The following is a 42,610-nucleotide window of genomic DNA, read 5'->3' on the forward strand; positions in this document are numbered from 1 at the left end:
TGAGGTCACAAGAGCGAGTACCGGCTGCCGATGCGGGCACCGGTCGTACGGCACGCGGGCGTTCCCTCGCGCGGATCGCCCTGGAGGCGCCAACCGGAATCGACTCGTCCATGGCCCCGGTCACCCAGGCCATGAGCCGGGAACCCTACGCGAGCGCGAAAGGCATGTCCTGGATCGTGGACAACGGCTCCTCCCACCAGGTCGGTTGGGGTGTCGTTCCGTGGCCACCGCTGCCGCACTCGGCTCCAGGGGTGACGGCGGCGAAGTACGGCCTGCTGGTGACACCCGTGTCGTGGAGGTGGTTCCACCCGAAGGCGCCTGCGGAGAAGGCCTTGGACGCCTCGATGTCGGCGGTGCCGATTTCGAACCAGGCCATGGGACCTTGTCGTAAGCCATGACCCCACGTTCGTTCGAATCATCGGGCGGACCAGAGAAGATGCCTGCGATGTGGAGTCCGGCCAGGTAGATGGCCTTCTCGGGCAGATGGACCCACTGCGCCCCCGTCCGGAACTTCCAGGCAATCGCATCGATCACCACGCGATGATCGCGCCATCGGCCACCTGACGCAGTAGATGCCGTCGCGGGCCCTCGAAGTATCGAAGTATCGAAGCGTCGCAGCAGCCGCCCCGGCCGGCCGTCGCCCACCGGCGAGTGCCCGGATATCGGGCGGCGCCTGCCATTTTCCGACAAACACCGCTCCGCGTGGGAACTTCCGTTGACGCCGCGCCTGTCTCGATGTGATGGTACGGCCGCCTGGTCATGGACATGCCGTCCTCGGTCATCGGTATGGCGTCCGCCTGCCGTGCCAAGCCCCACCCCGTCGAAGACAGCAGGACGACGACAGGACGCTGCCCGACCCGGCGTTCCACCAGAACCTCCGTCGGCGAACTCGCTACCCCCTCAAGGAGCCATGGTGTTACGAAGACTCGCGGTGGCCGGTGTATCGCTCGCCACCATCCTCGGAACGGCGCTGCTGACCGCAGCACCCACGGCGGCGGCCGCACCGCAGGCGCAACCGGCCACCACCCCACCCGTCGTCGGCAGGGCCGCGGTCGGCGACGCCCCGGACATCGACGTGGCCAAGGTCCAGGCACATCTCACCGAGCTGAACGCCATCGCGACCCGCAACGGCGGCACCCGCAAATCCAGCGGCCAGGGCTACCGGGACTCCGTCGCCTACGTCAAGAACAAGCTCCAGGCGGCCGGCTACACGGTCACCGAGCAGCCCTGCACCTCCGGCTGCTCCAACGGCGCCGGACCCAACCTGATCGCCGAATGGCCCCAGGGTGACGCCGGCACGGTGTACATGTTCGGCTCCCACCTCGACAGCGTCGGGGCCGGCCCCGGCATCAACGACAACGGCTCCGGCTCGGCCGCCCTGCTGGAGACGGCGCTCACCCTCGCGGAGCAGAACCCCGCCATGGCGGCCCGGGTCCGCTTCGGCTGGTGGACGGACGAGGAGCAGGGCCTCAACGGCTCCGACTTCTACGTCAGTTCCCTGTCCGCCACCGAGCGTTCGAAGATCAAGGCGTACTACAACTTCGACATGATCGCCTCGACCAACGGCGGTTACTTCATCAACCACGTCAACTCCGCGGCCGCCCAGCCGATGAAGGCGTACTGGGACTCGCTCAGCCTCCAGCCGGAGGAGAACACCGAGGGCGCCGGCCGCTCCGACGACTACTCCTTCGAACAGGCGGGCATCGCGACCTCCGGGTACGCGATGGGAGCCGGCGCGAGAAAGACCTCCGCGCAGGCGGCCAAATGGGGCGGCACGGCCAATCGCGCCTACGACTCCTGCTACCACCAGTCCTGCGACACCACCAGCAACATCAACAGCACCGGACTGAACCGCAGCGTGGACGGCATCGCCTACACCCTCTGGAAGCTCGCCGTCGCCAACTCCACCCCCGCGAACGACTTCTCCCTGGCCGTCACCCCCGCCACGGGCACCGTCGACCCCGGTGGCACGGCCACCAGCACACTCTCGACGGCGACCACCAAGGGCTCCGCCCAGACCGTGGAACTGTCGGCATCCGGCGCCCCGGCAGGCGTCACCGTCTCCTTCAGCCCCGCCTCGGTGACCTCCGGCGGCAGCTCCACCATGACCGTCGCCACGGCGCCGAGCGCGGCCCCCGGCACCTACCCCCTCACCGTCACCGGCACCGGATCCGTCGCCCACCGCACGACCTTCACCCTGACGGTCAAGGGGACCGGAAGCTGCACCGGCCAACAGCTCCTCACCAACGGAGGGTTCGAGAACGGCACCGCACCGTGGACGGGTGACACCGGCACGATCGGTGCCCACTCGGGCCGGTCCGCCCACAGCGGCAGCCGGTTCGCCTGGCTCGGCGGCTACGGCTCCTCGGCCACCGACTCCCTCAGCCAGTCGGTGACCCTGCCCTCCGGGTGCACCAAAGCCACCTTGACCTACTGGCTGCACATCGACACCGACGAGACCGACCGCGTCGCCTACGACACCTTCGGGGTCAAGGTGGGCAACACCACCCTGACGACCCTCTCCAACACCGACGCCGCGACCGGCTACACCCAGCGCACCCTGGACCTGACCCCCTACATCGGACAGCAGATCACCCTGACCTTCACCGCTACCGAAGACGCCAGCCTCCAGACCAGCTTCGTCATCGACGACGCGGCCCTGCAGACCGGCTGACCCCCGACCACCCGGAGGGGCACGGCACCTGCACACCGCCGCTTGCCCCTCCGGCAGTTTCCACTGACCGTGTGCGGCTCTTTCGCGTCAGGCGGAGGTGCGGGCTGCGGCGAGGTCGAGGGCGATGTCGGTGATCATGCCTTCCTGGCCACCGACCAGCTTGCGGCGACCGACCTCGATGAGGATCGCGCGGGCGTCGATGCCGTAGCGGCGAGCGGCCTTCTCGGCATGGCGCAGGAAGCCGGAGTACGCGCCCGCGTAGCCGAGGGTGAGGGTCTCGCTGTCCACCCGCACCTCGCGGTCCTGGAGGGGGCGTACGACGTCGTCGGCGGCGTCCATCAGGGGGAACAGGTCGCAGCCGTGCTCCCAGCCCGTCAGCTCGACGACCGCGACGAACGCCTCCAGGGGCAGTTGCCCGCTCCGGCTCCCGTCCGGCGAGGGAGGCGTCGACTCGGATGACACCGTTCTCGACGGCGACGACCGAGTTGGCCACGCCCAGCCCGAGGTTTGTGGTGGGCGTGGATGCCCAGCTCGGTGGACGGGTCGAGGACGTCGCGGTAGGCGCGGACGCGGTCGCGTACGCCGTCCATGGTGAGGTGGCCGCCCGAGTCGGTGACGTAGACGCAGTTCGCGCCGTAGGACTCCACCAACCTGGCTTGTCGGGCCAGTTCGGCGGGGTCTGCCATGTGGGACATCATCAGGCAGCCGGACACGTCCATGCCCAGGTCGCGGGCGGCGGTGATGTGCTGGGCGGAGATGTCGGCCTCGGTGCACCGCGTGGGTCACCGCGCCGCAGACGGCCTCGATCCACTCCCAGTCCGTGTGGGCGCCGACGCCGTAGGTGATGCCGGAGCCGGACAGGCCGTCGCCATGGGCCGAGATCGTGCGCCAGCTGCAGACCGAGGGGACGGACATCGCCCCGGAGGACCTGGCACAGGTCCCGCCGTACCTGACCGAGCACATCCGGCGCTTCGGCGAGTACTCCCCCCACGAGCTCGGCGACGAGCCCGACGCGTACGACCCGCGCCTGGACGTCGACTTCACCCCTCTGCGCGGCGACGAGCAAGCGACCGAGGGTTTCTCGCAGGCCGCGTGAGCCCGTGTCCCGAGTCGGCGGCCGTCACATCACCGCTCCACCTGGTCGGGCGTGACCTTCACCTCTCCGTGGGCTCCTGATCGTTGTGTTCTTGCTCCTGCGCCCAGGCGATCGCCCATTCGTCGAGCGGACGAAGGGCATCACGGAGTGCTGTCCCCAGCCGAGTGAGCTCGTAGCCATCGGCCGAGGGCGCGATGATCCCGCTCGATGCGAGTTCGCGGAGCCGCTGGTAGAGGACGCTGGATGACAGCCCTTCGCACCGCGCCAGCAGCGCGCGGGCACCGAGCGGACCCGCACGCAGCTCCCAGAGAATTCGCAGCGCCCACCGACGGCCGAACAGGTCCAGCGCGGCCATGAGGGGACGGCCGGTCGTCGATCCACGAACCGGTGTTCCTGGGCGCGGCGTCGGCATGACCCTCCTTGCGTTTCGTTATTCGAAACACTAGCATCCACCCAGCGTTTCTGATTTCGAAACGAACTCGACGGGAGAGCCGATGTCGCGGATAGCCCTGCTGGAACCGCCGTGCACCGATCAGGCCGGCGCACGGCTCGCGCGCATGATGCCCGGGGACGCCCCGCCGATCGGGCCGTTCCGGATGTTCGCCAGAAACCTCCCGATGGCCGGCGCCATGCACGGGTGGGGTCGCTACGAGTTGGGCGAACAGCTGACGTCTCTGGACGGAGGTCGTCATGCATAGGTCGTTGGTCCTGTATTCCGAGCCCGCCGACCCTGACCACTTCCGCGACTACTACGTGAACAACCACCTTCCGCTGGTCATGAAGTGGCCCGGCCTGCTTGCGTGGCGCTACAGCTTCGACGTGGCGGCGATCGAGGGAGAAGCACCGTACTTCGCGGTCTTCGAAGCCGACTTCGCTGACGCCGCCGCCATGCACGCGGCGCGGGCGTCGCCGCATGGCCAGCGGGTGGCCGCCGATGTCGTCAACTACGCCACCGGCGGTTTGGTCGTCATCCACTATCCGGTGCAGGACGGCACCGGCTGAGGCAGGCCGGTACGCTCCGGGACGCGCGTTCGGTCGGCCGCTTAAGGCCAGGTCCGGCTAGCAGCGGACGCCGTTGGCGGTTGCCGGTTCGTTGAGCGTCAAAGGTGGGCCGATGTCCTGGCGGGATGTCACGGTGGTTGATGCGTGCGTGCGACGCGACGGCCAGGGCGGTAGCCCCACGGCCGTCACCGACGACGACCCGGCGGCGACGGACGCTAACCGGCGTGCGGTCGCCGCTGCGGCCGGCACCTCGCACGCGGCGTTCCTCGGCCCGGGGCGGACGCCGGACGGTGGCCGGCCGGTCCGGTTCTTCACCGCCACCGCCGAACTGTCCGGCTGCGGCCACGGCACCGTTGCCGCGCAGGCCGTCCGGTTGACCCGCACCGCGCTGGGCGAGCTGAACGACCGCCAACACACCGGCGGGCGCACGTTCGACACCCTCGCGATCCGCCGCCCCGCCGGCATCGAGGTGTGGTTCGACCAGGGCCTCGTCGCGCTGCGTCACCCGGCACCGGACGAGCGCGCCGCGATCGTCGCCGCGATCGGGCTCACCGCGGACGATCCGCATCCGACCGACGCGCCACGGATCGCCGCGCCCGGCGCACCACGCATGCTGGTACCGGTCCACGACCGGTCGGCGCTGCTCAGGATCTGCCCACACCTCGGCAGGCTGACAGCGGCGTGCCGGCGGTACGGGCTCCTCGGCTGTTTCGTGTACGTACCGCCGGTGGGCGGCCGACCGGGTGCGGCGCGGATGTTCGCGCCGGCGATCGGTGTCGACGAGGACGTCGCCAACGCCAACAGCACCGGCTGCCTGGCCGCCCACCTGCTCGACACGACAGGGGCGCAGACGGTCGCGATCGAGGTGGAGCAGGGCGACACCCTCGGTCGACCGGCCAGCGTGCTCGCTTCGGCCCGACGCGGGCCGGCGGGCATCACGACCCGGGTCGGCGGGTTAGCGGTGGTCCGCGACGGACACTGAGGCGACGACTGGACCGTCCTCTTCTGCGATCCGCGCATGGGGCTGGGGCTGTCCGCCGCGGTCTCAAAACTCCTGCGTTCTGCAAAGCAGTTCTGAGAGACTTCCCGGGTGGATCTCACGACCGCGCAAGCCGCAAATGCGGTAGAACGGCACGACTGCCCCCAATGCGAGGCTCCGGCCGGGAGCCCGTGCCGCACCCGCGGCGGCAAGACCGCGGCCAAGTACCACACCGCCCGCTTCATCCTCGTCCCCGCGCTCCGCGAGGAACTCGACGTCGCCGTGCCCGACGACCGCGGTCCCGGCCGGGCCTGGGTTCCGGGCCCGCGCATCGAAGCCGCCGAGCCGACGCCGGCCGCGGCCGCGATCCGGATCGGGTACGCCCGCTGCTCCACCGCCCAGCAGGAACTGCAGTCCCAGCTCGACGCCCTCGACCGCGCGAACTGCAAGCGCGTCTTCTCCGAGAAGATCTCCACCCGCGTCAAAGTCCGCCCACAGCTGGAGAAGGCGCTGAAGCTCGCGTACGACCTCCGCGAGGCCGCCCCGGACCAGCCGGTCATCCTCACCGTCCACGAGCTCAAGCACCTCGCGCGCAATGCCGCCGAGCTGATGGCGCTGTCCGGGCAGCTGCAGGCCGCCGGCGTCCAGCTCGAACTCCTCACCGGCCCGCTCACCGGCATCTACGACCCCAACGGCATGGGCGCGATGTTCTTCGCCGTCCTGGCCGCCTCCGCGCAGATCGATCGCAACTACATCCGCGAGAAGACCCTCGAAGGCCAGCAGGCCGCCGCCGCCAAGGGCAACCACGGCGGCCGCCCGAAGGTGATTGACGACGACATGCTCACCTTTGCCGTCGCGCTCGAGGCCAAAGGCACCCCGGTCCCCGAGATCGCCAAGAAGCTCACCATCAAGACCGGCAAGAACGCCGGCAGGAACCCGTCCGTCGCCTCGCTCTACCGCGCGCTCGCCGAGGCCGACTAGACCAAGATCATCCCATGGCCCGTTTGGGCCGTATCTGGGTCACACCCCTAAGACGTCATCTCATTTGGCGAGTCTGCGGTAGCAGATGAGAGTGCAGGCGATGCTGGTGAAGGCGAGGAAGTGCTCGGCCATGCGCTCGTAGCGTCGGTGAAGGCGGCGACAGCCGGCGAGCCACGCCATGGTGCGCTCGATGGTCCAGCGGTGACGGCCCAGCCGCTGGGACGTCTCGACCCCCTTGCGGGCGATGCGGTGCGTGATACCGCGCCCGCGTAACCATCGCCGCAGGTGGGAGTAGTCGTAGCCCTTGTCGGCGTGGAGCTTTCCCGGCCTGCGCCGTCGGCGTCCCCGGCGGGATCGGATCGGCGGTATGCCCTTCACCAGGGGGATCAGGGCCTGACTGTCGTGCAGGTTCGCCCCCGAGATTCCGACGGAGAGAGGCAGACCGGTCCGCTCGGTGATCAAGTGGATCTTCGACCCGTACTTGCCCCGGTCGACAGGATTCGGACCTGTCAGGTCCCCCTTTTCAAGGCCCGCATGTTCACCGAGTCGATCGCGCAGCGGGACCAGTCCAGCCCGCCGCGGGAGCCGAGCTCGTCGAGGACCAGGCGGCGGAGCTTGGCCCACACCCTGGCCTTCGTCCACTCAGCAAATCGCCGATGGGCCGTCGCCCCTGACGGCCCGAACGACGCTGCGGGCAACTGCTGCCAGGTACAGCCTGACGTGGCCACGAACACGATTGCAGCCAGCACCTCCCGGTCACCATGCCGGCGTCGGCCACCGCCCTGAGGTCTCGAGGGAGCCTCCGGGACAACCCGCTGGAACAACTCCCACAATTCGTCCGGCACCAGCCGCTCAACGATCCCCACCACGACCGACAGCCTACCGAACCAGCCAAATGAGATGACGTCTAAGACTCACCCCCCTCTAAGGCTCACCCCCCTTCCCCGAGCGTGATCTTGTAGACAAGGAAGCGACATGATCGACCGCCGCAGCGTCCTCCGAGGCGGAGGCGCCGCCGCTTCGTGCCCGTCACCGGCCACCGCCCCAGCCGCGTGGTACTCGCCTGGCGAGCCGGAGAGCTCGACAAGCTCGTCCTCAGCCTGATCGACATCGCCGGCAACGACACGGGGCCGAGCCAACCCGCCAACCCACCCTGTCCCGGCCGAGCGGCGCTCACGCGCTGCGGGGAGGGGCGGCGCCGCGCTCAGCGCATCCCGGGCACGCTCTGTGCGGTGTCGCGCTCGCCGCCGCCGGAAACATGAGCGCAGTCGTCCCCGGCCGGGACGGGCCGGCGGACGAGACCTCGTCCGGGCAGGTCGACGTAGTCGCAGTCGGCGCCGGCCACCACACGGCGGGGCACCGCGCCGGCCGGGTGGGCGGTGAGATGTGCGGCCACATGCGCCGCACTGGTCCTGATGATGTCGCGGGTCAGCCCGAGGGGCAGCAGCGAACGGGTCTCGGCGATCGCCTCGTCCTCACCGGCCCGCAGCACCACCCGGATGTCAGGTGCCACACCATGGGCGGCGACCGCGACGGCGATGTTGTCCAGCTCATCGGAGCCGACGGCGGCGAGCGCGCACGCCCGCCCCAGGCCCAGCCGCGCCAGAACCGCTCGGTCCCCACCGTGTGCCAGGACCACCGGTATCCCCATCGACCGGGCAAGACGCAGGTTCGGAGCGGTCGGCTCGCGCTCGACCCCGACCACCGGGACCCCCAGCTGACGCAGTGTCTGGCACAGCCGCAGCCCCACCTGTCCCAGCCCCACGACGATGACATGGCCGGCACGGGGCAGCACCCGCGGCCCCAGGACGCCGACCAGCCGCGGCCCGGAAACCCGGTCGACGATGCCCGCGGTCAGCAGCGCTGTGAAACCGACCGTCAACAACATCGCCACCCCGGACAAAATCTCGTACCCGGGATGGCCGGCGTGCGGCGTGGCCGGGCCCACCCCGGCCACGACCCGGGCGGCTTCCAGGAAGGCGGTGCTGACCGGCTTGTGGAACACCCCGGCCAGCCATATCCAGTCCAGGGCCAGTACGGCCAGGATGCCGAACAGACCGATGAGCAGCAGACGGGCGTCCGCGTCATGAGGCTGCAACTGCCCCCGCAGCCGGCCCAGCAGCGCGCGCCGCCGGACCGCCGGAGCGGCCCGCCACGCCGTCTCCACCAGCCGCCCCTCCTGCTGACGGACCGCCACCGCGCCGTGCCCGTCGCCCCAGACAGCCAGCACATCGGGGTCGACGCACAGACCGGCCAGCGTCGGTGCCAAGAGGTCGGCCGGTGAGACCGGCACACAGTCGCGCAGCAGCAACTCGAGCTGCTGCGCCACAGTGCGGTCGAAGACGGTGACCACGATCCGGACGGTGTCGCAGACATGACGTACGGCGAGCGCATGACGCAGCGCGGACAGATCGTCGTCCACCAGGACGGCCACCCCGGCCGGCCGAGCGGCGAGCGCCCGGCGAAGGTCCTGGTCGTCCGGCGCCGCCAGGTGGTCGACCGGGTGTCCGCCCTCCCGCAGAGAGGCACAGACCCGGCGGGCCAGCGTCGTCGCCCCGATCACCACGAATCCGGTATCCCCGCCGCCCGGGCCCTGCGCCAGGTGCGCGCCGGTCTCTTCGACCTGATCCGCGGGCGGAGGGGGCACGGGAGCGTCATCGCCCCGTTCACCTGGCATTCCGTCCCTTGACCAGCGCCCCTTGCCGTCCTCCTGCGAGGTCGGAGGCGGAGCGGTCGTCGGAGCGGTACGGGTCTGTCGGGCGGAGGGAAGGGCGGCCATGGAGTCCCCTTGCGCATCGGTCGGCGGCATGGCCGAACTCACGCTAGAACGCGAGCGTCCTCAGGAATCTGTTCTATGGGCCAAGGCTGCGGCGGTGATGTTGTGCGCGCGTACCATCAGCCGCCGTGCCGCCTGCCGGAAGCCGCATGGAAAGACGAGGTGCCTGGCCGCCCCGGGCGAGCGCTCCCGAACGGCGCTGTCCGCAGGCTCGCTGTCAGATTCCGGCTCCGACCAGATTCCGAGTCCGGCCCACGTCTGGGCGCCGGTCAGGCGGCGGAGGCGGGTGCGACGGAAGCCGAAACTGCGTTTGAGGTGGCTGATACGGGCTTCGACACCAACTCTCCAGCACGTCCCACCACATGTCCTGCCCCCGGCGACCCGCAACACCACCACCGCCCCCGGCCGCCGACGACCCCTCTCGTCTGTCGCGGCCACCGACAACCCGCACCAGCTCTCCCCAAAGGCCAACCGGCGGCAACTTCGAATTCTTCAGGGGCAAGTAGCCAAGGGTTGTCCCGTAACTGATCTTTGGCATGAAGGTGGTTGGTCAAAATTCGATCCCAGGGACCACCGGTGGGAGGCAGAGGCCCCCCTGGTATGTTGCGCCGATGTCAGCGATCAAGAAGTTTCAAGTCACCTTTGACTGCGCAGAACCTGAGCGTCTCGCTCGTTTCTGGTGTGAGGTGTTGGGGTACGTCGTACCGCCGCCACCGGAGGGCTTTGCCACTTGGGACGATTTCAAGTGCTCGCAGCCACCTGAGCAGCGGGATGCATGGTTCGCCTGCAGTGATCCCTCAGGTGTGGGCCCGCGACTGTACTTCCAGCGCGTTCCCGAGGGGAAGGCCGTCAAGAACCGGGTGCATCTTGATGTGCGGGTCGGCACCGGCCTCGTGGGGCAGGAGCGCCTCGCCGCACTGGAGGCCGAATGCGCACGACTGGTCCCGCTCGGCGCGGTACACGTGCAAACGCTGTATGACGGCAATGATGCGTGCATCCCGATGCTGGACATCGAGGGCAACGAGTTCTGTATCGACTGAGCCTTCTCCGAGCCGGAGGGGTGGGGAGCCGCCTTCCTCGGACCTCTCCGGTCCCGTATGGGGCGGGAGTTATCCCGTGAGGGCGAGGTTGTGCAGTCGGGCGATGCCGAGCATCGTGGTGTGAATGCTGTTCGGTCTGGCCGCGTTCGCGGCGGTGCAGGGGCTGTCCAGGACGGGTCCGATGCCGTGATCACACCAGGCACCACGAGATTCACCTCACCCGTGACCAGCAGTTACGGGACAACAACCCTTAGCCGCCCAGCCCTCGTTGCGCGCCGCTCATGGTCCACCATTCGGACGACCGCTGGCCCGCGTCTCTGCACCACCGTGACCAGCGCCAGGCGCCGCGGCGCGCGGCGGCACGTCGACGGTGAAGAGCGGCGTCGTGGACTTCGAGCTGACCGGCACCGAGGAGGACCCGCGCGGGGCGTCCTCCGCGTCCATGTGTCGCTCCGCTGATCAGGGCGTGCGCCGCGGCGGCCGGGCAGCACGCGAAAGCCTCCCGTTGACCGGTGCGGTGAACCGGGCGGCCAGCGGGACGGCCAGAGCGATGAGAGCCACCATCACCGGAACCGGTCCCGTGCCGAAGGATCCGGTCACCGCGCCTGCGACGTCTCGCTCCGGCGTGCTCGTCGGACACACATACCCCTGGGTTGAGCAGGCGGTCAGGACGCCCTGAAGGCCCACTCCCCACGTCCAGACACCGGCCATCAGCCACCCGCCGATCAGGCACGCGGGAACAACGGCCAGCTTCAGGAACCGCGGAATGCGTTGCGCCTGGGGGTCGCCCCGGAACCACTGGGCCCCGACCAGCGTGAGCCAGCCGCACAGCAGCACTGCTGCGGTGGCCACCGCGGCCAGGAACGACGGGGCCAGCGGGGTGCCGGAGAGGCCGTAGCCGGAGACCCTCGTGTAGAGCGCGAGCCAGCTCCCTGCCACTATCCCGCCGGCCACGATCAGGCCGGTGAGCGCCGACCGCCCGAGCCGGGCCAGGGCCGGGCTTCCCGCGTACCACTGGTGGCGCCACAGGGTGAAGCCCACGAACAGGGTCAGCCCCACCCCGACGAGCAGCCCGCAAAGAACCAGTGTGAAGGATCCGTCCCTCGGCCCGTAGAACCGCAGCAGCAGGTCCTGGAGCATGGGCAGCAGCACACCGGCGACGGTCGCGCCGAGGAACACCCGCCCCGGCGAGGAGGCCAGGACGCGTCCCGGTGTCCTGGCCACGTCCAGCCGGTCGATGCCCATGGGGTGGTGGCGAAGCCAGGACCGCAGCCGTGCCGCACCCGTCCCGTCCGCCCTGCCGGTCTCTGCGCCGAGGGCGGCGAGCAACCCCTCCTGGTCGGTCATTCCGGCCTGCAGGTCCGCATGGTGCTCGCGGATCCGCAGGTAGGCGCGGGCGATCAGCTCGCCGAGCAGTGTGAGCAGGAGGGCCCGGGCCAGGGCTACCACCAGATCTCCCGGCGTGGCCCTGCGGTTGAGCAGTTCCAGGGTCATGGCGAAGGCGATGAAGGCCCCGGCGAACAGGTTGGAGGGGCGGAACACCGTCAGCACGTTGTATGTCTGCAGATCCCTGCCGCGCAGATGCGCCAGCTCGTGCCGGACCACGGCCTCGAAGATCCGCCGGCCATGGTCGCCCTTCTCGCGCAGCACCAGCAGTTCCGGGCCGAGCATCAGCAGAGGCCGACGTCGCTGCCCGGTGACGTACGCTCCCGACGTCAGCCGCCGGTCCACCATGACGACCGGCTCCCGGCGCAGCCGGGCTTCCCTGATCAGGCCCGCCACCGCCTCGGCGGCGCCGTGGAACGGAGTCTCGGCCAGCGGCGTGGACCGCCGGTGCCGGCGCCGGCTGGTGTGCAGACCGATCACGATGCCGGGCGTGAGCAGCATCAGAAGGTAGTTGAACGTGCCGCTGACCATCGCGCCGGGGTCCCTCGGACAGTCCAGGGGCGCACCTGTGCACAGCTCCGTCACCGGTGCCTGCAACGTGGCCATCCACAGGGCGAAGAACAGATCCTGGCCCAGGACCGTGACCACCAGCAGGATCAGCATCAATGACATATCGGAGGGGAACGCCTCGATGTCGAGCGAGGCGGAATGTCGCGAAGCAGAGGAGGCATTCACGTTGCCGGCTCCTGATCCCCGCCGGTCCTCAGCAGCGCCAGTTCGCCGACCACAGCATCGGCGAGCACTCCCGCCTGGTCCTCCGGCATCCCCAGCGCCACCGCCTTGGCCTGCACCGACGCGCGTACCCTGCCGAGTTGCTCCGCGCTCAGCGCCTCGACGGCCACCTCCACCTCCTCGGTCTCCGCCCGGCGCCGCATACGCTGCGGCAGCCGGTCGAGCAGAGACCGGGTCAGTCGCATGCTGCGGTTCTTGATCTCCTCGGCGGCGCCGCCCGCAACCGCGGTCAGCGCCCAACCGCTGACCAGTACCCCCACCGGGGTGACGGCCCCCACCATTTCGTCCAGACCACTGCCCAACGGCGTGTCACGCACCCTGGGCGCGCGGGCGCGCGGCCGTGAGAGCAGCGCGAAGGCGGGCAGTTCTTCGGGCGCGACCCTCGCCACCACACGCCGCGCGAACTCATCGCGCGAGACGGTGATGGTGCCGGTCGGTGGGTTCGGTCTCTGCTCGGAGTGTTGCGACACCTCGTCGTCCCCTCACCGCTCAACCCTGCGTGGAGGACAAACTCCTCCAGGATGCCAAAAGTTGTGCACAAAGCTCAGCCAGTTGTGCACAAAGCTCAGCGCAGGGCTCCCCCAGTACGGCACGGGTGGCCCCAGTGGTCCGCGTCGCCGGATCCTGCGCCCCTGGGCGGGCTCGGGCCGGGTGTGTGCCCGTACTTTACGCCGGGGGGCGCCCTTATGGCCTGGGCGCAGAACCAGTCCCGGCGCAAGTCCACCCGGAGCTCCGGCAACGGCCGTAGAACTGTTGCGCCATCGCACGACGCTGACACCTCAACCCCGCGTGGACGAGAGGAACTTCGAGATGCGCCACGAGCGTCCGTCGGTCACCTTCATGCGGCAGAGGAACGCGGCATGCCAGGGACCAGAGACGTAGCGAGGGCGTTGATCCCGCCGTCGAGGGTGCGGCCGCAGGGCGGTGGTACGCAGGACACGCTTGATGAGACGTGCTCGCGGCGATCGTCTACGTACTGGGCAGTGGCCGTGCCGGGCGTGCGCTGGCGCCCTGCTTTGGGATATCCCATCGGACGGGAACGGACTGCCCCTGGCCGTCGGCGTCTCCGCCGCCAACGTCCACGACAGCGAAGGGCCGAAGCCGATGGCGGTCGGCCATCAAACGAGACACGCCCCCACCGCGGCCGGTACTTCAAGCCTCGAAGGCTCCGCGGCAAACACATTGGCGTCCGCATTGCACGCAAGGGCATCGAGTCCAGCGAAGGATCGGGGCGGCGTAGTTGGGTGATCGAGCGGACCGTCTCCTGGCTGGCTGACTGGCTGACTCATCCCCCGCCACGAACGTGATCCCCGGAACTACCTGGCTTAAGAGCCAATGCTGTGACCGGAGTTCACCGGCCCGAGTTGGCCGGCGGCCGCGCGCCTACGCTCAGATCACCACAGCTTTTCCGGTGTGACGTCGTAGGAGCTGCCTCTCCACGACAGCCACACAGCGACCACACCCTCCCGCGGAATCGCTGCCGGGGCACTGCCGGCAGTCCAACGACCGCGTCCACCGAGCCCACGCATCCTCAGCAGCCGCAGCCCCCCGCTCCGATACCTTCACAGATCAGGTGGCGGGGTGCGACCAGGTGTGAATTCCGATCTGGTGGCCGCTGTCAAACACCCGCATCAACTGGCCTGCTGGGATCACCGCATCAGGAGTGCCGGAGCAGTTGCTCTTGTTCAGCCAGACCTCAACGGCCCTGGTGGTGGCGTTCGCGACGTCCAGCTCGGTGGTGCCGGGTACGTCGCTGTCTACCTTGCAGCCATTCTGATCACCGTCCACCTCATTTTGCAGCGGCAGGCCGTCGCTGTTGCGGTCGAGGAAGTCGACCCCCACCAAAGCCTGAGCGGGCCCCGTTGAGATGGCCAGGGTGGTGGCGGTCGCAACAGCCGCGGCCGCGAGGGACAGGATTCGAAGGGGGTTACCATTCATGGCAGGCTTCCTTCCGCAGGGACGAACGCCGCGCAACGCGTCAGCCACCACCACCTACGATCTCAGCGCGACGCGAGCACGAATAGCGGCGCGCGCAGGGTCGCGCGCGGGGAAGGGTGGGCGGTCACAGCCCCAACGCAACACCGCGCGCGCCAATGCACCCCCAAGTCGACGGCGGCCGAAAGCTGCCGCATCAACCCGATCATCACAGGGGAGCATCAGCGCGGCACCAGCACCCAGGGGGGAACACATGGTCTTCACAAGCGAACGCATCGTTACCGCCATCGGCGAAATCCAGCGACAGCTCTTCAACGAGCTACCCGGCAAGCTGGAGAACGCCGTCTCAGGAATGCGTGTCGTCGTCGAATCCACCCTCACCGCGGCACAAAGCGCCCGCGACTCCGCAGCCGCCGCCCACGCCCGCGTCGACGCCATCCACAGCGAACTCCAGGCCTTACGCGACGACGTCCGCCAACAGCCGCCCAAGGCCGACCACGGCAGCACGCGACTCCTCGCCGAATTCGCCAGCCTCCGAGCGGCCGTCGAAGGCTGGCGTGCGGAAGCCGCCGCGCTCCGCGCCGATGGACCAGGGCGCCCCGAAGCCGCCACAGCAGAACCGGCGCCGGCCCCCACCCAGCCGCTGCCTGAACAGGCAGACCCCGACCCTGGCGACTTCGAACAACTCCTCACCCTCGCCGCCCGCATCGCATACGCCCAACTCACCTGCCACCGAGACCACTGGGACTTCCTCGTCACCCAATCCAGCCACGGTCAACACTTCCGGCTCCCCGCAGGTGTCAAGGAAGCCAACGGCCTCATCCAAGCCGAGATCTCAGGCCGCACCCTCATCGCCACACTCGACGCACTACGCACCACCCAGCACGACCCCGCCGCGCGCCTCGGGACCCGAAAATTCGCCGGCGCAATCTACGAACGCATCGGCACCGCTCTGCGCAAAGTCGACACCGACCAAGCCGACGCCCACCACCACCCCGGCAACGACTGCCCACCCGTAACCCGCATCATCATCGACGACCGGCCACCAGCGGACGCGGCCTGACAACACACACGGCCCCAACCCGGGCGCGGCCCTCGTGCATCAGCGGCATGCGGCGATCGACAGGTCACGAATCCGCCAATCCGGCGTGTGCGAGGGATACGCAGGCCGCCGCCTACCCGATCGGGCCGCCGATCTCGGGCAGCGAAAGGAGGGCGTCCAGGGTGGTCCGCCATTCCGGGACCGCCTTTTCGACCAGCGGTACGACGAAGGACTCGAAGATCTCGTCGACCGGCTCGCCGGCCGCCATCGCCCGGCGGAGGTCGGCGCGAGCCTGCTCATCGACGGCGGAACAGGGCCGGTCGCCGTCCCCGGGGGTGGTCGATGGCGGCCACCGCGTAGCCGTACGCAGCGGATTGCCGGGCCCGGGCCACCAGCCGCGGTTCCCGCTTGTGCAAGCCGCCGTTGTGAGCCATCAGGATCAGCGGGGCAGTGCGGTGGATTCAGGCGTCCACAGGGTGCCAGGGATCTCACCGAGGGTGAATTCGCGTTCGAGGGCGCCGTCGTCGAGGCGCCGTTCGGAAGTGAATTGCATGGTCGTGCCTTTCGGGAGTGCTCGTGAACGGCGCTCCCGGACGACCTATCGCCCGACCGTGCCCCCGGAGGGAAGCACCCATGTCGATACTGCGTTCACGGGTACCACCTCCTCGTTCTCTCGCACGGCCTCCGGAAAAGAGCAGTGGTCGCCGTGGCCCGCCAACGGGTTTTTGCACAGGCTCCGTGGCCGGATGCCACGGAGCCCCTCGCCTATAGGTCAAGGCCGTCCGTGTAGTCGGCCGCGCGGACCGGGCCTCGTTCGACTGCGCCGTTGTGGACGCCTTCGAGAAGACCGCCCGCGCGGCCGTGAACAGGTGTGGTGGTGGCGACTCAGTCAGGAGCCGTGATCGGCTGCTGACGTGTGTCCACCACGCTCCGCAGCTTGCCGGTGCCGGGGGTCCGTTCGAGAGCGGCGCGGTCCATCTCCGTCACCTCCAGCTCCAGCAGCTCCTCGGCGACGGCCGCCCGCAGCTCGGGGTAGCCCGCGAGGAACACCTCGCGCGCCCGGACGGCCCGCGGCTCGCCACCGGCACGCTCCAGGCGGACGGTGAGCCGCTCCCGCAGCCCGTCGTGGGCGAGCACGATCTGCGTTTCGCCCCGGTGGCCCAGGAGCTCCTCGGCGAGCGTGACGAACCGACGGTAGTTGAGGAAGTGTGTGGCCACCCGCATCACGTCCCCGAGCCGCCCCAGCAGTTCGAAGCGCGGGGCGCGGTTGCCGCAGGGGCAGGGGCCCGGGACGGCTCGGCCGAGGTCGCCGATGACGTACCGGCCCAGGTCCTGACCCCGCCGCGCACGCGTGGCGAACACCAGCCGGCCGGTCTCGCCGTGGGGCACCGGTCGGTCCTCGTCGAAGGCGAGGATCTCCAGGGCGTGCAGATCGGCGTGGAGGTGGTGCACTCCCCCGGTGCTCTCGGTGCACTGGTAGCCCAGCGGGCCCAGGTCCGTGCTGCCGTAGGTGAGCGAGCGGACCGTCTCGATGCCGAAGTCCTCCACGAGCACCCGTCGCTGCTCGGCGGTGAAGTGCTCGCCGCCGTAGAAGATCCGGCGGATCCCGCCGTACGAGCGCAGCAGGTCGCTCTGGTCGTGCAGCAGCTGCCACAGGTACGAGGGCATGCCGAACAGCGTGTCGACCGCGCACTCCACCAGCGCCTGTGCCGTCGCCCGGTGGTCGGGGCCGGCCGCCAGCGGTATCTGCACGCCGCCCAGCCGCTCCAGTATGGAGAAGAAGCTGATGAACCCGCCGTACATGCCGCCGCAGTAGAAGAGGTTGGCGGTCCGGTCGCGGCGCGGGTCGTAGCCGGCGGCCAGCAGGCCGCGGGCGGCGGCGTGCATCTGCGCGTCGTAGTCCTCGTAGGTGAACAACGACAGCGCGGGCGTGCCGGTGCTGCCGCCGCTGCGGAAGTACAGCTCGGCGTCGGCCCGGGAGACCTGGTCGTTCTGTTCCTGCACCGCGGCCTTGTCGCGGAGCGGCCCGCGCTGCGCGGGTGGCGGCACCGGGCGTACCAGGTCGTCGAGGCAGGCCACGGTGGCGAACCGCTCGTCGGCCTGCACCGCCACGCGGCGGCTGTAGCGCTGCAGCGCGTACACCCCGTCGTGCGGTTCGCCGGAGTAGCCCGACGGCATCGCGCCCAGTGGCGTGACCCGGGTCGCGCCGGCGGCCAGCACCAGTTGGGAGAGTTCGGCGACGTCGGTACGGCCGCCCGCCACGCCGGCCGTCTGGAGGTAGCGGCGCATCGGCCGCAGCACGGCCAGGGCGCGCTTGCGCGGCAGCGGCTTGACCCAGATGCTCCGGTGGAGCGGGGACGCGGTGAGCGCCGGCCGGGTGTCGGCGATCACCCGCCAGGAGCCGTCGGTCGCCGCGTGGACGCGCGTGAGTCCGAGGTGTTCCTCCAGCCTGGCGATCAGCTCGGTGGTGGTGACCTCCGCTTCCTCGGCCATGTCGGGGGCTTCGGCGGCCGGGGCGGGCACCGCGGCCAGCACGCCGGCGAAGCGCTCCGCGAACGCGAGGAGCTCCTCCTCGTCCTCGGTGTCGAGGTAGACCACCTGCGGGCTGGAACAGGCCTGTTGCTCGTGCGCGCAGACGTCGGCGGCCAGTGCCGCGAGTGCCTGGTCGTCGTGCCAGGCAGCGCGCGCCAGATAGGCGAAGGAGATCTTGTGGCCCCACTCCACCAGGCGGCAACCGGGCGGTACGTGCTCGGCGACGCCCGCGACGGCCGCCTCTCCGCCCCACACCGCGACCGCGTCCGCGGGCGCGCACATCATGCGCAGCCACTCCTGCCACGACGAGGGGAAGCGAAGCACGATCACGCGCTCGGCGATGGCTCCCGTGGGGTCCAGCGCGGCCAGTTCGGCCAGTACGTGCTGGGCGAGCAGTGGGTCGCCGGAGCTGGTCTTGAGCACGTTGACATTGCCGGCGAGCAGGCCCTCGACGACGCTGAGCGGGGCGACGGTTGGGGCGTTTCCGGGCGCGATGTGGGCGACCAGTCCCACCGGTGCCCACGCCTCGTAGACGGTCTCCTTCGCGTCGGGACGAGTAAGCCGCTGGGGCGCCGTGCCGCCCAGTTCGCGACGGAGTTTGCGGGTCAGCTCGGCGCGGGTGAGGGCCAGGCCCAGTTCGGCGAGCACGCCCTCGTCCTCGCCGGCGGGCAGCTGTGCGGCCAGGCGCAGACGCGTCGGGTGCGCGGGGTCGCGCAGGGCGGTGGCCAGCGCGTCGCACGCGGACAGCAGCACCGCGGTGTCGATCGGGGTGGCCAGGGCGGCCAGGGCCGTGTCGGCCAGGTGCGCCAGGCGGCGGCCCGCCTCCTCGTCGCCGATGAACGAGCCCTGCCAGTAGTGGTGGAGGTCGGCTGTGGTGCTCAGAGGCGGTGTCGTCACGACAGTCCCTTCATCAGTTCTGCGGCGGCCACCGCACAGCTTCGGTTGCGGCTCACTCCGGCCCGGCCGAGGACGGTGAACCAGGGTGTGTCCAGGTCGCACGGGCACTCCCGGCCCGGCTGCAGGACCGCCAGGTCCCCCATGACGACGCTCTGCGCGGGCACGGAGGTGATGTACGGGGAGACCAGGTGCAGGAAACCGGGCTCGCCGTGCGGCAGCGGCTCCAGCGTGCGTGTCGAGCGGACAAACACCCGTGACCACACGGGGGCGTGCAGCCGGTGGTGGTCGCATTCGATGTACGGGACGCAGTGCTCGACCGAGCCGAAGGTGTCGCGAATCCGTTCCGACGGCACCCCCAACTGCTCGGTGACGCGCGCGTACAGCTCCTCCTTGCCGATCTGCCGGTCGGTGTGGCCCTTCCAGCCACCGCCGAGGACGATCAGGGAGCCCTCCGGAAGGGTGAGCGGCGGCAGCTCCATGGCCCGCATCCGCTCCAGGGTGAACCAGAGGAAGGCGGGAAAGCCCAGGATGCGTACCGGCACGCCGTCCTGGGCGAACCGCCGTAGCGCCGCGACGGTGCCGAACGGGTCGAACTCGTGGCCGCTGCCGGTGTGCCGCAGCGCGTACTCCACCTGCCGGGCGGGCGCGAAGTCGCACAGGTAGTTGTCGGTGAAAGCGGTGCCCAGCTTCAGGCCGGGTGCGGGCTCGTAGCTGTAGAGCAGGTAGTTGACCTCTTGGTCGGGAGTGATCCAGCCGTTGCGCTCGAAGATGCGGGCGACCATGCGCTGGGCGGAGCGGATGGTCCAACGGTCGAAGAACATCTGCGACTTCTGGCCGGTGGTGCCCGAGGAGGTCAGGTGCAACTCCACCTCGCCCCGGGGGATCGAGAGCACCTCGTGCCGCTTGAAGAAGTTGGCGTGCACGAGAGGAGCGCCGTACGCCTCGGCTGCGCCCCGGTCGGCACGCTCCGCCAGCGAGCGGAAGAACGGGGAGCGGTCCGCATGCCAGGCATTGATCTCCGCCATGGCCGCGGCGAACAGCTCGTCCTGCCGGGGACCGCAGGTGCAGGGATCGGTGAGGTCGCACAGCTCCTGGACCCGCGGCAGCAGGGTGGGGTCGGGGACCTCGACGGGGGCGAGGTGGGGGTTGGCGACGGGGGAACTGCTCACGGTCATGAGGCAACCTCGAAAGGGGGCAGGTAGGTCGACGCCCAGGTCGACAAGTAGGCGTCCAGGTAGGGCTGCAGGGGGCCGTCGGCGACCACGCCGCGGAAATCGATCTGTTCGGCGGTCCGCGACATCACCACGTAGTCGTGGCGGCCGTCGCCGTCGGTCTCGGGGCGCATCGCCGGATAGAGCGCGCCGGGGATGAAGCCCTGCGCGAGGAACGTCGACAGCAGGTCGTGCCGCGCAAGGGGCAGCAGCGCCTCGACGTAACCGGCACCGGCCCTGGTCAGGGCCCTGGTGATGGGCTCCAGCCAGGCGGCCGCCGCCTCCGGTTCGGGATAGGCGGCGACCAGGGAGGAGTAGCGCCCGGCCCGGTTGAGGTAGGCGTACACCTCGAAACCGTCGTCATCGGGCACGAGCAGGGTGTTGGGCAGGTGCAGTGGGTAGAACCAGCGCTCGGCGCCGGGGAACCGGTCGCGGAAGCGGCGGCGGACGAAGCCGGGTGCCTCGATCATCTCCAGCCGGTCGGCCGGAGCGGCCGGGCGGGCCGGCACGGGGCGTGGTGCGGTCGTGCGGGTGCGTCCGTAGTCGATGCCCAGGCTGCGTTCGGCGGCACGGAGCAGGGGCGCCAACGGGGCCGGCACCTCGGCGACGGGGATCCGGCGGTCGAGCACACCCGCGGAGTGACGCGCGTAGAGCGCGAGGCTTTCGCGGGCACTGAGGTCCACGGCGTTGGCCAGCAGGCCCAGCGGCCGGAAACCGTTGCGGGCGACGACACGCTGCGGACCGGCGCTGACGGTACGGACGGTGGCGTATACCGAGTCCAGGCGACCGGTCCCCAGCGTGCGCCGACACAGCTCGTCGGTGAGGGCCGAGGCCAGCCCGCCGGCGCGGTGACCGGGGTGCACGGCCAGGCCCTCGAGTCGGCCCACGCGACCGCCCGGCTCGCCGTGGATCGCGGCCGACGCGGTGAGGGCGCCGGTGTCCGGGCAGCGCGCGACCAGCCAGAGCGTGTCCGGGTCGGCGATGAGCCGCAACATCGCGTCGGGGTCGGTGCCCAGAGCACTGGGGTAATGCGGCCCGTAGACGGCGTAGTAGAGCTGGCGCAGCTCGGCGATGTCGGCCGGCGACGCCGGGTCGATCGTGGCGGTCATCGCTCTCCTCCGGTGGCCACGAACTCGGGGGAAGGGTCGGACGGGTGGGGCTGCCGGTCCACGTCGGCCGGCCCGCGCTCCCGGTCGTCCGCGCCCGGCTCGCGCAGCAGCGCCAGCGCGATCGCTGCGGGCACCAGCCCCGCGGCCTGGACCAGGCACAGCGTCCGCGCCGGAAGGTGGTCGCCGAGCAGGCCGAACAGCAGTGAGGCGACGGGGAAGGACGCGCCGAGCACAGCCTGCATGACGGCGAAGAAACCGGGCTTGTCCGCGGGCGGGACGAGCCGCTGGAACAGTGCCACGAAGCGCACGCCGATGACGCCCACGCACCAGCCGGCCACCACCAGGCAGCCCGCCAGGACCAACCGCCCGGCCACCAGGCCCGCCAGGGCGAACGCCGCGGCCATCACAGCCAGCAGACCGGCTCCCAGGCGCGTGGGCCGGCCGGGCACCCGGGCGCCGGTGACCGAGCCGAGCAGCGTACCCGTGCCCAGCCCCGCTTCCAGCAGCGCCACGGTCGAACCGCCGCCGCCGAGCTCCGACTTGGTGTAGAGCGGGATGACCACGAAGACCGCCGTGGTGAACAGGTTGGCCGCGGCGAAGCAGACCAGGATCTTCCGGATGGCCGGCAGCCCGGCCAGCACCTCGCGCAACCCGCGCGCCGCGCCGGCCCCGGACTCCGCGCCGTCCTGCGGCTCCTGCGGCTCCTGCGCAACGGCCGGGCGGAAGCGGACCGTCGTGACGAGGAGCGCGGCGGCCAGGTAGGCGGCCGCACAGCCGGCGGCCAGCCCGGTCATGCCGGCCTCGTCCACGATGAGCGCGCCCAGCAGCGCACCGCCCAGGCTCGCCAGCGACTGCGTCGACAGTTCGAAACCGGTGGCGGCCTCGATGTCCTCGTCGTCGACGAGCTCGGGAACGGACGTGGTCAGGCAGGGGTCGAAGAACGCCTGACATGAGGCCAGCACCAGCGTCGCCGCGTAGGCGGCCACCGTCGGCGGCGCGCCGCCGTACGCCACCAGGGCCAGCAGCAGGACGGCGGCACCGGCCGTCGCCGCGGCCGTACGCAACACCGACCGGTGCGCGAGACGGGACACGGCCCGGGCGACCACGGGCGCCAGCGCCACGGCCGGCAGCGTGCTGACGGCCATGAACAGGCCCGACGCCAGCCCCCTCCCAGCGCCGACCGCGTACGCCACCAACCACCACGACACGCCGACCTGGAACATGCGTACCGCGGCCTGGGTCAGCACCTGGCCCAGCCAGACCGCGCCGAAGGCACGGTTACGCAGGACGAGCGGCAGCCTGCGCCGCTGCCTCACGGTGGTGACGGTCACGCGGTCGGCCTCTCGTCGACCACGCGGACCAGCTTGCCCGAGCGGGGATTGACCACCAGGTCGGCGTGGCGTGCCCACTCGACGGTGAGCGGGTGGACGTGCCCGGCGGACACGCTCTCCGGGTACAGCGGCCGGGCCCGGTTCAGCCCGTCGACGACCGTATGGCCCAGGGCCTCCAGCACCGCATCGGCATCCGCGCCGGCGCCCCCGGACGCTGTGGCCAGGCGCAGCACGAGCCCGTCGCGGCCCTCCCAGCGCCGCACCACGAGCTGGGTGCCCACGATGCGCCCGCCGGAATCCGCCGTGGCGACGGCGTCCTGCGCGTCCTGCGCGGACAGCGACACGGGGCCCACGCGCACCCCCTCGTCGGCCCGGCCCAGGATGCGGAAGCAGCCGGCCTCGGGGTCCGTCCACTCGGCACGGTCTCCGGCGGGATAGCGCAGGACGGGCATGAGGCGGCGGTAGAGCTGGGTCACCACGACGCGCCCCGGCCGGCCGGCCTCCCGAATGGGCTCCCCGGTCGTCTCGTCGAGGATCTCCACGACGGTGTGCGGCGTGAAGGCGCGATGTACGCGCGGGTCCGGCCCGGGGACCGGACGGCCGAGCAGGCCGGCGTCGACGCTCGCATAACCCAGCGAACGCGGTTCGGCGTTGGGGAACGCGGCGGCCAGCAGCGGCCGCTGGTCGGCGAAGAGCGGCTCGCCCCCGAAGAACAGCAGCTCCACCGCGGGAAGCTGACGGCCCGTGGTCATCAGGTGCGCGGCGAGCCGGCACAGCGTGGTCGGGGTGCCTGCCACCACCTGCGCCCGGAAGTCCTCGAGTGCGGGGGCGGTGGTCTCCAGGGGAGCGGCCCCACCGATGGGGAGGCGGACATTGTCGACCGAGGCGTGAGCCAGCGAGTCCAGGATGAAGAGGAAGCTGGCGTACAGATCGCCGGCGTAGAACAGGTCCGCCACTCGGTGGCCCGGACGCAGCCCGGCGTCCACGAGGCCCTGGCCGAAGGCGGTGACGAACTCCCGCCACTCCTCGCGGCTGTAGTACGAGAACTTCGGCGCGCCGGTGGTTCCGCCGGTCTTGTAGACGACCGCCTCCGTCAGCGGGCCGGTCAGGACGCGGTTGTCCTGAACGGTGTTGGCCGCCCAGAAGGAGTCCTGGTCCACGACGGGCAGTTCGGTGAGGTCGGTCACGGTCGGCGGGAGCGCCGCGTAGAGATCGGAGTAGAAGGGAGAGTGATGGCGGGCATGACGTACGAGGGTCGATAGCGGGTGAACGGGCATGCGGCCTTTGCCTAGGTGATACGGACGATAGTGGTAGGGGGCTGCCGGCACGGCGAAGCTGTGACGAGGGCGCATAGAGGCGCCCATGCGTCACGTACCGGTTCTCGTGGTCGTTCCGCGGGCGGGGCGTGGGTACCGCCTTCCCGGCGTCGTGCCGTCGTCGCATCCGACGTACCGTCACGAGGGAACGCCGTAGAAGATATCGCACATGAGAGACACACCCGGACACATGCAAGGCAAATCTGACCAGAAACCTCTGTTTCTTCGATTCCGCTCGTGCAGCGCGCAGCTCGTGGTGCGTGGTGTGTGGTGCGTGGTGGGCCGAGCGGGCGCAGGGGTGAGCGGCGCGCGAGCGTCCGGCGCCAGGGAGGTGTTGTGCGACTTCACCTCCTCCTCGGCATGGGCGTGAAGTGCAGGCGGAAGCGCGGTGCGCCAACAGCCACTTCCTGACCTCGGGTGTCTTGGGGTCACCGGCCGAGGCGACATCTCGACAGGCGGATGAGCCTAGAGCGGACTGCCCGCCATCTGTTTGTATGACCTCTGGACGGCAATCCAGGAGGTGGCGGACGCATGGTGTCTACGGAGAGCATCCTCGCGTTCGCGGCGATGTCGCTACTGGTGATCGTGATTCCGGGGCCGAGCGTGCTGTTCGTGATCGGCAGAGCCCTTGCACACGGCCGCCGCACGGCGCTCGCGACGGTCCTCGGCAACCTGGTCGGCTCGTACCTCCTGGTGACCGCTGTGGCGTGGGGCCTCGGCGCGCTGGTGGAGGGTTCGGTGGCGGTGTTCACGGGCGTGAAGCTGGCCGGCGCGGCGTATCTCGTCTATCTCGGCGTGCGGGCCTTCCGGCACCGCAAGGAGATGCGCGCGGCGGACATGGAGGCCCCGGCGGGTGAGCGGCGCGGCGATCTGCGCACGATCCTGGACGGGATTTTCGTGGGCGTCACCAATCCGAAGGGCGTCGTCTTCTTCGCGGCGGTGCTGCCGCAGTTCGTGAACCACTCGGCCGGCCGGGTTCCCCTCCAGATGATGGTGTTGGGGCTGGTCCCGGTCACCATCGGCATGATCACGGACACCCTGTGGGGCCTGGGTGCCGCGGCGGCCCGTTCGTGGTTCGCCCGCTCGGACCGGCGCCTGTCAATGGTCGGCGGGGCGGGCGGCTTCGCGATGATCGGACTGGGCGTGACCGTGGCAGCGACGGGCCGCGCCGACTAGCTAGATGTGCTGTCCCGGCACGTTGGTGACGGGCGATCACGTGGCCAGCCAACGCCATCAGCAAGATCGCGGCCTACGGCTAAGGTAGGAGCAGTTACCGACTGGTGAGGAGACACACCGGGTGGTTGCCAGCGGCGAACAACCACACATACAGGGCCACCGGATCTGGGCGGTCCGCGCGGCGCGGCTGTTCGACGGGTACGCGTTACGAGCGGGGCGCCCGCTTGTGCTCATCGAGGGTTCGCGCATTGTCGGTATCGATATGACGGGAGCGGCCCCCTCTGCGGATCTGCACGTTCTGGATCTCGGCGACGCCACGCTGTTGCCCGGGCTCATCGACTCCCACGTGCACCTCGCCTTCGACCCCGATGACAGGTCGAAGCAGGCGATGGCGGATGAAGATGACCACACCACCCTGACGCGCATGCGCTTCCACGCCGGGCAGCAACTGCGGGCGGGTGTCACGACCGTACGGGACCTCGGCGATCGTCGCTTTCTCGCCCTGTCGCTCCGTGACCGCTACACGGCAGGCAAGGAGATGGGTCCGGAGGTTGTTGCCGCCGGGCCTCCCCTCACGCGAACTCGCGGACATTGCTGGTTCTTGGGAGGCGAGGCCGACGGCATCGCGGCTGTGGAGGCTGCGGTCGGGGAGCGCGTCGCTCGCGGCGTCGACGTGGTCAAGGTCATGGCGACCGGTGGTGTGACCACTCCTGGATGGGGGCCGCACCAGTCGCAGTACACACGTGACGAACTGACCGCGGTGACCCGGGTCTCCCATGCGCACGGCAGGCCGGTCACCGCGCATGCGCACGGCCGGCAGGGAATGGCTGACGCCGTCGCAGCCGGCGTCGACGGCCTCGAGCATGCCTCCTTCTTCACCGAGGACGGTGTCGAGCCCGACTGGAAGACCGTTGGGGCCGTGGTGAAGGCAGGCATCTTCATCGGCGCCACCGAAGCGTGGCTGCCGACAGGCTCGATGGTCGCACCACACATGGCGGAGCGCGTGGAGCAACGAAGTGCGAATTTCGCGCGGATGCACCGCGAAGGAGCGCGGCTGGTCTGCTGCTCCGACGCCGGTGCCGGCCCCCGCAAACCCCACGGCGTGCTGCCGTACGGGATCCTCCACTTCGCTTCTCTCGGCCTCACCAGCACCGAAGCCTTGGCTTCGGCCACCTCCCTTGCCGCACAGGCATGCGGGCTGGCCGATCGCAAAGGAAGGATCGCCGTCGGCTACGACGCCGACCTCATCGCGGTAGCCGACAATCCGCTGCAGCGTCTGGAGACTCTGCTCGACATCCGGACCGTGATCCGAGCCGGCAGGATGTTCCAGGGCTGATCCCTCTTACCTGCAACGAGAGTGGGTTTTCTCAACGAAGTGATCTCGTGAGGTGACTCGGCCCAGGGGATCCCGCGAGCCGCGATCAGCCTGCGGCGTCCGGCGGCCCTACTGTCGAACCCGATACCGAGGAGGGCTTCTGATGCGCAGCGTGACCTATTCGATGGGCGTCTCCCTTGACGGCTACATCGTCGGGCCGGACGGCGACTTCGACTGGACGGGACCCGACGAGGAGGTCTTTCGCTTCGTCACCGACGAGATTCGAGGGGTCGGCGTCCATCTGTTGGGACGACGGCTGTACGAGACGATGCTGTACTGGGAGACCGCCGACCAGGATCCATCGCTCGACGACTCAATGCTCGAGTGGGCCGCGATCTGGAAGCCGCTCCCAAAGGTGGTGTTCTCCACCACGCTGTCGACGGTGCAGGGCAATGCCCGCCTGGCCTCCGGCGGCCTGGCGGAGGAGATCGAGCGGTTGCGAGCCGAGCCGGGGGAGGGCGACATCGCGATCGGCGGCGCGACTCTCGCCGCCGAGGCGGCCGCGTTGGGTCTGATCGACGAGTACCGGGCCAGGGTCTACCCGGTGCTGGTTGGCGGTGGCATTCCGTTCTTTCCCCAGCACGAGCGCCGGGTGGATCTCGAACTCGTCGAGACCCGCACCTTCAGCTCGAGAGTCGTCTACCTCCGCTACCGCGTGGCGCGTTAGCCGGCTCGTCCGCCGAGCCTTGGGAAGAGTGGGCCGGCCAGTGGCGTTCTCTCAGCGGAATGACCTGCGCGAAAGGGCGTGAACTACCGCCTGGCGAAGGCGAGTCGTACGGGCCACACCCGACCGCGGAGGCACGTAAGGCCCCCGGGCGGGCCCAGGGGCTGCCGGACCCGCGCCGGGCGATCCACAAGGTCGTCCGCTGCGGAGGGGCGGAAGTTCCTTGCGGCTGTCGCACAAGGTTGGGCGCCCGCCTCTGCCAATGTGGTGGCTATGTGAGTTCTGCGAGGAGCGCGTCAAGTGCACTGGTCAGGGCCTCGGAGTTGGCCGGGTCGAACCAGGTGGTGCGGATGCGTTCGTTGTTTCCGTTCGGGGTCTCGTGGTCGGCTGCGAGTTGGTGCAGGGCACGGGTCTCGTCGCTCAGGGAACGACCGACGCCCTGGAAGAGGCTGCGAACGTAGCGGTCCGCGTCCTCGGAGGCGATGCCGTGGTCGGCGGCCCACGACGTGATGGTGGCGAGGTACCAGTAGTGGGTGGTCAGCGTCCCCGTCAGTGCGGAGCAGACGTTGAAGGCGTCCTCGTCCGCGACGGGGAGCACCCCGCCCAGGCGCTCGAAGAGGGAGTCCACCTCCGGGTGCGAGGGGTACACCACCGTGACGGAGCGGCGTTCGCGGATGGTCGGCAGGGGGATGGCGCGGGCCAGCGGGGCGTCGGTGGCGAGTGTCTGGCGCAGGTCGTCGTTGCCGACGCCGGCCATCACGTTGACCACGATCTTGTCGTCGTCCACCCGCACGCCGGCCAGGGCGTCGTGCCGGTCTTGGCGTCGTACGGCGATGATCACCAACTCGGAGCGGTCCACCACCTCCTGGTTGTCGGCGCACACCTGTACGCCCTCGTAGTGCTCGGAAAGCTCCGAGGCCGCGCGGGCGCCCCGGGGGGAGAGGAACACCTCTGGCGACTCATCGCCCCCGTGACGCAGACCCATCACGATGGCCCGGCCGATCTCGCCCACTCCGATGATGCCTATGCGTTTCACGGTGTCTTCCTCCATGGTGCGTGGTGGTCGTGTCCTACGTGCGGAGTCGGACGGTGCCGACGTCACACCGGTCGCGGCCGGCTCCACAGCAGTGTGACCGTCAGGACCCCTGCCAGGCAGGGTGCCATCCCGGCCCGGTCCAGACCCACCGCTTGCCCGTCTTGACCGCCGGGCGGAGCCTGCGGCGTCACCGTCCGAACGTGCTGCGGTCATTCCCGCTGCCCCTCTCGGCTCTCTCTCGTCTCGGGATGCGTGCCGGCTCCGGTGACAGCGACGCTCTCCGGCCCGGTCAGCCGTACATCGCCACGCGGTAGAAAGCAGCCAGCGCGTCGTCGATGGGATGGGGCTGCGGCTTGCCCGAGGAGTCGAGCCTGTTCCACCTCTGCAGGTTCACCGCGACGGCCATCTGCCGCTTGCCGTCGGCACGGGTCATGGCCAGCGCTCCAGCACCCCAGACCGTGCCGCCGTGGCCCCAGAAGGTGCTCTGACCGGGAGCCTCCATCGGGTGCAGGCCGAGGCCGTAGTCGATCGTTTCTCCCCATTGGGAGACGACCGGGACGGTGCGTTGCATCTGCGCGAACGACGACGGGCTGACGATCTCGCCGGCCAGCAGCCTGCTGTAGAAGCGGTTGAGGTCCGTGACGGTCGATATCAGCGAGGCCGTCGGCCCCACCCATGACATGTCGTAGACGCTGTAGTCGCGCGGCGGGTCGATCATGCCGAACCACGCCTCGTAGCTCTGCGAGTGCGGCCCGTCGACGTTCGGTCCGGCGGGGAATCCCGTGTCCCGGAGCCCGGCACGTTCGATGACGTTGCGGGTGATGTACTGCTCGGCCGTGGTGCCGGTCACCTCTTCCAGGAGTTTGCCGAGGAGCAGGTAGTTGGTGTTGGAGTACACCCCCGGCGTTTCGCCCGGGGCGCGGACGGCAGGTGCGGTGACCCCCATCTCGATCAGTTCGGTGGGGTCGAACCGCGTGAACCGGTGGTCGTCCAGGCTCTGGGGTCGGGTGTCCGCGATGACGGGGTACGCCTTGAGGGAGGCGTAGGCGTACGGGAGGTACTCGGGGAAGCCGCTGGTGTGGTTGATCAGCATCCGGACCGTGATCGCGTCACCGCGTGCCCCGGGAACCAGCTTCGGAAGGTACCGGCCGATCGGCGTGTCGAGACCGATCTGACCGCCCTCGACCAGTTGCAGAACCGCGGCGGCGGTGAAGGTCTTGGTGACGCTGCCGACGCGGTGCCGCAGGTCGGCGGTGACGGGGCGGCCGGTGGCGACATCGGCGACCCCGGCGGCACCGCGCCAGACCTGGTCGCCGTCACGCACCTCGGCGAACAGGCCCGGCATGCCGGCGCGGTGGACGTTTTCCATGGCGGCGTTCAATTCCGCGGGATTCAGCGGGTTCCTCACGACATGCGTCCTTTCGTAGTCCCCGGGGTGAGCTCCACGTCGGTCGCCTGACCCGGGTAACAGGGCATGAGTGGCGCGCCGGTCCGCCTGCTGTCGGGCCGCTCGGCACTCTCTTGCCCTCATTATGCACGCGGTGCGTGCAACACCAAGTGCATAGGTTAGACTGAGTCCCGGCGAGAGGGGTGAAATGACAGGCAGAAGGCGCTGGTCGACCGAGGAGATCCTGGATGCGGCGGCGGAGTTGCTGCGCACGGGCGACGCCGAGTCGTTCAGCGTGCGCAAGCTCGCCGCGGTACTGGGGACCGATTCCTCCAGCCTCTACCGGCACTTCCGCAGCAAGACCGAACTACTGCGCGCGGTCGCCGACCGGATCCTCCTGGCCGCCATGGACGACTACCGCCCCGAGGGCGACTGGAAGCAGCGCATCACAGCCCTGGCTCTGCGCCTGAGAGAAGCCTTCGGCCAGCAGCCCCAGCTCGCCGCGGTCTGGGGACGCTACGCGTCAAGCGGCACCGGTTCCCGGCTGGTCATGGAAGAGGTGCTGCAGGCCCTGCGCGCGTCGGGACTGCCCGACGAGGAGATCCCGGCGCGCTACCACCGGATCGCGATCCTCCTCGCCGCGTTGATCGCCTCCGAGGCCGGGGTCAGCACCCTCGCCCCCGAAGAGCACGAACAGGGCATGGAGCTGTTCCGCGTCGCGGTACTCGGCGCCGACCCCGAACGCTTCCCCGCCCTGGCCCACTTCGCCCGCGACGTCCGCCCTCTCGGGGCGGACCGCCGTGCCGCGTTCGAAGAGATCCTCGCTGCCCAACTCGCCCACATCGAGGCCACCCATGGATGATCACGTCGTCGTGGAGGCGCAGGTGCGTGCCTACGGGCCCTCCCCAGTACAGCGGGATGAGATCTCGGGATGAGCTCTGGAGACGCCGGCGCGAGGGACCATCGTTCAGCTTGATGGGGCGGGCGCTCGGGGAACCAATGCACTACGTCCGCCGGTTTCTGTACCAGAGCGGCGGCGTCCGTCAGGCCCCGCAGCAACGGTCAGAGCGGCATCTGACCGGCGACGAGCGCGAGGGGATAGCCACTGGCATCGCTGCTGGGGAATCCTCCCGGCAACCGGCCCGGTGGCTGGGCAGATCGGCGTCGACAGCCTCCCGCGAGATCGCTTGCGGCGGTGGCAGGGGCCACTCCCCCGCCACTCCCGCGCCGCGTCCGCCGACACGGTCGCCTCCGCGCGGGCGTCGCCCCAAGCAAGCCAAGCTCGCCCGACGCCCCCTACTGCGGGCTCTGGTGGAGGCAAAACCGATCCCGCGACTCCGACTGGCCGCCGGGCGAGCTCAGACCCGGGATGTGCGCGCTGACGGGACCCCTCCCCGGGTGCCACGACGGACGTGAGCGAGCCGGGCCCCGCCGGGGCCCGGCCCTTTAGAGCTGCCGGCTCGCGGGGCTCAGCGCTTGATGAGCTTGCCGACCGCGTTGGCCTCCCATGTCTGGTCGGTCAGGAACTTCCAGGACAGATTGATGAATCCGTGGTCGCCCCAGCCGGAGCCCCAGGAGTTCTCCACCCGCACCCCCTTGCTGGTGTAGCCGACGATGGCCATCGCGTGGCCGCCGGCCATGGGGTCACCGGCCGTCGGGTAGTAGCTGTACGAAGCGGCCACTTGGGGCGTGACGTTGAAGAAGCTGTTGTGTACTGGCATCGCGACGGTGACCGGCAGGCCCTTGGCGAGCGCCGCCTTCACATCGTTCTTCAGCTGGCTTCCGGTGTGCAGCGGGGTGTAGCCGGACAGCTTCCACTTCGCTGCGTTTCTTCTCTCGCCCGCAGTCGGCTGGGAGGTGTAGTCGAAGTCCCCTTGGTAGTAGTGCGACTTGGCATCGACGCCCTGCTTCATCGCGATCCTGAAGTGATCGGCCAGCGAGGTCCCACGCTGCTGCCCCTTGACGACCTGGGCGTAGGTGAACATGGGTGCCTGGGGCCCACCGGCGATCTTCTGCTCGCGCTCCAGGACGCCGTACGCCGTGTAGTCGACGGCCCATGCGGCGCAGGAGCCGACCTGGCCCTGGTTGCCGGGGGCGGGCGCGTACTTACTCAGGTCTACGCTTGCGGGGAGGGCGGCCTGCGTCGCCGAAGGCTTCGCTCCGACCGTGGCGGAGGGCGCGAGCGCCGCCAGCCTGGGCTTGAGGGCCTTGCCGAGCGCCGCCTTCCGCCAGTCCTCCCGGGAGGGCACTGCGCCGGTGCCGAAGCGTTTCGGCTTTCCGGCCACCGTGCTGGGTATCTGCGAAGACCGGGCGGACGCCGCAGGGTGGCCGGGGGTCGTCGGGGTCCCCGCCGAGGACACTCCGACGGTGACGGCGCCGACCACGCCCGCTGACGCGAGCGCAATGGCCGTGCGCAGCCTGCCGCTCATCGCCTTCCACCGGTGCGAACCGTGAGTCATTGATGTCCTCATTCCTTAGGTTGATGTCAGGAACCTGACACCTTTGGTATGGGGCCCGGGCGCGAGCGGAGCCGCCGGGTTCGGCGCCTCCGCTCCGCAACGCCCTCTTACGAAAAGCCCGTATGACGCCTACGCCTTGGGAGATCCCCTGGGCCGCGACGGATAACAGAAACCCGGCGCTGACCTGGCTATGACCTGGCGATGCCCTGGCGCTGATTCTCGTTACTGCCCCGCAAGGGATGGACAGAGAAATACGGCAGACGTGCCAATTCCCGGCCATGGATACGTAACTGGTTGTTACAGGAGGGTGCGCTCAGTCGGAGAAGTCCTGAGTGAGCCAGACAGCACCGTTGGCATCCCGGTGGACGCCTATGCCGACGTGGTGGAACGCCGTGCTGAGAATGTTTTGCCGGTGCCCGTCGTTGGGCGGCTTCTCGTTCAGCATGGACTGCGTCAGGCCTACGGCAGCGGAAGCGATCTGCTGTGGATCCGGCCCCGCTGACGCCTGCCCGATGTTTTCCCCGGCCGCTCCCCAGTGCACGCCCTGAGCCGTCTCCCGGTCCCCCAACGGCGCTTCACCAGGGCACTGGTGGGACAGGCCGCACCCGTCGGACATCACGGTGTTGTGGGACTCTGCGCTGCGGGTGAGCCCGGAGGTGAGGGTGTAGGGCGGCAGTCCGTGGTCGGCCCGCGCCTTGTTGATCACGGCGAGGACCTGCTGGGCGGCGTCGACCGTGCGGCTCGGCCGGGGCGTCTGCGTCGGCGCTGCGGTCAGCGGCGGGCGGGAGGGCCGTTCGTCCCGGCTCGCTGCGGTGGTCGTCTTGCGGCTCGGCGTGGCCGTGGGGCGGGGGGAAGGCGTGCTGGGCAAACGGCGGGCCGAGCGGACCGAGGGTGTCGGGCCGGGCGAACTCGACGATGCCGTCGGCGTGTGCCGGGGCTCGGCCGCCGCGCTCGTGGTGTCGTGGCCGCCACCGGATGAGACAAGAGCGAGGGACAGGGCGGCTGCGGTGGCGGTCGCCGCGGCGCCTCCGACGACCGCACCCGTGCCCCGGGGGCGGAATTGCAGGACACGGCGGACGCCCCCGCCCGTCTTGTGCGCGCGATGCGCTCCTCGCCGCACCGCCGCCCTGACCACCTGCTCGCCGCCGTTACCGGAAATGCTCTGCTGGGAGGCGAGGTTGACCACGGACGCGCTGTGGCTGCCGGAGATCAGCCAGGCCAGGCCGGCCGCCGGCGGCACCAGGCCGAGACCGACGAGAAGCCCTTCCGCCGGCACCAGGCCGATCCAGTACCCGGAACACGCCGCGCAGCCACGCGCGTGCCGGGCTATTCGCTTACGCCACAGCGCGGAGGCGACGCCGTCCCAGTGGGCCAGCATCGCCAGCAGTTCCGCGCAGCGCGGCTCTGCCGACAGCGCACGCACGACGACCCTGGCCGTCTCCAGCTGGATCTTCATCCGCTGCACCCGCACCGCCGTGTGCTGCGGGGACAGCTCCAGAGCGGCGGCCACCTCTTCACGGGTGAGCTCACCCGCCGCCTCCAGCCACCACAGCGACAGCAGCGCTCGGTCTTCCTCGTCCAGCCACCGGGTCGCCTCGGCGACCTCCCGGCGCTGACCGGCAAGGCCCAGGCGGATGATGGTGAGATCGACGAAGTCGGTAGCAGGATCGGCGAGGTCGGCGACGTCGTCCACCCTGGTATCGGCCGGTGACGCCTGCCTGCTGTGCCAGTGCCGGCGTATCTCGTTCATCGTCACGGCCACCAGCCATGAGCGGAACCGGTCGGGCTCGCGCAGCCCGCCGAGCCCCTGCAGCATGCGGAGCATGGACTCCTGCACCACATCGTCGACATCGGCATGGCCGCGAAGTGCGCGGCCCACGATGTTGTAGACCAACGGCAGAAAACCGGCCACAAGCTCGTCCTGCGCCTGCTGGTCCCCAGCACGCGCGGCCATCACAGTCGCTGTTCCAGGATGTGAGTCCACGTTCCGGCGTCCTTCCTTGCTGTGCAATCGGTCGTTCTATGCCTGGGGACCCTTCCGCCGTGGCCGGATAACAGAAAGTCGTGGGCGAATTTCCAGGAGGCCGGCTTCACGCGCGACCGAAGCGGGCAAGGGCACCCATCAGCGCGAAATGGGGAAAATCGCGGAGAATTTCCTGCACAGTCGCATGTACTTGACAGCCGATGCACACGGCGCACTCCACTCCGGCCGGGCAGTGCGCGAACGGCCGTAGCCGCAAAGCGGGTCGACGGTGCGTCCGAATTCGTCAACTTCACTTCTCCCGAACCCTGCCGAGTTTGCGGCAATTGCGTGACGTGTACGGAGTACTGCCACAGCAGGGCTCCTGGAACTCGTGGCGGGTCGCCCCCGGCACGAGGACGCCTTCTGAGTACGTACGCCAATCGCCGGACCGGGCCGAAGGAGGGTCCAGGGGCAAGCCCGCGAACTCCTCAGAGGGGCACAGGGGCGCTTCGCCCACCAAGGCGTATTTTTATGACCTGCACCATTACCACCACTACTCGGCAGCTGGTGGCGCATCCGGTGGCACAAAAGGGGCGCGCAGCTGAAGAGCCACCGGCTCCCTTTACCTCCGGACTCTCGTCGAGGGTGAGTGTCGTACATGCGCCGGCGACGGCCGTGTTGACCGCATCAGCACCCCCACTGGCCCCAGGCAGCGAACTGGCCGCTCCGCAAAGGGGATTCATCCCGCAGACGCGGCCGACGCTGCGTCCACTGCCGAGACGCCGAGACGCCGAGTGCCACCACAAGCGCGGCCTCGTCCGGGCGCACGGAGAGCCGGTTCGCTCACGAACCGTCCTCTACCGCGGTGTTCAGCTGCTGTCCGGCGATGGGAAGCTGTACGCATACGCCACCACCACGTGCGCGATCTTCCCCCTCCGGTGAGAGCGGCTCACGAGTGATGGCTCTGAGACGGCCCGATCCGTCGCCGACCACCGTCGCATACCCCCGATGCCGTGATCGGCGCCCGGCTGCTCGACCGGCCGGCCAAGGCACTGTCAAAGACGTGCACCATGTGAGTGTGGCCACGATCGGGCGGCGTATGCTCGCGTCCCTGTGACCCGCTCGGTTGGTCCGGCGCATCCATTGCACGAGTGACTGTTGGGGCTACCAGGACACCGTAGATAAAGGAGCCCGAGGGTTCCGGTATCGACGAGCGGTTCCCGGTTCTCTGAGGTTCCGACCATCATGGCTCCGCTTGTGTTCACCCAGTGCGCGTTTCCGCCGCCCGGATGATGCGAGTCCCACAAGATTTTCCTCACCTTCCCGTCGAGCCCATCGAGCCCATCGAGGTCATTTCTGGGCAAGTCCACACAGAAATCGCGGAGTTGAAGTGGCAAGAACGATCTTGTTGGGCCACGATGTAAGAGACTCGACTCGCCCTGGCTGGAGCCGCAGCGGAACCTACGCCCACGGTCCGGTCCGCCTCCGGCTGGGAGCGAAATCTTGAACGCGCATGGCAATCGATACGGGGGAAAATACACAGTGACGACCGAGGCGATACGGCCGCAGAACACTCCTGGGGCCAGCGATGGCACCTCCGCCCCATACCGCTACTTTCCGGCAGCGGCGTTAAAGCAGAACCTGGCAGCACACTCAGAGGAGCAGCTCAAGCTGTTTCTGGAGTCTTGGGAGGATCTTCCCGTCGACTCCTACATGAAGGACGGGGCGGACTACCGTCGTCGACGGTACGGATCCTTCCATTGGGCAGCCGGAGAACTCGTGGCGGACCCGGCAGGGGTGTTCCATCAGACGAAGGAGGTCAACTCCCTGCACGGCGGGGTGGACCGGGCCTTCCCCCCACTGTCGGACAGCGTGCTGGAATCCGGAGTGCTGGACAGCCTCATTCACTTCTTCATGGCGCGCCTTCCCGGTGAGTTCGACCCCGCCACCAGCGGTGTCGGAGTGCACCAGATCCGCATCACGGCGACGCACGACGCCGACGGCCTCCCGGCCCCTGAGGGAATCCACGAAGACGGCCACCACTTCGTGGCCCAGGCTCTGATGCGCCGCATCGACGTCGACGGCGGCGAGTCGCAGATCTTCGACCGGAACCGCAGGCCGATCTACCACACCACGCTGCTCGAGGCATTCGAGTCCATCGTGATCGACGACCGCCGGGTCTTCCACGGCGTCTCCGCGATCCGCCCGGTGACCGGGGTGCGCCAGGGCATCCGCGACATGCTGCTGATCGACTACTTCCCCCTCCAGGACCGTCACGCCGACGCCTGACGAGCCGCACTTCGCCACTTCGGCCCCCGCAGTCCGTACGGCCGGGGCCGAAGTGGCCGAGACCGGGAGTGGTGAGTGTGAGTTCGCCGAAGTGCTTGTCGTCTTCGGTCACGATTCGGCGTGTGACCTTACGGGCACGGATTCGCCGGCTTCCGGGTCGGTTGCGAGCACCTTCCCGCCTGGTTCCACGTCCTCGACGTTGCGTGTCGAGGCGTCTCCCCTCAGGACTTTGATGCGGGCGAGGAAGCCCCGTGTGCCCACATGCCGCACGCTGCCCGCGGGGCAACTCCCGCACCACCGGGCGGCCGAGTGCTATGCCCCGCCGGCGGCCTCCAACATCTCGCAGAACCGGCGGCCGAAGAGGTACGCATCGCCTGGCCATCGGGCCGAGAGGTAGTTGCCGTCCTGCACCACGAACGCATGCGTATCGTCGGCCGCGGTGCCGCGCGCGGAGAGTACCCGGGGCCCACGTGCGAACTGCGTGTCCGGGGCCGCCAGGGCCGCCCTGACCTCGTCCTCCACATAGGCCGGATAGGTGCGGTAGTAGCGGCCGAGGCGCCATGCGGTGGCCAGGTAGGCCGAGCGTTCCAGGTACTTCGGCAGGCAGGTGGTACGCCGGTGGAACAGCACGCTGCGGCCCCCGGCGCCGGTACGAGCCCGCGCCAGCACCACTACGCCATGGCAGATCGCCCCGACCGGCCGGTTCAGCTCCCAGAACCCGCCGATCTTCCGCTGCAGCACCTCCGAGCCCAGGAACTGCCGCATACCCGGCGCATGCCCGCCCGGCAGGATAAGGCCGTCGAACGCCTCCGGGGCCAAGTCCGCCCAACCGACCGTCGACGCGAACTCCTCGCTCCGGCTGAGCTCTTCGTAGAAACGCCGGGGCTCCTCCGCGGCGCCGAGCCGCCCGAAGAGGACCCCGGTCAGCAGCCGCGGGTCGCAGGCGGGCCGGGTACCGGCTCGCTCGGTGGCGAAGATGACGTCGTGACCTGCGTCGGTGAGCAGCCGCCAGGGCACGGCCACCTCGGTGACGTCGAAATCGCGATCGGGGACCGGCATCAGCACACGCATGCGGGCATCGTAGGGCGGCCGGTGCACGCAGCCGCCATTCTGGTCTGCGTGGAAGCCGTGGTGCCCCTGCGGAGACCGTCCGGAATTCGGCGATCACACGGTGCCGGGCGCCGAGACCGGGATCCGAGAATCGACGCGCCTCGCCGTACCGGTCAGTCGTCCTGAACCGCGCGGCCGCGGGCAGTGATGGTGCCGGCTGTCCGCGGCCGTGCAGCTGAATTCAGCGGACGTCCACCGTCGCCACGTCAGAGGTCCTCTCGCGTACGGGGTGGCGGTCGTTCGGGCTGATCAGGCCGTACACGACCGCACGGTATTCCAGGACGTCGCGGTGCGCGGCCTTGATGTGTGCGGTGACGTGCGCGTCGGTGCCCGTGGCAGCACTGGCCGGGCCGGCCGGAGGCGGCCGAGCAGGCATCCAACACCCTCACAGCCAGCAGATGCGCCGTCCGACCACGTCGCCATCTCGTCGGCCTCCTCAGCCAGGAAGGATTCCCTTGCCCCTCCACGTCGTGAGCGAGCCCGGACAACACCGGATAGGTCGTGTCGTCCACGCCCTCCGCCCCGGGGGTCAACCGGCTGTCGAGCCCGGCACGGGTGGCCCGTGGGGTCAGCGCCCCGATGCCTGCGGCCACGCGGGCGACGGAAGTGCTGCCATGTGTCGCTTCACTCACACCTCGACGATGCGTGCAAGAAGCACGGAGTCCCGCTAACATTGAATCCGTGCAGAAAGCACGTTCATCAAGCACGCAAAGGATAGCCATGCCGCCTTCGTCTTCGTCTTCGTCTTCGTCTTCGCCTTCGCCTTCGCCTTCGCCTTCGCCTTCGAACCCGCAGCAGCCCGCCGTACGCCCCGAAGATGTCCTGCCAGAGGGCATCGACTCGACCGCGATCAACGGGACGATCGTCCGCAAGGGGTCGGTGGCCGCATTCGTCGCCAACGCCCTACGACTGGACGGCCTCACCGAGGGCACTCCCGAGCACGCAGCCGTCGTCACACAGATGCAGGAACTCGCTCCCGTCCTGCGCACCATCGGCCTCCTGGACGTCTTCCGGCCCCGCTCCCCCGCAGTGGAGCGGATCCTCGCCGAGGTCCCGTAACGCGGCGCGTGCCCAGCGGCCGTCCAGCGCCCGGGGAAGCGAACCGCACGAACCCGGGCGTCGAATCGTGGAGCGGTGTGCTACGCACGGGCCGCTCTGCCGCGCCCTGCGCCGCGAGCAGCGCCCCGTCATGGTCACCGCGGGCAGGGCGTTTCGGTACGGGCCACCGTCCCGCTCAGATCGGGGACGGACCGGGCACACCACCACCGGGAACACGCGAACGGCCGCCGTTGAAGCCGACGGCCGTTCGCTGTGGCAGAGGGGAGGAAGGAGTGGGCGGGCGTGCGGGCTACGGGTAGTCCACCACGTAGGACTGTTGGTGGTCCGTGTTCGCCGGGCTGCCCTGGTCGTTGATGACGTGGTTGATCGTGCCCGTACCGCCGAGCGAGACCGTCACCATGTGGTGGAGCTTCACGCCGTCCGTGCGGGGTACCTGGAAGGCGCGGTCGGCGGCGACGGACTTGTTGACGTTGAAGTAGCAGTAGCTGCCCAGCCCGTACGCCTGGTGGTCGGTGACGTTGTCGGCCACCTTGTACGCGGCGTAGCCCTTGGTGCCGCCGTCCATCCAGGACGCCTGGTCCGGCGGGTCGTAGGGCATCTCGTTCTGGAAGAAGTACGTCCGGCCGTGGTTGCCGTTCCAGACCACCTGGTCCTTCTGGTAGTGCTCGACGAACAGGCCGTACATCGTGACGTCGTCGCCGTTGACGGTCAGTCCGCTGTCCGCGGTGTTCTGCGTCCAGCCGACCCCGTCGCCGTGGTCGGCCCGCCAGATCCAGGTGTGGTCGCCGATGACGTCCGAGCTGTTGACGACGAGGCTCTTGGCCGCCTTGCCGACGCCCGCGCCGCCGACCCGGAAGTAGACGTCGTGAAGGGAGGAGGGGTTGCCGGAGTGGTGCGCCGAAGCGCCCTTCGGGCCCATCTCCATCAGCGTGTCCGAGCGCTCCCGGCCGGCGTCGATCAGCAGACCCGCGATGTTCGCTCCGTCGATGTCGGCCACCGAGAGGGCGGTGACCCCGCCGTCCGGGACGAGGGTGGCCAGGCCGAGGCCGAGCACCACGGTATCCGGCTTCGTCACCTTGATCGTGTCGTCCAGGTGGTAGACACCGGGCGTGAACAGCAGATGCTTGCCCTGGTTCAGCGCGCCGTTGATCTGGGACGCCGTCATGCCGGGCTTGACGATGAAGAAGTCAGTCAGCGGCAGGGATGTGCCTTTCGGGGCGCCGCCGGACCAGGTGGTGCCCTGGGTGTCCGTGGCGACGTCGGGGACGAAGACCTTGTACGCGTCCGCGTCGTCGACGTAGAGGAACGGCTTCTCCCGGGACTTGGGCGTCTTGTCGACCGTGGTGTACGGCGGCTGGGGGAAGGTGCCGGCCGGCGGGTTGGTCGCTCCGACGAACACCATGTTCCAGTTGGAGCCGTTCCAGCTGCTCCACTCGGTGTTGCGGGAGAGGTACTGCTGCTGCGACCCGGAGGAGACCGAACCGTCCACCTTGGTGTCGGCGAGCAGGCCGCCGCTGGACCAGCCGTGGTTCCGCGGATCCAGCTGCAGATTGCCCTTCACATGCATCCGGCGGAACGGCGCGGCCTGCGAGACGGCCCACCGGTCGGTGCCGTTCGCCGGGGTCACGGCCATGTTCTCGGCGTCGCGCCAGAAGTTCTGCGTGGCGTTGTCGCCGAACCAGTCGGCCTCGGCGTGCACATCGCCGTTGATGTCGGTGTCGTCGGGCGACAGTCCGAGCCCGGCGATGTGTGTGGAGAATCCGATGTTGGCGTCCACGTCGTACTTCCCCGGCTTGAACAGCAGCGCATGCCGTTCCTCGCCGAACTGGTTCTTCTCCTGCTCCTTGAAGACCGCGTCGAGCCGAGACTGGATCCGGTCCTTGGGCATCGACGGGTCGAAGATGTCGACGTTGGGGCCGAGGTCCGGAGCGTCGGCCGCGGTGAGGTGCTTCTGCGGTGTGCTGTGTTCGTGGTCGTGGTCGTGTTCGTGTTCGGGCCCTGCGCTCGCGCTCTGGGGGGAAAGGAGGGCCACGGTGCCGGCCGCGAGGACGAGGGCGGCGGCAGCGGCGGGCAGGGCGCGGCGCCTGCGATGGCGCGGCCGGCTCGACTCGTCGCGGGTCATGTTCAGCTTCACGATGCCCCCGCTCAGCCCGTGTATCCGGTGTATCCGGTGTATCCGGTGTATCCGGCGAAGATCTTGGTGAACTGCCAGGGTTCCTGGTCCACGCCGGAGCAGGTGTCGTCGTTGGGATAGGCGCCGGGGCACGGGCGGTCGCGGTTGGCCGACCAGTAGGTGAGGCGGGCGAGGTGGTGTTCCTGGGCGTAGGCGCGAATGGCCTCGAAATTCTGCGGTGTGACCCGCTCGTTGGCGTCGGTGATGCCGTTCATCGACGAGATGCCGCTGTGCCGGTAGGCCGCATCGTCGCTGTAGTCGTATGCGTCCTTGACCGCGTTCTTCAGCCCCTCGGCGGCCTTCTTCGTCAGCTCGCCCATGTCCTGACCCCCCGCGTCACCGAAGTCGAACGGCATGATCGTCCAGCCGTCCACCTCCAGACCGGCGCCCGCGGCCCGCTGGATCATGCTGTCGTCCGGGCCGTCCTGAGCGCTGGGGAACGTGACGTACGTCGTCAGACCGGAGTTGCGGGCCTTCACCTGCTTCAGCGCGTCGATCGTCTTCTGCTGCACCTGGGGGTCGTCGTAGGCATCGCCCTCGATATCGATGTCGATCGCCTTCAGGCCGTAGGCGTCGATCACCTTCTGGTACGCGCCGGCCAGGGCCGAGGCGTCCGGGCAGGTCTGTTCCAGCTTGCTGCCGCTGGCCCCGCCGAAGGAGGGGACGACGTCGCCGCCCTTGGCTCGGATCGCGTCCACGGTCCGCGCATCGACACCGCCGGTGAGGGGACGACTGCCGTCCCACTGCGGATCGCACGTACCGCCGCTGAGGACGAAGGCGAGCGTGAACCACTTGACTCCGGTGGCGTCCATCACCGTGGCGGGATCGGGCGGGTTGCCCCACCCGTTGTACAGATACGGGGCCACGGCCTGGGGCGCATCGGCCGCCTTGGGCCCGTCGGACGGTGCGGCACCGGCCGCCGCGGTGGTGGTGCCGCCGATAAGCGCAGCGGCAACCACGCCGATCGTGCTCCGGTGGGCGCCGCGTATCTGCCGTGACCGCGATCTGTTTCCGTGCCGTGCCGGTGAACTCATGGGGCCTCCTGTGCGGTGGGGGGAGCGGGCGTCGGCCCGGGGACGGCCGTACTGCCGTACTGCCGTGAGAAGTGCGTGTACATCAGAAGTGCGTGTAGATCAGAAGTGCGTGTGCACAAGGAGCGTTGAATGCCTGGCTGAAGGGGCGTCGCTCAAGGCATGTCTGGCTACCCTCCGAGAAGCGGTGCACAGTCGGATCGGCCGACCTGGAACGACGTCGGGAGCAGAGCAGTTCAGGATGGTCCAGACCTGATGCACGGCTTGAGTTAACTCGGCGTAAAGACGGGCGTCAAGACCGCCGGCATCACTTCAAAAAGTGAACGCACTGGCCAACAGTGGCCCCTGCGCCGAGAAGCCAACTACCAAGCCATCGCACGGCAATTGGGTTCCCTCAGCAACCGGGCCACGGCCGCGAGGGAGGCATGGGCCTCCGGTGACGACGTCCTCGCCCTGGAGCGCTTCCGCGCCGCCTTCACTCTCTGACCGGCCGACAACGCCGATCCGCGCCGCCCGGCCCCAGCCGCAACCACCTCACCGCCTATGGCGCCCAAGGCACCACCGCCGAGTGCGTCGCATACGACCACGACCTCTTCCACGACGCCTGCATCGCCGAACTGACCGACTTCAGCCACTGCCTTCAGCCACTGCCTCCGCACCGACCGCTCCCCCGCCATCACCGGCGAAGACTCCCGCGCGGCCATCCAGTCCGTCACCACAGGCGACCCGTTCCGCACCGACGAGCTCAAGGACCGGTAGGTTCCCCCGCCGCCCCCCTGCCCCCTGCCC

General features: G+C 69.5%; 34 protein-coding genes and 3 pseudogenes. 15 read left to right on the top strand and 22 right to left on the bottom strand.

Annotated features, from left to right (window positions below):
* Window positions 1–145: 145 nt before the first annotated feature.
* Complete coding sequence (locus ADL29_RS43595; protein ID WP_053925389.1) at window positions 146–376, bottom strand: VOC family protein; 231 nt, start codon at window positions 374–376, stop codon at window positions 146–148.
* A gap of 555 nt (window positions 377–931) precedes the next feature.
* On the opposite strand from ADL29_RS43595, the gene ADL29_RS22335 reads away from it, so the two are divergent.
* Window positions 932–2,674 carry a M28 family peptidase gene (locus tag ADL29_RS22335; RefSeq protein ID WP_425424267.1) on the top strand — a complete coding sequence of 581 codons (1,743 nt, stop codon included), beginning with the start codon at window positions 932–934 and terminating at the stop codon, window positions 2,672–2,674.
* An 87-nt stretch (window positions 2,675–2,761) separates the two neighbouring features.
* On the opposite strand, the pseudogene dmpG reads toward ADL29_RS22335, so the two are convergent.
* A pseudogene (dmpG, locus tag ADL29_RS22340) lies at window positions 2,762–3,637 on the bottom strand (4-hydroxy-2-oxovalerate aldolase).
* On the opposite strand from dmpG, the gene ADL29_RS22345 reads away from it, so the two are divergent.
* Window positions 3,519–3,770, top strand: coding sequence for a Tn3 family transposase (locus ADL29_RS22345; RefSeq protein WP_053925424.1), 252 nt, complete (start codon window positions 3,519–3,521; stop codon window positions 3,768–3,770). The pseudogene dmpG and the gene ADL29_RS22345 overlap by 119 nt on opposite strands.
* A 58-nt stretch (window positions 3,771–3,828) precedes the next feature.
* Here the strand turns inward: ADL29_RS22345 and ADL29_RS22350 are convergent, their stop codons facing one another.
* Entirely contained in the window at window positions 3,829–4,125 is a 297-nt protein-coding gene (locus ADL29_RS22350) for a winged helix-turn-helix transcriptional regulator (RefSeq protein WP_053925391.1), read from the bottom strand.
* 335 nt (window positions 4,126–4,460) lie between these two features.
* Here ADL29_RS22350 and ADL29_RS22360 point away from each other — a divergent pair, with 335 nt between their 5' ends.
* From ADL29_RS22360 to ADL29_RS22370, 3 genes are all read left to right on the top strand, one after another.
* A complete protein-coding gene (locus ADL29_RS22360; RefSeq protein WP_053925393.1) occupies window positions 4,461–4,772 on the top strand; it encodes an EthD family reductase in 312 nt (103 codons plus the stop codon).
* A gap of 112 nt (window positions 4,773–4,884) precedes the next feature.
* On the top strand, window positions 4,885–5,754 hold the full coding sequence (locus ADL29_RS22365) for a PhzF family phenazine biosynthesis protein (RefSeq protein WP_053925394.1): 870 nt from the start codon (window positions 4,885–4,887) through the stop codon (window positions 5,752–5,754).
* 108 nt (window positions 5,755–5,862) lie between these two features.
* Window positions 5,863–6,732, top strand: coding sequence for a recombinase family protein (locus tag ADL29_RS22370; protein WP_053925395.1), 870 nt, complete (start codon window positions 5,863–5,865; stop codon window positions 6,730–6,732).
* A gap of 60 nt (window positions 6,733–6,792) precedes the next feature.
* On the opposite strand, the gene ADL29_RS22375 is transcribed toward ADL29_RS22370, so the two are convergent.
* A protein-coding gene (locus tag ADL29_RS22375; RefSeq protein WP_169795253.1) for an IS5 family transposase occupies window positions 6,793–7,592 on the bottom strand; the annotation gives its coding sequence in 2 pieces (ribosomal slippage) (window positions 6,793–7,253 and window positions 7,253–7,592; 801 coding nt in all).
* A 344-nt stretch (window positions 7,593–7,936) separates the two neighbouring features.
* Window positions 7,937–9,379 carry an NAD-binding protein gene (locus tag ADL29_RS22385; protein WP_245689583.1) on the bottom strand — a complete coding sequence of 481 codons (1,443 nt, stop codon included), beginning with the start codon at window positions 9,377–9,379 and terminating at the stop codon, window positions 7,937–7,939.
* A gap of 740 nt (window positions 9,380–10,119) precedes the next feature.
* Here ADL29_RS22385 and ADL29_RS22390 point away from each other — a divergent pair.
* The gene (locus ADL29_RS22390; RefSeq protein ID WP_053925398.1) at window positions 10,120–10,548 is read left to right on the top strand and encodes a VOC family protein; all 429 of its coding nucleotides are present in this window, start codon (window positions 10,120–10,122) and stop codon (window positions 10,546–10,548) included.
* A 459-nt stretch (window positions 10,549–11,007) separates the two neighbouring features.
* Here the strand turns inward: ADL29_RS22390 and ADL29_RS22395 are convergent, their stop codons facing one another.
* Window positions 11,008–12,669, bottom strand: a complete 1,662-nt coding sequence (locus ADL29_RS22395; protein ID WP_107095047.1) for a M48 family metalloprotease — start codon at window positions 12,667–12,669, stop codon at window positions 11,008–11,010.
* Window positions 12,666–13,196: a hypothetical protein gene (locus ADL29_RS22400; protein WP_053925400.1), complete on the bottom strand. Its 531-nt coding sequence runs from the start codon at window positions 13,194–13,196 to the stop codon at window positions 12,666–12,668. Before ADL29_RS22400 ends, ADL29_RS22395 begins: the two co-directional genes overlap by 4 nt.
* A gap of 711 nt (window positions 13,197–13,907) precedes the next feature.
* Between ADL29_RS22400 and ADL29_RS46655 the strand changes: the two are divergent.
* Window positions 13,908–14,000: pseudogene (locus ADL29_RS46655) on the top strand (IS5/IS1182 family transposase); the annotation flags it as partial.
* A gap of 295 nt (window positions 14,001–14,295) precedes the next feature.
* Here the strand turns inward: ADL29_RS46655 and ADL29_RS22405 are convergent.
* Window positions 14,296–14,664 carry a hypothetical protein gene (locus ADL29_RS22405; protein WP_053925401.1) on the bottom strand — a complete coding sequence of 123 codons (369 nt, stop codon included), beginning with the start codon at window positions 14,662–14,664 and terminating at the stop codon, window positions 14,296–14,298.
* Window positions 14,665–14,914: 250 nt separating this feature from the next.
* Here ADL29_RS22405 and ADL29_RS22410 point away from each other — a divergent pair, with 250 nt between their 5' ends.
* The gene (locus ADL29_RS22410) at window positions 14,915–15,724 is read left to right on the top strand and encodes a hypothetical protein (RefSeq protein ID WP_245689584.1); all 810 of its coding nucleotides are present in this window, start codon (window positions 14,915–14,917) and stop codon (window positions 15,722–15,724) included.
* Between the two features lie 115 nt (window positions 15,725–15,839).
* On the opposite strand, the pseudogene ADL29_RS22415 reads toward ADL29_RS22410, so the two are convergent.
* From ADL29_RS22415 to ADL29_RS43605, 6 genes and pseudogenes are all read right to left on the bottom strand, one after another.
* Window positions 15,840–16,256 (bottom strand): annotated as a pseudogene (locus ADL29_RS22415) (alpha/beta hydrolase); the annotation flags it as partial.
* 332 nt (window positions 16,257–16,588) lie between these two features.
* Entirely contained in the window at window positions 16,589–19,132 is a 2,544-nt protein-coding gene (locus ADL29_RS22420; protein WP_053925402.1) for an aldehyde dehydrogenase family protein, read from the bottom strand.
* Window positions 19,129–20,307 carry a LuxE/PaaK family acyltransferase gene (locus tag ADL29_RS22425; protein WP_053925403.1) on the bottom strand — a complete coding sequence of 393 codons (1,179 nt, stop codon included), beginning with the start codon at window positions 20,305–20,307 and terminating at the stop codon, window positions 19,129–19,131. The genes ADL29_RS22420 and ADL29_RS22425 overlap by 4 nt, the downstream gene beginning before the upstream one ends.
* Window positions 20,304–21,452 (bottom strand): GNAT family N-acetyltransferase, encoded by a 1,149-nt coding sequence (locus ADL29_RS22430; protein ID WP_053925404.1) that lies wholly within the window; start codon window positions 21,450–21,452, stop codon window positions 20,304–20,306. Before ADL29_RS22430 ends, ADL29_RS22425 begins: the two co-directional genes overlap by 4 nt.
* On the bottom strand, window positions 21,449–22,783 hold the full coding sequence (locus ADL29_RS43600; protein WP_053925405.1) for an MFS transporter: 1,335 nt from the start codon (window positions 22,781–22,783) through the stop codon (window positions 21,449–21,451). Before ADL29_RS43600 ends, ADL29_RS22430 begins: the two co-directional genes overlap by 4 nt.
* On the bottom strand, window positions 22,780–24,060 hold the full coding sequence (locus tag ADL29_RS43605) for a phenylacetate--CoA ligase family protein (protein WP_053925406.1): 1,281 nt from the start codon (window positions 24,058–24,060) through the stop codon (window positions 22,780–22,782). Before ADL29_RS43605 ends, ADL29_RS43600 begins: the two co-directional genes overlap by 4 nt.
* Before the next feature lie 570 nt (window positions 24,061–24,630).
* On the opposite strand from ADL29_RS43605, the gene ADL29_RS22445 reads away from it, so the two are divergent.
* From ADL29_RS22445 to ADL29_RS22455, 3 genes are all read left to right on the top strand, one after another.
* Entirely contained in the window at window positions 24,631–25,275 is a 645-nt protein-coding gene (locus ADL29_RS22445) for a LysE family translocator (protein WP_053925407.1), read from the top strand.
* 121 nt (window positions 25,276–25,396) lie between these two features.
* Window positions 25,397–26,611, top strand: coding sequence for an amidohydrolase family protein (locus tag ADL29_RS22450; RefSeq protein WP_053925408.1), 1,215 nt, complete (start codon window positions 25,397–25,399; stop codon window positions 26,609–26,611).
* Window positions 26,612–26,753: 142 nt separating this feature from the next.
* The gene (locus ADL29_RS22455) at window positions 26,754–27,317 is read left to right on the top strand and encodes a dihydrofolate reductase family protein (protein ID WP_053925409.1); all 564 of its coding nucleotides are present in this window, start codon (window positions 26,754–26,756) and stop codon (window positions 27,315–27,317) included.
* Between the two features lie 268 nt (window positions 27,318–27,585).
* On the opposite strand, the gene ADL29_RS22460 is transcribed toward ADL29_RS22455, so the two are convergent.
* Entirely contained in the window at window positions 27,586–28,350 is a 765-nt protein-coding gene (locus ADL29_RS22460) for an NAD(P)-binding domain-containing protein (protein ID WP_245689585.1), read from the bottom strand.
* Between the two features lie 289 nt (window positions 28,351–28,639).
* Window positions 28,640–29,719 carry a serine hydrolase domain-containing protein gene (locus tag ADL29_RS22465; RefSeq protein ID WP_211274369.1) on the bottom strand — a complete coding sequence of 360 codons (1,080 nt, stop codon included), beginning with the start codon at window positions 29,717–29,719 and terminating at the stop codon, window positions 28,640–28,642.
* 226 nt (window positions 29,720–29,945) lie between these two features.
* Here ADL29_RS22465 and ADL29_RS22470 point away from each other — a divergent pair, with 226 nt between their 5' ends.
* Both ADL29_RS22470 and ADL29_RS41380 read left to right on the top strand, forming a co-directional pair.
* The gene (locus ADL29_RS22470; protein ID WP_053925412.1) at window positions 29,946–30,599 is read left to right on the top strand and encodes a TetR/AcrR family transcriptional regulator; all 654 of its coding nucleotides are present in this window, start codon (window positions 29,946–29,948) and stop codon (window positions 30,597–30,599) included.
* Window positions 30,600–30,736: 137 nt separating this feature from the next.
* Window positions 30,737–31,153: a helix-turn-helix domain-containing protein gene (locus ADL29_RS41380; protein WP_157878550.1), complete on the top strand. Its 417-nt coding sequence runs from the start codon at window positions 30,737–30,739 to the stop codon at window positions 31,151–31,153.
* A gap of 53 nt (window positions 31,154–31,206) precedes the next feature.
* Here ADL29_RS41380 and ADL29_RS22475 read toward each other — a convergent pair whose 3' ends face one another.
* Together ADL29_RS22475 and ADL29_RS22480 are read right to left on the bottom strand one after the other, a co-directional pair.
* The gene (locus tag ADL29_RS22475; protein ID WP_078971200.1) at window positions 31,207–32,196 is read right to left on the bottom strand and encodes a C1 family peptidase; all 990 of its coding nucleotides are present in this window, start codon (window positions 32,194–32,196) and stop codon (window positions 31,207–31,209) included.
* Window positions 32,197–32,509: 313 nt separating this feature from the next.
* Window positions 32,510–34,150 carry a sigma-70 family RNA polymerase sigma factor gene (locus tag ADL29_RS22480; protein ID WP_053925413.1) on the bottom strand — a complete coding sequence of 547 codons (1,641 nt, stop codon included), beginning with the start codon at window positions 34,148–34,150 and terminating at the stop codon, window positions 32,510–32,512.
* Window positions 34,151–35,701: 1,551 nt separating this feature from the next.
* Between ADL29_RS22480 and ADL29_RS22485 the strand changes: the two genes are divergently transcribed.
* Window positions 35,702–36,448, top strand: a complete 747-nt coding sequence (locus ADL29_RS22485) for a 2OG-Fe dioxygenase family protein (protein ID WP_053925414.1) — start codon at window positions 35,702–35,704, stop codon at window positions 36,446–36,448.
* Window positions 36,449–36,760: 312 nt separating this feature from the next.
* Here ADL29_RS22485 and ADL29_RS22490 read toward each other — a convergent pair whose 3' ends face one another.
* Window positions 36,761–37,519, bottom strand: coding sequence for a type 1 glutamine amidotransferase domain-containing protein (locus tag ADL29_RS22490; RefSeq protein WP_053925415.1), 759 nt, complete (start codon window positions 37,517–37,519; stop codon window positions 36,761–36,763).
* A 220-nt stretch (window positions 37,520–37,739) separates the two neighbouring features.
* Window positions 37,740–37,934: a hypothetical protein gene (locus tag ADL29_RS22495; RefSeq protein WP_053925416.1), complete on the bottom strand. Its 195-nt coding sequence runs from the start codon at window positions 37,932–37,934 to the stop codon at window positions 37,740–37,742.
* 503 nt (window positions 37,935–38,437) lie between these two features.
* Between ADL29_RS22495 and ADL29_RS22500 the strand changes: the two genes are divergently transcribed.
* Window positions 38,438–38,617, top strand: coding sequence for a hypothetical protein (locus tag ADL29_RS22500; protein ID WP_053925417.1), 180 nt, complete (start codon window positions 38,438–38,440; stop codon window positions 38,615–38,617).
* Between the two features lie 289 nt (window positions 38,618–38,906).
* Here the strand turns inward: ADL29_RS22500 and ADL29_RS22505 are convergent, their stop codons facing one another.
* Together ADL29_RS22505 and ADL29_RS22510 are read right to left on the bottom strand one after the other, a co-directional pair.
* Window positions 38,907–40,739, bottom strand: a complete 1,833-nt coding sequence (locus ADL29_RS22505) for a coagulation factor 5/8 type domain-containing protein (RefSeq protein WP_078971203.1) — start codon at window positions 40,737–40,739, stop codon at window positions 38,907–38,909.
* A gap of 23 nt (window positions 40,740–40,762) precedes the next feature.
* Window positions 40,763–41,824, bottom strand: a complete 1,062-nt coding sequence (locus ADL29_RS22510; protein ID WP_053925418.1) for a chitinase — start codon at window positions 41,822–41,824, stop codon at window positions 40,763–40,765.
* Window positions 41,825–42,610 lie beyond the last annotated feature (786 nt).

Source organism: Streptomyces chattanoogensis (assembly GCF_001294335.1).
Classification (GTDB): domain Bacteria; phylum Actinomycetota; class Actinomycetes; order Streptomycetales; family Streptomycetaceae; genus Streptomyces; species Streptomyces chattanoogensis.

What these genes read in the sequence shown, in the direction of transcription:
- ADL29_RS43595 (WP_053925389.1), bottom strand. Translation starts at nt 376, where the DNA reads ATGGCCTGGTTCGAAATCGGCACCGCCGACATCGAGGCGTCCAAGGCC.
- ADL29_RS22345 (WP_053925424.1), top strand. Translation starts at nt 3,519, where the DNA reads ATGCCGGAGCCGGACAGGCCGTCGCCATGGGCCGAGATCGTGCGCCAG.
- ADL29_RS22350 (WP_053925391.1), bottom strand. Translation starts at nt 4,125, where the DNA reads ATGGCCGCGCTGGACCTGTTCGGCCGTCGGTGGGCGCTGCGAATTCTC.
- ADL29_RS22360 (WP_053925393.1), top strand. Translation starts at nt 4,461, where the DNA reads ATGCATAGGTCGTTGGTCCTGTATTCCGAGCCCGCCGACCCTGACCAC.
- ADL29_RS22365 (WP_053925394.1), top strand. Translation starts at nt 4,885, where the DNA reads ATGTCCTGGCGGGATGTCACGGTGGTTGATGCGTGCGTGCGACGCGAC.
- ADL29_RS22390 (WP_053925398.1), top strand. Translation starts at nt 10,120, where the DNA reads ATGTCAGCGATCAAGAAGTTTCAAGTCACCTTTGACTGCGCAGAACCT.
- ADL29_RS22405 (WP_053925401.1), bottom strand. Translation starts at nt 14,664, where the DNA reads ATGAATGGTAACCCCCTTCGAATCCTGTCCCTCGCGGCCGCGGCTGTT.
- ADL29_RS22410 (WP_245689584.1), top strand. Translation starts at nt 14,915, where the DNA reads ATGGTCTTCACAAGCGAACGCATCGTTACCGCCATCGGCGAAATCCAG.
- ADL29_RS22425 (WP_053925403.1), bottom strand. Translation starts at nt 20,307, where the DNA reads ATGACCGTGAGCAGTTCCCCCGTCGCCAACCCCCACCTCGCCCCCGTC.
- ADL29_RS22430 (WP_053925404.1), bottom strand. Translation starts at nt 21,452, where the DNA reads ATGACCGCCACGATCGACCCGGCGTCGCCGGCCGACATCGCCGAGCTG.
- ADL29_RS43605 (WP_053925406.1), bottom strand. Translation starts at nt 24,060, where the DNA reads ATGCCCGTTCACCCGCTATCGACCCTCGTACGTCATGCCCGCCATCAC.
- ADL29_RS22445 (WP_053925407.1), top strand. Translation starts at nt 24,631, where the DNA reads ATGGTGTCTACGGAGAGCATCCTCGCGTTCGCGGCGATGTCGCTACTG.
- ADL29_RS22455 (WP_053925409.1), top strand. Translation starts at nt 26,754, where the DNA reads ATGCGCAGCGTGACCTATTCGATGGGCGTCTCCCTTGACGGCTACATC.
- ADL29_RS22465 (WP_211274369.1), bottom strand. Translation starts at nt 29,719, where the DNA reads ATGGAAAACGTCCACCGCGCCGGCATGCCGGGCCTGTTCGCCGAGGTG.
- ADL29_RS22470 (WP_053925412.1), top strand. Translation starts at nt 29,946, where the DNA reads ATGACAGGCAGAAGGCGCTGGTCGACCGAGGAGATCCTGGATGCGGCG.
- ADL29_RS41380 (WP_157878550.1), top strand. Translation starts at nt 30,737, where the DNA reads ATGCACTACGTCCGCCGGTTTCTGTACCAGAGCGGCGGCGTCCGTCAG.
- ADL29_RS22475 (WP_078971200.1), bottom strand. Translation starts at nt 32,196, where the DNA reads ATGACTCACGGTTCGCACCGGTGGAAGGCGATGAGCGGCAGGCTGCGC.
- ADL29_RS22480 (WP_053925413.1), bottom strand. Translation starts at nt 34,150, where the DNA reads ATGGCCGCGCGTGCTGGGGACCAGCAGGCGCAGGACGAGCTTGTGGCC.
- ADL29_RS22490 (WP_053925415.1), bottom strand. Translation starts at nt 37,519, where the DNA reads ATGCGTGTGCTGATGCCGGTCCCCGATCGCGATTTCGACGTCACCGAG.
- ADL29_RS22495 (WP_053925416.1), bottom strand. Translation starts at nt 37,934, where the DNA reads ATGCCTGCTCGGCCGCCTCCGGCCGGCCCGGCCAGTGCTGCCACGGGC.
- ADL29_RS22505 (WP_078971203.1), bottom strand. Translation starts at nt 40,739, where the DNA reads ATGACCCGCGACGAGTCGAGCCGGCCGCGCCATCGCAGGCGCCGCGCC.
- ADL29_RS22510 (WP_053925418.1), bottom strand. Translation starts at nt 41,824, where the DNA reads ATGAGTTCACCGGCACGGCACGGAAACAGATCGCGGTCACGGCAGATA.